This is a genomic window from Paracholeplasma vituli (genome assembly GCF_025446935.1).
GTDB classification, from domain to species: Bacteria; Bacillota_I; Bacilli_A; order Acholeplasmatales; family UBA5453; genus Paracholeplasma; species Paracholeplasma vituli.
On the sequence record NZ_JAOEGN010000010.1, the window covers coordinates 1 to 57,671 of the forward strand.

At 36.0% G+C, this 57,671-nt stretch carries 47 protein-coding genes and 1 pseudogene; 45 read left to right on the plus strand and 3 right to left on the minus strand.

The window, feature by feature from the left end:
• Both N7603_RS09085 and tnpA read right to left on the minus strand, forming a co-directional pair.
• On the minus strand, positions 1-123 hold a 123-nt coding region (locus N7603_RS09085), incomplete at its 3' end, for a helix-turn-helix domain-containing protein (RefSeq protein WP_373425381.1).
• Entirely contained in the window at positions 116-520 is a 405-nt protein-coding gene (tnpA, locus tag N7603_RS05805) for an IS200/IS605 family transposase (RefSeq protein ID WP_262096499.1), read from the minus strand. The genes N7603_RS09085 and tnpA, both read right to left, overlap by 8 nt.
• A 184-nt stretch (positions 521-704) precedes the next feature.
• Here tnpA and N7603_RS05810 point away from each other — a divergent pair, with 184 nt between their 5' ends.
• The 3 genes from N7603_RS05810 (at position 705) to N7603_RS05820 (ending at position 3,564) form a co-directional block, all read left to right on the plus strand.
• The gene (locus N7603_RS05810; protein WP_262096433.1) at positions 705-2,138 is read left to right on the plus strand and encodes a nicotinate phosphoribosyltransferase; all 1,434 of its coding nucleotides are present in this window, start codon (positions 705-707) and stop codon (positions 2,136-2,138) included.
• A gap of 103 nt (positions 2,139-2,241) precedes the next feature.
• Complete coding sequence (locus N7603_RS05815; RefSeq protein ID WP_262096434.1) at positions 2,242-2,565, plus strand: PadR family transcriptional regulator; 324 nt, start codon at positions 2,242-2,244, stop codon at positions 2,563-2,565.
• Between the two features lie 9 nt (positions 2,566-2,574).
• On the plus strand, positions 2,575-3,564 hold the full coding sequence (locus tag N7603_RS05820) for a hypothetical protein (RefSeq protein ID WP_262096435.1): 990 nt from the start codon (positions 2,575-2,577) through the stop codon (positions 3,562-3,564).
• Here N7603_RS05820 and N7603_RS05825 read toward each other — a convergent pair.
• Complete coding sequence (locus N7603_RS05825) at positions 3,561-4,697, minus strand: glycoside hydrolase family 88/105 protein (RefSeq protein ID WP_262096436.1); 1,137 nt, start codon at positions 4,695-4,697, stop codon at positions 3,561-3,563. The genes N7603_RS05820 and N7603_RS05825 overlap by 4 nt on opposite strands.
• A gap of 224 nt (positions 4,698-4,921) precedes the next feature.
• Here N7603_RS05825 and N7603_RS05830 point away from each other — a divergent pair, with 224 nt between their 5' ends.
• From N7603_RS05830 to N7603_RS06035, 42 genes and pseudogenes are all read left to right on the plus strand, one after another.
• The gene (locus N7603_RS05830; RefSeq protein WP_262096437.1) at positions 4,922-6,343 is read left to right on the plus strand and encodes an MATE family efflux transporter; all 1,422 of its coding nucleotides are present in this window, start codon (positions 4,922-4,924) and stop codon (positions 6,341-6,343) included.
• On the plus strand, positions 6,306-7,232 hold the full coding sequence (locus N7603_RS05835) for an epoxyqueuosine reductase (protein ID WP_262096438.1): 927 nt from the start codon (positions 6,306-6,308) through the stop codon (positions 7,230-7,232). Before N7603_RS05830 ends, N7603_RS05835 begins: the two co-directional genes overlap by 38 nt.
• Positions 7,233-7,235: 3 nt before the next feature.
• Positions 7,236-7,757 carry a tRNA (cytidine(34)-2'-O)-methyltransferase gene (locus N7603_RS05840; RefSeq protein WP_262096439.1) on the plus strand — a complete coding sequence of 174 codons (522 nt, stop codon included), beginning with the start codon at positions 7,236-7,238 and terminating at the stop codon, positions 7,755-7,757.
• Positions 7,754-8,269 (plus strand): pyroglutamyl-peptidase I, encoded by a 516-nt coding sequence (locus N7603_RS05845; protein WP_262096440.1) that lies wholly within the window; start codon positions 7,754-7,756, stop codon positions 8,267-8,269. Before N7603_RS05840 ends, N7603_RS05845 begins: the two co-directional genes overlap by 4 nt.
• Positions 8,238-8,870 (plus strand): PAQR family membrane homeostasis protein TrhA, encoded by a 633-nt coding sequence (trhA, locus tag N7603_RS05850; protein WP_262096441.1) that lies wholly within the window; start codon positions 8,238-8,240, stop codon positions 8,868-8,870. The genes N7603_RS05845 and trhA overlap by 32 nt, the downstream gene beginning before the upstream one ends.
• Before the next feature lie 109 nt (positions 8,871-8,979).
• Entirely contained in the window at positions 8,980-10,158 is a 1,179-nt protein-coding gene (locus N7603_RS05855) for an acetate kinase (RefSeq protein WP_373425382.1), read from the plus strand.
• Positions 10,159-10,392: 234 nt separating this feature from the next.
• Entirely contained in the window at positions 10,393-11,361 is a 969-nt protein-coding gene (locus N7603_RS05860; protein ID WP_262096444.1) for a LacI family DNA-binding transcriptional regulator, read from the plus strand.
• A 10-nt stretch (positions 11,362-11,371) separates the two neighbouring features.
• Positions 11,372-12,814 carry an ABC transporter substrate-binding protein gene (locus N7603_RS05865; RefSeq protein ID WP_262096445.1) on the plus strand — a complete coding sequence of 481 codons (1,443 nt, stop codon included), beginning with the start codon at positions 11,372-11,374 and terminating at the stop codon, positions 12,812-12,814.
• Between the two features lie 67 nt (positions 12,815-12,881).
• Positions 12,882-15,806 carry an extracellular solute-binding protein gene (locus tag N7603_RS05870; RefSeq protein WP_262096447.1) on the plus strand — a complete coding sequence of 975 codons (2,925 nt, stop codon included), beginning with the start codon at positions 12,882-12,884 and terminating at the stop codon, positions 15,804-15,806.
• Positions 15,793-16,725, plus strand: coding sequence for a carbohydrate ABC transporter permease (locus N7603_RS05875; RefSeq protein WP_373425379.1), 933 nt, complete (start codon positions 15,793-15,795; stop codon positions 16,723-16,725). Before N7603_RS05870 ends, N7603_RS05875 begins: the two co-directional genes overlap by 14 nt.
• 9 nt (positions 16,726-16,734) lie before the next feature.
• A complete protein-coding gene (locus N7603_RS05880) occupies positions 16,735-17,607 on the plus strand; it encodes a carbohydrate ABC transporter permease (RefSeq protein ID WP_262096449.1) in 873 nt (290 codons plus the stop codon).
• Positions 17,608-17,616: 9 nt separating this feature from the next.
• Positions 17,617-19,632, plus strand: a complete 2,016-nt coding sequence (locus tag N7603_RS05885; RefSeq protein WP_262096450.1) for a YIP1 family protein — start codon at positions 17,617-17,619, stop codon at positions 19,630-19,632.
• Positions 19,625-21,895 carry a DUF5696 domain-containing protein gene (locus tag N7603_RS05890; RefSeq protein WP_262096451.1) on the plus strand — a complete coding sequence of 757 codons (2,271 nt, stop codon included), beginning with the start codon at positions 19,625-19,627 and terminating at the stop codon, positions 21,893-21,895. Before N7603_RS05885 ends, N7603_RS05890 begins: the two co-directional genes overlap by 8 nt.
• A complete protein-coding gene (locus N7603_RS05895) occupies positions 21,895-22,770 on the plus strand; it encodes a carbohydrate ABC transporter permease (protein WP_262096453.1) in 876 nt (291 codons plus the stop codon). The genes N7603_RS05890 and N7603_RS05895 overlap by 1 nt, the downstream gene beginning before the upstream one ends.
• 2 nt (positions 22,771-22,772) lie before the next feature.
• The gene (locus N7603_RS05900; protein ID WP_262096454.1) at positions 22,773-23,690 is read left to right on the plus strand and encodes a carbohydrate ABC transporter permease; all 918 of its coding nucleotides are present in this window, start codon (positions 22,773-22,775) and stop codon (positions 23,688-23,690) included.
• 2 nt (positions 23,691-23,692) lie between these two features.
• Positions 23,693-25,030, plus strand: coding sequence for a glucoamylase family protein (locus N7603_RS05905; RefSeq protein WP_262096455.1), 1,338 nt, complete (start codon positions 23,693-23,695; stop codon positions 25,028-25,030).
• 101 nt (positions 25,031-25,131) lie between these two features.
• Positions 25,132-26,358, plus strand: coding sequence for a glucoamylase family protein (locus tag N7603_RS05910; protein ID WP_262096456.1), 1,227 nt, complete (start codon positions 25,132-25,134; stop codon positions 26,356-26,358).
• Entirely contained in the window at positions 26,343-27,938 is a 1,596-nt protein-coding gene (locus tag N7603_RS05915; protein WP_262096457.1) for a glycoside hydrolase family 13 protein, read from the plus strand. The genes N7603_RS05910 and N7603_RS05915 overlap by 16 nt, the downstream gene beginning before the upstream one ends.
• Positions 27,931-30,057 (plus strand): glycoside hydrolase family 3 N-terminal domain-containing protein, encoded by a 2,127-nt coding sequence (locus N7603_RS05920; protein WP_262096458.1) that lies wholly within the window; start codon positions 27,931-27,933, stop codon positions 30,055-30,057. Before N7603_RS05915 ends, N7603_RS05920 begins: the two co-directional genes overlap by 8 nt.
• 9 nt (positions 30,058-30,066) lie before the next feature.
• Positions 30,067-33,354 (plus strand): GH36-type glycosyl hydrolase domain-containing protein, encoded by a 3,288-nt coding sequence (locus N7603_RS05925; RefSeq protein ID WP_262096459.1) that lies wholly within the window; start codon positions 30,067-30,069, stop codon positions 33,352-33,354.
• 67 nt (positions 33,355-33,421) lie between these two features.
• Positions 33,422-34,351 (plus strand): NAD-dependent epimerase/dehydratase family protein, encoded by a 930-nt coding sequence (locus N7603_RS05930; protein WP_262096460.1) that lies wholly within the window; start codon positions 33,422-33,424, stop codon positions 34,349-34,351.
• A gap of 65 nt (positions 34,352-34,416) precedes the next feature.
• Positions 34,417-35,778 (plus strand): 23S rRNA (uracil(1939)-C(5))-methyltransferase RlmD, encoded by a 1,362-nt coding sequence (rlmD, locus tag N7603_RS05935; RefSeq protein ID WP_262096461.1) that lies wholly within the window; start codon positions 34,417-34,419, stop codon positions 35,776-35,778.
• Positions 35,779-36,098: 320 nt separating this feature from the next.
• Positions 36,099-36,359: a hypothetical protein gene (locus tag N7603_RS05940; protein ID WP_262096462.1), complete on the plus strand. Its 261-nt coding sequence runs from the start codon at positions 36,099-36,101 to the stop codon at positions 36,357-36,359.
• Positions 36,360-36,383: 24 nt separating this feature from the next.
• On the plus strand, positions 36,384-37,310 hold the full coding sequence (locus tag N7603_RS05945; RefSeq protein WP_262096463.1) for a recombinase family protein: 927 nt from the start codon (positions 36,384-36,386) through the stop codon (positions 37,308-37,310).
• A 38-nt stretch (positions 37,311-37,348) separates the two neighbouring features.
• The gene (locus N7603_RS05950; RefSeq protein WP_064012482.1) at positions 37,349-38,206 is read left to right on the plus strand and encodes a metallophosphoesterase; all 858 of its coding nucleotides are present in this window, start codon (positions 37,349-37,351) and stop codon (positions 38,204-38,206) included.
• A gap of 404 nt (positions 38,207-38,610) precedes the next feature.
• Positions 38,611-38,976, plus strand: coding sequence for an ArsR/SmtB family transcription factor (locus N7603_RS05955; RefSeq protein ID WP_262096464.1), 366 nt, complete (start codon positions 38,611-38,613; stop codon positions 38,974-38,976).
• Between the two features lie 14 nt (positions 38,977-38,990).
• Entirely contained in the window at positions 38,991-41,330 is a 2,340-nt protein-coding gene (locus tag N7603_RS05960; protein ID WP_262096465.1) for a heavy metal translocating P-type ATPase, read from the plus strand.
• A gap of 612 nt (positions 41,331-41,942) precedes the next feature.
• Positions 41,943-42,428 (plus strand): hypothetical protein, encoded by a 486-nt coding sequence (locus tag N7603_RS05965; protein ID WP_262096466.1) that lies wholly within the window; start codon positions 41,943-41,945, stop codon positions 42,426-42,428.
• 250 nt (positions 42,429-42,678) lie between these two features.
• Positions 42,679-43,041: an ArsR/SmtB family transcription factor gene (locus N7603_RS05970; RefSeq protein WP_262096467.1), complete on the plus strand. Its 363-nt coding sequence runs from the start codon at positions 42,679-42,681 to the stop codon at positions 43,039-43,041.
• Between the two features lie 156 nt (positions 43,042-43,197).
• Complete coding sequence (locus N7603_RS05975; RefSeq protein WP_262096468.1) at positions 43,198-43,701, plus strand: hypothetical protein; 504 nt, start codon at positions 43,198-43,200, stop codon at positions 43,699-43,701.
• Positions 43,702-43,845: 144 nt separating this feature from the next.
• The gene (locus N7603_RS05980; protein ID WP_262096469.1) at positions 43,846-44,064 is read left to right on the plus strand and encodes an ArsR/SmtB family transcription factor; all 219 of its coding nucleotides are present in this window, start codon (positions 43,846-43,848) and stop codon (positions 44,062-44,064) included.
• 97 nt (positions 44,065-44,161) lie between these two features.
• Entirely contained in the window at positions 44,162-46,138 is a 1,977-nt protein-coding gene (locus N7603_RS05985) for a heavy metal translocating P-type ATPase (protein WP_262096470.1), read from the plus strand.
• A gap of 104 nt (positions 46,139-46,242) precedes the next feature.
• Positions 46,243-46,719 carry a signal peptidase II gene (gene lspA, locus N7603_RS05990; RefSeq protein WP_262096503.1) on the plus strand — a complete coding sequence of 159 codons (477 nt, stop codon included), beginning with the start codon at positions 46,243-46,245 and terminating at the stop codon, positions 46,717-46,719.
• 297 nt (positions 46,720-47,016) lie between these two features.
• The gene (locus N7603_RS05995; protein WP_157824748.1) at positions 47,017-47,190 is read left to right on the plus strand and encodes a hypothetical protein; all 174 of its coding nucleotides are present in this window, start codon (positions 47,017-47,019) and stop codon (positions 47,188-47,190) included.
• Between the two features lie 51 nt (positions 47,191-47,241).
• Positions 47,242-47,971 (plus strand): annotated as a pseudogene (locus N7603_RS06000) (HAD-IC family P-type ATPase); the annotation flags it as partial.
• Between the two features lie 621 nt (positions 47,972-48,592).
• Entirely contained in the window at positions 48,593-49,774 is a 1,182-nt protein-coding gene (locus tag N7603_RS06005) for a hypothetical protein (protein ID WP_262096471.1), read from the plus strand.
• Positions 49,764-50,099, plus strand: coding sequence for a PadR family transcriptional regulator (locus N7603_RS06010; RefSeq protein WP_262096472.1), 336 nt, complete (start codon positions 49,764-49,766; stop codon positions 50,097-50,099). Before N7603_RS06005 ends, N7603_RS06010 begins: the two co-directional genes overlap by 11 nt.
• 98 nt (positions 50,100-50,197) lie before the next feature.
• On the plus strand, positions 50,198-50,455 hold the full coding sequence (locus N7603_RS06015; RefSeq protein WP_262096473.1) for a hypothetical protein: 258 nt from the start codon (positions 50,198-50,200) through the stop codon (positions 50,453-50,455).
• Between the two features lie 121 nt (positions 50,456-50,576).
• Positions 50,577-52,553 carry an ATP-binding cassette domain-containing protein gene (locus N7603_RS06020; protein WP_262096474.1) on the plus strand — a complete coding sequence of 659 codons (1,977 nt, stop codon included), beginning with the start codon at positions 50,577-50,579 and terminating at the stop codon, positions 52,551-52,553.
• Positions 52,550-54,502, plus strand: a complete 1,953-nt coding sequence (locus tag N7603_RS06025; protein ID WP_262096475.1) for an ATP-binding cassette domain-containing protein — start codon at positions 52,550-52,552, stop codon at positions 54,500-54,502. The genes N7603_RS06020 and N7603_RS06025 overlap by 4 nt, the downstream gene beginning before the upstream one ends.
• A gap of 473 nt (positions 54,503-54,975) precedes the next feature.
• Entirely contained in the window at positions 54,976-55,569 is a 594-nt protein-coding gene (locus N7603_RS06030) for a hypothetical protein (protein WP_262096476.1), read from the plus strand.
• Positions 55,570-55,769: 200 nt separating this feature from the next.
• On the plus strand, positions 55,770-57,053 hold the full coding sequence (locus N7603_RS06035; protein WP_262096477.1) for an ATP-binding protein: 1,284 nt from the start codon (positions 55,770-55,772) through the stop codon (positions 57,051-57,053).
• Positions 57,054-57,671: the final 618 nt, after the last annotated feature.

Sequence of the window (57,671 nt, forward strand, 5' to 3'; positions counted from 1 at the left end):
ATAGTGTTTCTGTTTGTCTTCTAACATCTTATTCCATAAAAAGCGATTATGGCCTAAGGTCATATGAATCAAAGTCTTTTGAGATTCAGTGGGATAGATCCTAAACTTAAAGGCTTTATTCATCTGGGTCACCTTGGCTTTCAATATACTGTTTGATTACTTCAATAGGTGCCTCGCCTGTAGTTAACAAACAAAAACTTTGACTCCAGAAGTAAGACTGCCATAACTGTTTACGTACAGTTTCAAATTCTTGTTTAATTAATCGAGAGGACGCTGACTTATACGCATTGATGAACTTAGATAGCTCCGTCTTAGGGTGAGCCCTAAATACAATATGTATATGGTCCGAATCGTGATTCCACTCAATGAGTGTAATATGATAATTCATAGCGATATATTCAAAGATTTCTTTAGCGCGATCAGAGATTTCATCCGTAAAAACCTTACGTCTATATTTAGTAACTAATATCAAGTGATACCATAACATGAAGACTGAATGTGCATTGGTGTCTAATTTCATCATCATAATGCCTTCTTTCAAAAATTATACCGAATGTTTATTATATTTATATTATATCATATTTTAGATATAATAATCAATATCAAAAACAAAAAAAACAATTCATCCCACTACCTGAAGAGGGTGTGGACTTCTTGATTGGATTGTTAAATTTGGTATAATAGATGAGTGCATGGAGGTATATATGAGAAATTTATCGATGCTCATTGATTTTTATGAATTAACGATGGCTAATAGCTATTTTGAACACAATAAGAACGAAGAAGCTGTTTTTGATCTATTCTTTAGATCGGTCCCAGATGAGGGGGGATACGCTGTGATGGCTGGTTTAGAACAAGCCATTCAATATATCCAAGAACTCAGTTTTACTGACCAAGATATCGCTTATTTAAGAGGTAGAAACCTATTTTCAGAAGGCTTCTTGACCTATTTACGTAACTTCAAGTTTTCTTGTAGTGTGTACGCAATTAAAGAAGGCACACCGATTTTTCCAAATGAACCCGTACTTACAGTAAAAGGTCCAATCATTGAATGTCAATTAATTGAAACTATGTTGTTACTAACCATCAATCACCAAAGCTTAATCGCAACCAAAACTGCTCGTATTGTCGCATCCGCTAAAGGAAGAGCTGTTCTAGAGTTCGGTTCAAGACGTGCTCAAGGCTATGATGCTGCAACCTTTGGGGCACGTGCAGCCTACATTGCTGGAGCTTTAGGTAGTTCTAATACCATCACCGATCGTGACTTTAAGATTCCTGCTATCGGTACGATGGCACATTCCTACGTTCAAAGTTTCAATTCTGAATATGAAGCGTTCTTAGCGTATGCGAAAACCTATCCAAATGAATCGGTATTTTTAGTAGATACCTATTCTACGCTCAATTCTGGTGTACCTAACGCAATCAAAGTGTATCAAGACTATTTAAAACCAAACGGATATACCCTGAAAGGGATTCGTATTGATAGCGGTGATTTAACCTATCTATCGAAAAAGAGTCGTGAACTTTTAGATGCAGCAGGGTTGAAACACACAAAAATCACAGTTTCAAACTCACTCGATGAATACCTAATTCGTGAACTGGTTGAACAAGGTGCACAAATTGACGCATTCGGTGTCGGTGAACGTTTGATTACCTCAAAGAGCGACTCTGTGTTTGGTGGAGTTTATAAACTGGCTGCACTCAAACAAAATGGCGTTTGGGTACCGAAGATGAAACTATCGGATAACGTCGTTAAAACAACCAATCCGGGCGTTAAGAAACTCTATCGTTTATTTGACTTAACCACTAAGAACGCGATTGCAGACGTCGTTACGCTCGACCATGAGGTCATTGACGATACGAAACCTTATTTACTATTTGACCCAAACTTCCCATGGAAACAAAAGCAGGTTGAAAACTTTAAAGCCGTGAGCTTATTAGAACCGATTTTCATAGAAGGAAAACTGGTTTATCAAAAACCTCAGCTTAAAGAAATCCGCACCTTCCATTTAGAACAAATGAAGACCCTATGGGATGAAGTTAAGCGTTTTGAAAACCCACATCCGTATTATGTCGATTTATCAAGAGAACTTTACGACTTAAAACAGGATTTAATCGAACAATATTCCAAAAAATAAAAAAATATTACTAAAGTAATCACCCTAGGGTGGTTATTTTTTAATATTAAGGTATTGACAATAGTGTATGGCATACAGTATTATATTGGTGTGAGGTGAGAATATGGATCAGACCATCCTAAATAATCTCGAAATTGAACTTAGACGAGGGACACAGACCCTCGCAGTATTATCCTTATTAAAAACGAAGCAGTACGGCTATTCACTCCTACAAGCATTAGAGGAAAGACATGTTTATATTGAGGCTGGGACCCTATATCCGATGTTAAGAAGATTAGAAACCCAAGGTTTATTGACATCCAATTGGGATACTCAAGAATCACGGCCACGGAAGTATTATGAACTATCTACGATGGGCGAAGAAGTCCTCGACAAACTTATTGAAATTTATCGCGATATGACCAAGCAGTTTGCTGGTTTACTATAGGAGGCTACCATGAACGATTATATTGCAAGATACATATATGATGTTACAAAACGTTTAGATGAACCTATTCGAGAAGACATCTCTAAAGAACTAGAAGCGAATATTTATGACATGCTCGGGGATGATACCAGTGATGAAAACATCAAAAAGGTATTAACTGATCTCGGTTCACCTGCCAAAATGGCGATGAACTACAAGACCCCACGCTATTTGATTTCACCAGAACTCTTTGACGATTACCTTCACGTTTTAGTGATTGTCATGCTTGTGTTCGCAGGGATTGCATTCGCCAGTGGCATCATTGAAGCTGTGATGGGCTCTGGAGTTGAAATTCTCGCAGGCATCATGGAAACCATCTTTGGTTCGATGCTCTATGCGGCATTTAATGGTTTCGCAGTGACCACACTTATTTTCGCGGGGATTGAACTCTATAATAAAAAAACGAACCACCCATTCAAAGTGGAAAGTCTACCTAAGATTCCAAAAGTGGAATCCAAAAAATCGCTACGCGTGGAGCTGATTGTTGAAAGTGTATTTTCAATCGTGTTCGGAATCCTCTTCGTCTACGCACTCATTTATAACTATGTCGATATCAATATCGTGAGTGATGATCTGAATTTCGTATACAGTGGGGATGTTATCAACAGTTGGGTCTCTAGTGTCTTTGTTCCATGGTTCATGATTTACTTAGTTCTGACTGTGGTTATTAAAGTATTCCAATTCAAAGAAGGTGGCTTTACAAAGGTATTAGCCTCATTCTATACAGCTCTAGAACTTTCGAGTTTAATCATGATGTCAATTATATTTACACGACCAAACGCATTCAACGAAACCTTAATCAGTACGGTTTCGACAGCCTTTAATATCGATTTCCCTTACCATTTAGGTATCGCAATCCGTGGGATTGTTGGACTTGTATGGGTGATTACCACCATCGATTTGATCGTAACTTGGTATAAACTCTATCATCCAAAAACCAATAAGAAACAAAAAAACTAGCGCTGGCTAGTTTTTTTAAATTCTGTATAGGCGAGAATGAACGGCCCTACGCCTTTTGCATCGTTTTTAACAACTGGTTCAGACAGATAGTAGTCAATCGACCCATCGCGTCTTAAGTTCTGATCCGGACCCAAACCGGCAACTAAACAGATGCCTTCCATGTTGAGTTCCCCGTCTTTAAAGGTAATGTATTTTTGAACTATCCCGTTAAAGATATCGAGCCCAATCTGTTTGTAACTCAAATCTAAAGCGCCCAAACGAACCCCTTTTAAAATGGCATAAGCGAGAAGAGATGACCCTGAGGACTCTAGGTAATTTCCTTTATAATCTTTTTGATCAATCACTTGATAGAATAATTTCGATGCTTTGTCTTGGTACTGTAATAATCCGTCCACGGTTTCTTTTAACAGTGGGAAGAAGAAGTCTTTTCGAGCTTCACACCGTTCATCGAGATAATCGATGACGTCGACAAGTGAAACAACATACCAACCAGTTGCTCTTAACCAAAAGTTTTTAGATAAGCCAGTTTCTTTATTAGCCCAAAATGCGGTTTTGCTGGCATCGTAGCCATGATAGTATAGTTTCTTTTCAGGGTTAAACATCCGTGATCTAACAATCTTGAAGTGATTAATGATATCGGAATAGTTTTTTTGATTATTAAAGGTCGTTTCATAGCGTGTATAAAACGGTTGAGCCATGAATAATCCATCTAACCATACTTGATGTGGGTAAATCAGTTTATGCCAAAATGAACCCTCTTTTGTACGGGGTTGTCTTAGGATGTGTGTATAAGTAAAATCGATGGCTTTCTTATACTTTGAGTCACCAGTTCTCTGATACAAATCAAACAAAACTCGAGATTCACAAATATCATCTAAGTTGAATGTTTTCATATCGTAACCGAGAATTTCACCATCGGGTTTAATATAATAATCGATGTGTTTTTTGACAAAGTCATAATACTTTTCATCTTTGGTTTGTGCGTACAAAGAGAGTAATCCCGTCATCATACACCCATCGACGTAATTCCACGCAGCAGGTTTACCTTGATGGATGGCTTCAATGTTCCATAAAGGTTTGTCAGGGGTCGACCTTAACATCAGTTTTTCGATATATTGATCAATGAATTCCATCTGCAATACCTCCCGATTCAACCCAATTATACCTTATGGGAAGTAATAATCAAAGGTTTTATCATCATTTCGAGTGAATCGTTTTCATTGTTCATTATGATGGACGAATAATGGCTAAATTACGCCATTATATGACCATTATGAGAAAACCCATATATTTTATATATGATTGCATTAAGGGGCATGATTATGTATAATAGAACCGTTATTGGAAGGTTAATATTATGCAAAAACTAACACCTGCTGAAAGAAAGCATTTAATTTTAAAAGATAAAAACATCATTAAGGGTATCGTCATCATGGCGCTACCGATTTTTATATCTAATTTATTGAAATCCTTACACGACGTTGTCGACTCCTTTTTCCTAGCGAGAATGGATGGTTCTGAAGAAATGATCGCCTCCACACTCGCAGCAATCAATATCCACTGGCCGATTTACAATATCTTTAACGCTTTAGGTGTGGGATTAGGGATCGCTGGTGTCGGGATTATTTCACAATATCTGGGCTCTGGGAAAGATCGAACCGCACGAGACTACGCCGCTAAATTGTTATCGTTCTCTGTTATTTTAGGCGCGCTAGTGAATGTGCTACTGTTCTTTGGGGCTCCACCTATCGCGAGATGGATGGGTGCGTCTGGAGATACCCTCAAGTTCGCAATCACTTATTTTAGATACCGATCAATGGAATTTATCTTTGTGTATATTTTCTTAGCTTATCAAGCAATCCGACAAGCGAGTGGAGACACGAGATCTCCTGTAAGACTCGCTATTTATAGCATATTCATAAATATGTTTTTAACTTGGTTATTTGTATCTGAGTTCAACATGGGCATTGCCGGAGCAGGGCTATCAACTTTAATTGGTCAAGTCGTCATTATCCCGTTCGCAATCTATGACTTATTCTTCAGTAAAGAACATCCACGTTTAGAAAAGAAGGATTTGGGTTTAGATCCACATATCGTCAATGAAATTGCGAAATTCGCGATGCCGTCTGCAGCAGCACAAGCCTTTTCATCCTTAGGATTCGCTGTGATTCAAGCCATGATTCTAAGTTATGGGGATGTCGTATCCTCTGGCTTCTCAACCGGAAATCGTATTTCATCCTTACTATTAAACCCAGTCATGGCGATTGGGTCTGTCGTGACTGCCTATATTGGTCAAAACATTGGAGCGAATAATCCAGCACGAGCGAAACGGTCCTATGAGATCGCGAGAAACTTATCGTTTATCATCATGGTGATTGGTGTATTAATGATTCTCCCATTCGCAAAACCGATTGCGGAATTTATTGTCGGAACTCGAAATGCCTCCATCGTCGCGGTAACCGTCGAATACTCGGTTTGGATCTTGGGTACACAACCGCTCATGGCGGTGTTCCAAACGCATTTGTCTGCTTTTAATGGTTCTGGTAATAACAAATACGCTTTTATTATGACGTTTACTCGTTTATGGATATTACGTGTACCGCTCGTCTTATTCTTTAAATACGCAACCGATGTTGGCTACGCTGGTATTTGGTACGCCATGGTCATCTCAAACTTAGTCATCCTATTTGTAGGTTCTTATTTATATCGTAAGGTCAAATTTGAACGGAAGGTGTTTATCGATGAAAGTGAAAGCACTGCAGGCGATTTTTCAATCTAAATTCGATTTGGTTGGAATTATTTCGACTAAACGGTATTTAGAAGCGGCCAAAACGATGCGTAAAGATGTCATCGAAGAGACCTATCCAACCATGGTCGTTTTGGGATTAAGCTATCCGAAACGGATACTAAAACACACCGATACCCATTTGGTACCTTCCTTCTATACCTTTGGAAAAGACTATCACTTGGTACTAAAAGCACGGATGGAATCGGTGCTAAAGGACTTAAACATCGAATACCGCTTAGGTGTCGATAACCATAACCACGATGAACGCCTAGCTGCGACATTGGCGGGTTTAGGTTACTTTGCAAAAAACCAATTGATTATCAATGAAACCCTTGGCTCATATTTCTTTTTAGGGTTAATATTTTTAAATATTGAAATCGAAAATGAAATCACACTCGAAGTAAATTCAGACTGTGGGACTTGTCGAAAATGTATTGATGCGTGTCCAACAGGTGCTTTATCAGATATGGGCTATCAAATGGATTTGTGTATGAGCCATTATAACCAATCCAAACGGATTTTAACCGATATCGAAATGAATGCGAATTACAGTTTATTTGGCTGTGATATTTGCCAAATGGTCTGTCCAAAAAATAGTGTTATAAGAACAGTAACACAACCTGAATTTGAATTATCAGGTAAAGAAATGGTCTCGATTGTGGATTTATTTACCCTTTCGGATAAACAGTTTAAAGAAAAGTACTCAGATATGCCGTATCTTTGGAAAGGCAAAACGGTTTTGATGCGTAATGCCTTATTAATCTTAAAGCGATTAAAGAATACACGCTATAATGATTTAATTGAACAGTCTCGCAATAAGTATCTGATGCCTTGGTATCAAGATACAGTTGACCGCGTTTTAAGCGCGCTTAAGGAGTAAACTATGGAATTGAATATCGTTTTATTTGAACCGGAAATTCCTCAAAATACCGGAAACATCATGAGAACCTGTGTGGGCATTAATGCGAAACTTCATTTAATTAAACCTTTAGGATTTTCATTGGAAGAGAAGTATTTAAGAAGAAGTGCTTTGGATTACATCAAGGATTTGACCTATACCATTTATGAAAACTACTCTGATTTTGAATCTAAAAATAAAGGCGCGTATTTCTTTTTAACCCGATACGGTAAAAAAACCTATACCGATATCGATTATACGAAAATAGAGGGTCCTATTTATTTGATTTTTGGAAAAGAATCTACTGGGGTGGACCGTACCATTTTGGCTTCACATATGGATACTTGTTACCGTATTCCAACCACAGATAAAATCCGTTCATTAAATTTATCTAACGCAGTAGCACTCGTATCCTTTGAAGTGATGAGACAATTCGACTTTGAAGGTCTACAAAAATACGAACCGGAAACCCTCAAAGGGAAAGATTTCTTGGATCAGTTCAAATGATTCTTGTTACAGCTTTTGAACCCTTTGGTGGGAAAACATGGAATGCGTCCTTAGAAATCATGAATGGTTTATCGGGTGTTGATAAAATTGTATTACCAGTTTCGATTCAAGGGTGTCATGAAGCAATCAATGCTTTAGATATATTAAAATATGATACGATAGTGATGTTGGGTGAGGCTGACAGACCTCATCTATCATTAGAACAGTTTGCATATAATGAAATCGACATGCGTATTCCCGATAATACAGGTATTCAATTGAAGAACCAAACAATCGATTGTGGACAGACACAAAAAACACCATTTGATTTAAACAAGTGGGTTAAACCAGGTATTCAAATCTCAACAAATCCAGGTCGATATTTATGTAACTATGCATATTATTTAGCACTAAAAAAACACTCAAGTGTTTTATTCATTCACGTGTCAAGTCACGAACAATACATTGCCCAACAAGGGAAACAAGTAGAGGAGATTATCCATGAAATTAAGACCATTTCAATCACTCGGTGAAGAGATTGCGAACGCAGTAAGTCACGGTTTAGGCGCACTATTTGGAATCATCGCACTCATCATGATGCTCATTAAAGCAGATCATGGTAATGAAGTATTTGGTGCTTTAGTGTTCGGTTTGAGTATCATAATACTCTATACAATGAGTACGCTTTACCATGCTTTTAAGCGAGACACTAAAGTAAAACGTTTGTTCAAACGGTTTGACCACATTTCGATTTATATCTTAATTGGTGGGACATTCGCACCGATTTTCATTATGGTCGTCGAAAAGCCACTAGGATGGTATTTACTCATTGGACAATGGGTCTTAATCGCCATTGGTGCGACGATGAAAGCCATCCACATTCATAAGTTTCAAATTCCGCATTTACTCTTATACATCATCTTGGGTTGGAGCGGTTTAACCCTCATTGGACCCCTATTTGATTTATCGGTTTATGCATTTTATTTCATCTTAGCTGGAGGGATTGCATATACCGTAGGTGTTATTTTCTATGCCTTATCCAAAGTATTTAAGTATAGTCATTTTATATGGCATATCTTTGTGTTTTTAGGTACATTATTCCATTTTATTGCGATTTACGGATATTTATTATAAAAAAAGACTTAAACCAAAATTGTGAACAAATATTCATAATTTAGGGGAAAAACCTTGCAAAAGGGTACAAATTATATTATGATTAAGGTGAACAATAAGGAGATTATATATTATGAAAATTATGGCAGTAAATGCAGGTAGTTCTTCAATCAAATTCCAATTGCTTGATATGCCAGCTGAAACTCAAATTACATCTGGGATTGTGGAAAGAATTGGTTCTGAAGAAGCCCTATTTACAATCAAATATAATGGCGAAAAATTTGTTGAAACTTTACCGATTAAAGATCACGCAGTCGGTGTTCAACTTATTCTAAAAGGTTTAATTAAACATCAAGTTATTTCTAAAATTGAAGACATCGAAGGTGTCGGACACCGTGTCGTTCAAGGGGGAGAATTTTTCAAGGATTCCACTTTAATTAACGATGCAGTGCTAGAAAAAATCATCGATTTAGGTGAAATGGCACCCCTACATAACCCAGCAAACGCAACCGGTATTAAAGCGTTTAGAGCGGTATTACCAAACGTTCCACAAGTTGCAGTATTTGATACTGTTTTCCACCAAACAATGGAAAAAGATGCTTACCTATATGGTACGCCATACGAATGGTATACACAATATGGGATTCGTAAATATGGATTCCATGGAACCAGCCATCAATACGTTTCTGAAAAAGCAAATCAATTGATGGGCACAACTGATACAAAAGTAGTTGTATGCCACATTGGTAATGGTGCTTCCTTATCAGCAGTTAAGCAAGGTAAGTGTGTCGAAACATCGATGGGCTTTACACCATTAGAAGGTTTCCCAATGGGAACCCGTTCAGGTTCGATTGACCCTGCTATTACCGCATACATGGCTAATAAATTAGGTAAGTCTGCACAAGACATTACTGATATTTTAAACAAAAAGTCTGGTTACCTTGGTATTTCTGGATTATCTAATGATGCACGTGACATCGAAGCTGCGATTGAAAAAGGCAATGAAAGAGCGCGTCTAGCATTTGATATTCAAGCAAAACAAATTGCTGACTACATCGGTTCATACTATATTTATATGGGTGGATTAGATGCAATCTGCTTCACTGCAGGTATTGGTGAAAACTCCCCAGTACTCAGACAAATGATCATCGATCGTTTAGCTGTACTTGGTGTTGAACTCGACCCACAACTCAACAAATTACGTGGCGAAAGATTAATTTCTTCACCTAACTCGAAGGTCAAAGTCTTCATCATCCCAACCGATGAAGAAGTTATGATTGCTAGAGACACCATGCGTTTATCGCGCTAAGTAAATCAAAAAAAGTTGAAAATGCTACCCAATTGGGTGGCATTTTTTTTACGATTAATTCCAAATTTGAAACATTTAAAAAAAAGATAATAAAAGTTAGAACATTGCTCTTGAAATTATGTAAGCGCTTGTGATAAGATGGGAATACAAATTGAAATGTTTCAATTATTTGTTTTATGGATAAAGGTTGAACCCATTCAATAGAATAAAACGATGAGCAAATAGGAGGTCTTCATGGCTACCATCAAAGATGTTGCAAAACAAGCTGGCGTATCGATTGCTACCGTATCCTACGTCATGAACAACGACCCACGGATTAAAAAAGAGACCGCAGATAAGGTTTTAAAAGTAGCTGAAGAAATCAATTACTTACCCAATGGGATTGCGCGTAACTTTAAAAAGAACAAAACCAATAACGTATTAGTATTGATTCATAACTTCGGTGGACCCATTTATCAAGAAATCTTAGAAGAAATTCATACAACCTTAAAGGCACTACAATACAAGATGATTGTGTGTAGTGGTGAACTTGCAAACAATCTATTACAAGAAAAACAAGCAGATGGGGCGATCGTTTTAGATACGACTGTGGAACCTAACTTATTAGAGCGGGTTGCAAAAAAGGGTTTTCCAATTATCGATCAACGAAAGATTTATGGACCAGCATCCGAAATCATTGTGAAAAGTATGGATGGATTCACCCCTGTTTATGAAGTGGTTAAACTTGCGATTCTTTCAGGGTTTACTAAATTTGGCTTCATGCACGGTAATGAGGATTCACCTGATAATATCAAACGCTATCGTGGATTTACTAAAGCTTTACAAGAAAATCAAATCCAACCCTTTTGTGAACTAAAGGGTCAATTTAGGGAACAAATCGGCTATCAAGCCATCAAAGAATATTATGAGAACGGCAATCTATTGCCAGAAGTACTATTTTGTGCCAATGATGAAATGGCCATTGGGGTTATCAACTACTTAAATGAAATGAAGGTTGATATTCCAAAGGTCATGAAAATCATCGGCTTTGATAACATTGAGCTGGGTAAATACATTAAACCAGAATTGACTACTATTGATGTCAATCGCGCAGAATGGGCTAGAAACTTAGCACAGTCGATTGTTTCAGCGATTGAAGGTAGAACCACTGAAATTCAAAAATACGACGCGCGATTCGCGATTATTCGTAGGCAAACTTTTTAGGAGGAAACATATGAAAAAAACATTATTAATTATGGTTTTACTATTTTCTGTTTCACTGTTAGCAGCTTGTGACAACAAAAAAGAATCAGACGGAAAAGTTAAAATTACTTATGCAAACTGGAATTTAGGAGCTGAAGACTCAGAAACGCCAAACATGGAACGCTTAATGATTGAAGCGTTTGAAGAAGCTAATCCAGATATCGATGTGGTAATTTTGGAAAGACCAAAAGTGCCTGGGACAACTAATGACGTGTCTTGGAGCGAATTCTTAGTGGCAAGAGCATCTACTCAAAGTTTACCTGATGTCTTTATGGCGGATGATATCCCTTATTACGTTGTCAATAACTGGGCCTATAACATTACTGAGATTGCAAACGCAGACCCTGAATTTCTAAATGTCTCTGCAGACATTCGTGGCTCTGCTACCTATAATGGTAAGGTTATGGCATTACCGAATGCGGTATTCTATGCGGGTTATGTAGTCAATGAAACACTTTATGATCAACGTGGTCAAGATTGGCCTACAACTGCTACCACATTTGAAGATTTCTTGGCGATGACTAAAGCTGCTGCTAACCACGCATCCACTAACAATAGTGGCTATGTTGGATTAGAAGGCATTGAGCATATCCTCCATTGGTACCCAGCACAACTCAACGATACTTATGGTTGGTTCACGATGAACCAAAATGGATTTAACCTGGATTCCCAAGAATTCAGTACAACGATGCAAGTCTACAGAAACCTTCAAACAGATACCTCATTCGTATTAGAAGCGTTACAATATGAGGCTGCAAAAGAAGGTTCTGAAATTGATATCGAAGCCATCTTCCAAGGTGGTAGTGCTGGTGCAGCTTTCAATAATGGCGCTATTTTGGCTAAATGGTTCTATTCTTGGGACTTTGGTTGGATGCAAGCCAATATCAATAATGGCACCTATACTTGGGACTTAGATTTCATTGGAACACCAGTTGTGAATGGTAAAAAACGCGTACCAAGCGTCGCCGATTTTTTCACCATCGCATCCAACACAAAACACCCAGAAGAAGCTTACAAACTAGCGAAATGGATGGGCTTTGGAAAAGAAGGATATTCGAAACGTCTCGAACTTTCTAAAACCGTTGAAGGCATTTCTCAAGTCAACTTCCCGCCACTACAAAATGATGCTGAACTCTTGGATTCATATTTTGAACTCTACCCAGCATTCACTGGACTTCGTACAATTGTAGAAGCCGGTAGTGTCATTATTGAACCCCCTAAATTCTTACCTGGTTATATCCAAGCACGTTATCAAGGTACATACGATGCCGAAAATAAGATGGGTGACATTATCAATAAGCTACGCTTTGGCGAAGTGCTTTATGCAGACGTCAGAACCAGTTTAAATAACCGTGCGAACGCGATTTACAACGAAGCGAAAGCCGCATTTGAACAAGCGATTCAACAACGCTAACAAATACATAGGGGAAATCTAAGACTGGATTTCCCCTTCTTTAAATTAAAGTACTGCGGAGGAACCTATGAAATTAAACATAAAGATGCGTAAAGCGATGACCCTCACACTAGCAGGTCTAGTTTTAATATTTGGGGTAAATCTTTTAATCCATGTATTTAATCGAGAGACTCCAAACCCGACATTCATCGAATATGAAACATCCGCACAATCTGGATCCTATGCGGCTTTTTTGAAGTCGCATGCACAAACCTATGCCAATGATGAAAACCACACAATTCCTGCACCCTCTTTCGTATTAGAAGCTGGTGAAACAATTTCTGTAGGTGGTTTTTATGATTGGGTAAATCCAACTCAAGTTCAAATTGAGTTGAATGGGCTAAACACAGGTTTATATCAAGTTTTCTTAACCTATCAAGCAAAAAGTGATAATTACTTACCAATTGTCCTAGCTTTAACAGTAGATGGAACCTCACCTTACACAGAAGCGAGTCAAGCTTCCCTCGATACCTATTGGATTGAGGCAGACGATACGGTTCGTCAAGACCGCTACGGTAATGATGTCGCTGTGATGAAAGCGACTTATGATCAAACCGTTAGAAAACCTTTAAAAGACCCGAACCGTCAATACGCAGAAGGCCTTTTGGTTTATTTAACGCCAACATCGAACACACTAGAATTGAATAAGGTTTCAGGTGATTTGAAGCTCTATAGCATTGAACTCGTAAGTTTAGATACACCAGAGTCCTACGAGACTTACAAACAAGGTGCGACGCTTTCTTCAATCGAAACCAAACGTATTGAAGCTGAAGAAGTTTTTTTGATGAATCATTCCAGTATTACTAGAGGCATCTCTAAAGATATTGGTGTATTACCCTTTTCTATTTCAAAATTAAAACTCAATGTACTTGGAACTGAAAACTATCAAGAACCAGGCGACGCGGTTACTTGGATTGTGGATGTAGAAAGTCCTGGATATTATCAATTAAGCTTTAAAGTGAAACAAAACCGTCAAAAAACGACTTCATACAGAACTTTATATATTAATGGTGAACTACCATTTGAAGAAGCGAAACATTTACCATTTACCTTTTCAAGATCTTGGGAAAATGTGACCTTAAAAGACTCAGAAGGTAATCCGTATTTATTTTACTTGAGCCCTGGGGATGAAATCACTTTGATGGTGGATAGTACACTTTTCATTGAAGTCGCGAGAAAAATGCGTCAAATTTCGGATGAAATGACGCAATTTGGACTCGAAGTCACGAAATTAACACGCAATAATGTCGATAAGAATATTGACTGGGATATGGAAGCCTATTTTCCAGATGTAAAAGTTAAACTGGAAAACTGGCGTGATGGGTTAACAGAGGTCATCACGGTATTAGATACTCTTTATGGATTTAAGGGAGATTCAAAAACAGTTAGTGACCTAAAAGCAGGCCGAAGTAAAATTAATACACTACTAAATGATGTGGATGAAATTCCAAGAAGATCGACATTGCTTTCAACAGGGTCATCTTCCGCAGTTACCTTAATTTCAGGACAAATTGACGTTGTCTTACAACAGCCTCTTGTATTAGATGCGTTTTTTGTTCATGGAAAAACCAGTTTACCTAGACCAAATGCTGGTTTCTTTGAATCCCTGTCGATTGGCATTCAGCGCTTTTTCGCTTCATTCATTAATCCATCCTACTCTGAAGGGGTAGAAGACGATGAAATCGAAGTTTGGGTGAACCGTTCAAGACAATATGTGGATTTAATCCAACGTATCACAGATGGTGTATTTACGGAACAAACGGGTATTAAAGTTAAAGTATCGATCATGAATGATGATGGAAAACTCTTGCTCGCGAACTCCGCGAACAAGCAACCCGATGTCGCATTAGGGGTTTCTGCGTGGATTCCAAACGATTATGGTATGCGCGGAATGCTCGTCGATTTATCCACGATGCCAGGCTTTGAGGATACCCTTAAAGTATATAACCCGGAACAAGTCGTTCCGATGATTTATGATAATCAATTATTTGGCTTACCTGAAACTGAAAACTTTTATGTTTTGGTATATCGTAAGGATATTTTAGACCAACTTGAATTAAACGTACCCAATACTTGGGAAGATGTCTTAGACATGTTACCAGTATTAGAACGTTATGGTATGAGTTTTTATGTGCCTTTATCAAATAATAGTGCATTAAAATCGTTTGATACCACCGCACCATTCATATTCCAATACGGCGGGAAACTATACGCCGATGATGGCTTAACAGCGGCGATTGATAATGAGAATACCATTCAAGCTATGACCTTTATGGCTGACCTTTACCGCGAATATAGCCTTTCTTATCAAGTCCCAAGTTTCTTTAATAGCTTCCGTTATGGCAAGATTCCTGTCGGGATTGCGGACTTTGGTATGTATTTACAATTACTCAACGCAGCCTCAGAGATCAAAGGCCTTTGGGATATTGCTTTAGTACCTGGTGTGGACCGTGATGGTCGTATCCATCGGGACATGCCAGGTGCTCAACAAGCGAGCATTCTATTTAAAAAGAGTGAAAAACAAGACGATGCTTGGACATTCATGCAGTGGTGGCACTCCACTGAAACCCAAGTATTATTCTCAGATACCTTAATCAATACATTAGGTACCCGCTATTTGTGGAATACGGCGAATATAGAAGCTTTCGAACAACTTAACTGGAATAAAGCACATCAATCGATCATATTAGAACAATGGACCCATTTAAGAGAAGTACCCAAGATTCCAGGGTCTTATATGGTTGAACGTGAGTTATCGAATACACTTAACAGTGTCGTGTTCTACGATGCGAACTTAAGAAGTACGTTAACAGACAGTATTTTAAAAATGAATAAAGAAATTAATCGTAAAATGCTCGAATTTGGTTATGTCGACACTAAAGGTGTACCAATCAAACCATTTGTCATTCCAACTCGTGACATCGTTTTAAGGTGGGTGAATGACCATGAATAAAATCAAACGTTTTTTTGTGATTGAAAAACGAAAATTTAAACAAGACGATAAAGCAGCGTACTTGTTTGCATTACCGTATACGTTGTTATTCTTAGTATTTATTGTCGTTCCAATTATTCTCGCGATTCTATTATCCTTTACGACTTATGATATGGTGAGTTCGCCAAGGCCGATTGGACTCAATAACTACATTTACCTTCTAACCTCTGATGCCGAGTTTATGAAGTACATTTTATCCAATACCATTCGTTTCTCCATACTGGTTGGGCCAGGTGGGTACGTATTATCGTTCGTACTCGCGTGGTGTTTGGCACAACTCCCACACCGACTCAGAACGGTATTAGCGGTCATTCTGTATACCCCTTCATTAACTGCTGGGGTGACCATGAGTGTCATTTGGAAAGTATTTTTCGCAGGGGATTCGAGTGGGTATTTGAATTATATTCTTTTAGAACTTGGACTCATCGTAGAACCGATTGCGTTTTTACAATCCCCACAGTATCTTTTCATCATCATGGTCGGGGTTACTCTTTGGGGGTCGATGGGGGTTGGGTTCTTAGCGATGCTTGCTGGGATTCTAAATGTCGATAAAGAACTCTATGAAGCGGCCTATTTGGATGGTGTTAGAAACCGATTCCAAGAAGTCATTCACATTACGATTCCATCGATGAAACCACAAATGTTATTCGGTGCCGTGATGGCGATTGTTACGGCTTTCTCAACGGGTGCGATTGGGGTACAACTTTCTGGTAGTAACCCAACACCAAACTATGCGGGGTCCTTGATCGTAAATCACATCGAAGACTTTGGGTTTACCCGTTACGATATGGGCTACGCAGCTGCATTATCCGTAGCACTGTTGGGATTAATCTATTTCTTTAGCAAGATTGCCTATAAATTATTTGGAGAAAGGGACTAGGTATGTCATATGTCAAAATTTCAAGCCGTTAGAACCAATCCAGATAAATTTCATCTATCTCAACTCCCATATTTACTCTTTGTTTTGCCATTTGCAGCGATTATGATGCTGCCTTTAGCATACATTTTTAACCACGCATTTAAGCCATTTGATGAACTCATCGAATATCCACCCAGATTTTTAGTTCAAAGACCGACTTGGGATAACTTTATTGAGCTATTTGCAGCCTCAACCACAACTGGGATTCCGGTCTCGCGTTATCTCTTTAACAGTATCGTAATAACCTTATTAGTTGTGTTTTTTTCGATTTTCTTAAGTAGTATTACTGGATATGCCCTTTCGAAAATGAAATTTCATGTCAGTAAACTCTTATCAGAAATCAACACAATCGCGATGATGTTTGTCGGTACTGCTGTCATCATCCCGCGTTATATCATCACAGAGAGTTTTGGCTTAGTCGATACATTTTGGGTCCATATTATCCCATCACTAGCTGTGCCGATTGGACTATTTCTAATCAAACAGTTTATCGATCAAATTCCAAATGAACTCATTGAAGCTGCGAAGATTGATGGTGCAAATCACTTCACAATTTACTTAAAAATCATTTTACCACTCATTAAACCCGCACTCGCAACCATCGCGATTTTATCCTTCCAAGCAGTTTGGAATAACGCTGACGTGTCCGCGACTTACATCAATTCCGACAGTTTAAGAACCTTTGCGTATTACATGTCGACACTCTCATCATCCTCTAACCAAGTAGTTGGGATTGGCATGAGTGCAGCAGCGAGCTTAATCATGTTCTTACCAAACTTAATCATCTTCATTTTCCTACAAAGTAAAGTCATGAATACGATGGCTCACTCTGGGATTAAGTAGGAGGGTATCATGAAAAAACTATTCATGTTGTCCATCCTTGTATTAAGTCTTGGATTAATCGTTAAAAGTCCAATTCAAAGTAGTCAATCGTCTTCAGGGATTCCTTACAATACGTATACATTAGGGGAATACAATCGTTTGGTTCAAACTCAGACAGCCTATATTCCAGTGGGTGCTTTTAGCAACCTCAGTTTGAACAATCCTCAAGATATATATCAAAAAGATGATATTTTATATATCGCAGACACCGGAAACAAACGCGTCTTAAAAGTTGCTTTAAATGGTTCAGTTTTGGATACGTATTCCTCAACAGAATGGATCACACCGACAGGGATCTTTATTGAAGAACAGAAGATGTATATAGCTGATAAAGATGCGAGAACAATCTTTGTCTTTGATTTAACAACCAAACAAATTATAAGCCGAATCACAAAACCAACCTCTCCGATTTTTGGTCAAAATAACGCCTTTTTACCAATCAAAGTCGTTGTTGGTTCGAATGACGCTATTTATGTGGTTGGTGAAGGTTCCACCTCAGGAATCATTCAACTGAACTACGCCGGTGAATTTGTAGGGTACTTAGGGATTAACAGTGTCTCGATTTCATTTAGAAAGTTTTTATACAATCTATTTGTGAAACAGTCCGATTTAGCCTCATCACTACCACCGTCACCCACAAATGTGGCTTTAGGTCAAAAAGGGTCGATTTTAACCACCAATATTAACTTTGGACAATCCTTCAAACGTTTAAATATTTCAGGTGTAAATACCCTTTTAGGCGATACTAGATACCCAACTGAACCATTAAGTGATATATGGATGGATCAAGACAACTACATATATCTCGTATCAAGTACAGGCGAAATCTATGAATACGACGCGAATGGGCGTTTATTGTTCCAATTTAATACCAAAGACCGTTCGATGAAACAAGGGTTAGGTTTGACCAATACCCCTGCAGGTATCACTACTGACTCAAACGGAAATCTTTATATTTTGGACCGTATTTACAATAATATTCAAATTTATCAAAGAACCGTATTCGTAGATTTGGTACACGAAGCAGTAACTTTATATAATGACGGTAGATACTTAGAATCGAAACCATTATGGGAAGAAATCTTAAGACAAAATACCGGATTCGCTCTCGCACACTCCGCTCTTGGTGAAGCGTTAGCCAAAGAAGGTAACTTTGATGACGCTTTGGATTCATTTTATGAAGCTAAAGACCTCAGTGGGTATTCAAATGCGTACTGGGAAATCCGAAATGTTGCGATTCAAAATAATCTTGTCACTTGGATCATTATTCTTATCAGCATCATTGTAGTATTTAAGGTTGGTAAGAAAACGGTTGTATACTTGCCATTTTATGAATCAGCCAAATCGCGTGTTCATAAAATTAGTGAAGTTGAACTGGTAAGTCAAATTAGACTTTCTAAGCAAATCTTCAAAAAACCAGCAGATTTGGTTTACTATGTGAAACGAGATAACCGAGGTAGCTATTTATCTGGTTTACTGGTATTCGTAGCGTTCTTAGTGGTTTACTTACTCGATACGTATCTATCTGGGTTCTTATTCAGAAACCACTCTGTTGGTAATGTTTTACAACAAGTAGGAATCGTTTCTATTGTATTTTTCTTATTTGTGACTGTGAACTATTTAGTATCCACATTCTCAGATGGTGAAGGTCGATTCAAGGATGTCTTTGTGATGTCAGCTTATGCATTAGTCCCATTCATCCTATTCATCCCGATTATGACTGTTGTGTCGCATTTCCTGACTTATAATGAAGCCTTTATTTATACGTTCTATCATCAAATCGTCCTTTATTACACTGTATTCCTCTTTGTGTATACTTTAAAAGAAGTCCATAACTATACCCTATTTGAGACCATCAAATCCATTTTACTGATTCTATTTGGTATGCTCATTATGGTTCTAATGGGGCTTCTCATTTACGCTTTCATTGGTCAAGTATGGGACTTCATTGTATCTATTATTAAGGAGGTGATCTACCGTGCGTAAAACTTTATGGCTTAAAGTAACTTCGGTTATCTTATCGATACTCGTGATATTTTCAATCAATCACGTGATTCAAAGCGCATTCGTAGAAACCTCTGATCAAGCTTTACCAAGTTTCTCTGAACTTACCGATTATGTGTCATCGAATCGTTTTACTCAAACCGATGACTTAACTTTAGCAACCAGTCCATACACTTTAAATCCTGAACAAACCATCATCGATACGGAGCTCGGGATGGTTTACCTCGATCAAAGTTCACTGGCTTTTATGGTACAAAATGAAAATGGCTATGTGTTTTCATCGACAATCGACTACGAAACCTCCGGGTTGTCACCGAATTGGCAACGTCGTGTCAGAAGTGGTATTCATATTTACTCTTACAATACGAACAACCCAAATAACGCGAGAACCGAAGAGTTTATATTATCTGAAAATACCTCTAAATCGGTTCAAATAATTGATAATGGCTTTGAGTCGACGATTACATTTGGTATTTCACGTATTCGACTTACCGTTAGAGTTCAATTTTTAACAGAAGGCATCTTTATTGAAATACCAAATGATTCGATTGTAGAATCCGGAAACCACAAGATCGGGTCCATTTATGTCTATCCTTATTTGGGGGCTGTCAAAGGTGACACGACACCTGGATACATGTTCATTCCTGATGGTGTAGGTGCACTCATTCGCTATCAGGTCGCTTCAACCACCAGACAATATACGAAGGAGTTTTACAACCCAAACTTTTCATTCAATATGGAAACCGATTTAAATCGAATGACAGCAGAGGGGACAGCACTTTACGCACCTGTATTTGGAATGGTCCACGGGATTGATCAAAATGCCATATTCGCAACCATTGAATCTGGCGCAGAAAATGGTATCTTAACCATTAATTTTGCAGGTACATTAACCCCTTATAACGCGATATTTACGGAATTCATATACCGCCGTATTTACAATCAACCAGTTGATAAAGCGAATCGTTTTATCCAAATTATGCAAGAAAAACGGAATCCTGTTGACATTAAAATTCGTTATCAACTGTTAACCAATGAGAACGCCAATTATGTTGGTATGGCAAAAGCGTATCGCAATCAACTGATTGAACAAAATCAATTGATTAAGCAAACAGCTACTCGCGATAATAGTCCACTCAAATTAGAATCGATTGGGTTAGTTAAAAATGAAGGGTTATTATTTGCAGAGACTAACGTCATGACGACATTAAAGTCACTCACGTCAATTGTAAAATCCTTAAATAGTGAAATCGATGAAATCATAGTTGCTTATCAAGGCTTCACAAAATCAGGTGCGACCTGGGATGGCCCTGTTTATGAAGGTTTATCCAATCGTATTGGTGGAGCTAAAGATATCGAACGATTAAAAGCAGAAGTCGGCGAACTCTATTTTGTTACAGAATCATTAAAAGCGAGCTCACGTTCTGGTGATTATCAAAGTTTTAGAGATTTAGCTAAAAAAATCAACGAACAAACGTATCGATTCCAAGAATATGACCACAGTCGTTACCTTTTAAAACACAGTAAAGTCACTTCAAGCTTCAATCAAACGTTAAAGAGTGTCAGCAGATACGCTGTTGATGGCTTAGCCATGAGTTCGATTGGTAACACATTATATGCTGATTATGGTACAGGTGTATCGCTATCTGAATCGATGCGTATTTTCCAAGACCTCTTAAAGGGCGTTGAAAAGAAGATAGCCTTATACGACGCATATGCCTATATGTGGGGCACCATGAATGCCTACTTTGATGTTCCGATGTATTCGAGTCAGTACTTGTCATTCTCGGATACTGTTCCATTTATACCAATCGTTTTAAACGGGTATATGGATTTATATGGGGCAAACGCGAACTTTTATGACTACGCGAGAGACCAGCTCTTAAGAAGCATTGATTACGGCATTAATATCTCATTCATGGTTACAGAAGCGTCTTCAAAGAAACTTCAAGACACCGGATTAAGTGGCATTTATACCTCGCGTTTCACCGATTTAAAACCAGCCATTTTGACCTATTATATGTTTGTTAATGACGCTTTAAAACATGTTCAAAATCAAGCGATTGTGGATCGAACGGTCCTACAAACAGGTGTCGTTAAAGTGGTCTATGAAAATCAAACCGAAATTTATATAAACTACCTTAATCAATCGGTTGTAGTAGAAGGTCGAACCATAGAACAGAAGCATTTCGTCGTAATCCAAAATGGTATCGAAGTTTCAACTGTAAAAGGCGGTGGTATCTAATGGGAAAACCACTATCTAGAGCAACCCGTGAAAACCTATTTGGATACACGTTCATCGGTATATGGATTCTTGGATTCTTCATTTTTATGCTATATCCACTTTTAACCTCCATCATTTACAGTTTAAGTGATGTTAAATTAACCGCAGACGGAATTGTGTCTAAGTTTGTAGGATTCAAGAATTACATCGATCTATTCAAAATTGAAAAAGGGTTTGAATTTATCGAAGCACTCACCGCGTACTTACGACAAATGGTGTTACAAATTCCAGTTATCATCGTATTCTCGATCTTAATCGCACTATTGTTAAATCAAAAGATTAAAAGCCGTGGCATTTTCAGATCAATCTTCTTCCTACCCGTCATCATTTCCTCTGGGCCAGTCATTAACGAACTCATAGAACACGGTGCTGGTGGGACCAATATCTTTGAATCGTACGGGTTTATCACGATTATTCAAAACAGTTTGTCTACCGATTTGGCAAAACCGATTGTCGATTTGTTTTCACAAATCATCATTATATTTTGGTTTAGTGGGGTACAAATCTTGATTTTCTTAGCAGGGTTACAAAAGATTGATCAACAAATCTATGAAGCTGCACAAATTGATGGTGCAGGTCCATGGCAAGCCTTTTGGAAGATTACGATGCCTTCATTGAGTAGTTTAATCTTAGTTAACAGTATTTATACCATCGTGTTATTATCCACATTCTCAGAAAATAAAGTCATTCTCTCGATTAAATCCAATTTATTCAACTCTGTTACAGGGTTTGGGATGGCTTCAGCGATGGCGTGGATGTACGCACTCATTGTATTCTTAGCCATTGGCTTAGTTGGGCTACTCTTTAGAAGTAGACAACCAAGAAGGAGGTATTGAGTATGCAAAATCGAAAAGCAACCATTCAAAAGTTCTTTTTAGGCAGACACTTTACCGATGGCATTATTTTTAAAGTAATTATATATGTCTTATTAATCTCAATTGGATTTGTCTATGTCTACCCAATGCTATACATGGTATCAAACAGTTTGAAGAGTCAAAGTGACATCATTAACCCAATAATTAACTGGGTACCTTCGGCATTTTACATGGGAAACTATCAAAGTGCATTTAAGGTGCTAAATTACTTTGAAACACTTTATAAGAGTATTTGGATTACATTATTACCAGCCATTATTCAGACCTTGGTTACATCAGTGATTGGGTATGGGTTCGCTACCTTTAACTTTAAGTTTAAAAAAGTGTGGTTCATCTTGGTACTTTTAACCTTTGTCATTCCCCCACAAGTCTACATGATTCCACGTTTCGTTATGTTTTTTAGACTTTATTTATACCGTACTCCATTCGCAATCATCCTACCAGCAGTATTTGGACAAGGGTTAAATTCAGCCATCTTCATTTTGATTTTCTATCAATTCTTCAAAATGATTCCAAAAGCCTTAAACGAAGCGGCAGAAATCGACGGTGCGACCCCATTTTATATATTCTTTAGAATGGCTGTACCACTCTCTGTGCCAGCTTACATCACCAGTTTCTTATTTGGATTGGTCTGGTATTGGAATGAAACCTACATATCGAGTTTATTCTTAGACTCGAACGACGCCAACATGCAGCTCAAACTCGCGAACTTCGTATCCGAGTATTCCCAAATGGGTGGGTCTGAGCAATTGGTTATGTTAAACGAAGGGGTTCGCTTAGCTGCGACTCTACTCATCATCTTGCCGATGATTATCGTCTACTTCACGATGCAACGCTGGTTCGTTGAAGGGGTCGAAAAGACCGGCATCACAGGAGAATAATTATGAAAAAACTTACGACTTTCCTCGTTTTAGCCCTGAGTATCTTCGTCTTAGTGGCGTGTGGTTCTAAAGACCCTTACCCAGTGAACAATAAGTCTTACCGTGTAAACGTAAGACAAAATGTCGATGAGGTCGTCTTAGAAGAATTAGAACTCGCTTTTGATTTCTTTTGGGAAACCCAAAATACCAATGAATCTCAAGCAGGGTATGGTTTAATTCCAGACCGTTACCATACCAATACAAATACGGTTGGTACAGTCGCTTCCATCGCCTCTGTTGGATTTGGCTTAACAGCGATTCCAGTTGGGGTTGAAAATGGGTTTATTACACGTGAAGAAGGTGAAGAACGTGCCTTTAAGACGTTAGAGTCGATGTTGAAACTCGACCGTCGTCATGGATTCTTTTTCCACTTTATGAGTATGACAACCGGTGAACGTGTTTGGGAAAGTGAAGTCTCTATCATCGATACTGCACTCTTCATCAATGGTGCGCTTACTGCTGGACAATTTTTTGGTGGAAGAACTCAAAAGTTAGCCGAACAGCTCTATGAAGAAATTGAATGGAACTGGTATTATGACGCCGCTCAAAGCCGTTTCTATATGGGTTACTGGCCAGAACGTGGGTTTGCAGGACATTGGGATTCCTATGCGGAACAGCTTATGTTATATGTCCTAGCCGCGGGTAGTCCAACTTATCCAGTCGGTAAGAGTGCTTATAACCGAATGAAACTTTCTTCAACACTCCACAGTTCAACTGAAAACTATGGTGCGTTCTATTCAACCCATACAGGTAGTATCTTCACATACCAATTTTCACACGCATGGATTGATTTTGAATCTTATAATGACGCAGCTGGATTCAATTGGTTCACGAATTCGGTACATGCCACAGAAGCAGCCATAGCATATGCGAAAACACTCACTTCAATATACCCAGGTATCAATGAAAACTCTTGGGGGATGTCTGCCGCAGATGGTCCTAATGGCTACAAAGGTAATTATGGATCGGGTCCATCGGCAGGGAATGCCCATTTCAACGACGGGACTGTCCCAGCTTATGGAGCGATTGGATCTATTGTCTTTAAACCAGAAGCAGCCATTAACGCCATGAAAAACTATCGAACGTTCCCACAATTCCATTCGAAATATGGATTTAAAGACGCTTATAACCTTTCCGTTGGTGTAAATGGATGGTTTGGTAACGACATTATTGGTATCGATAAGGGGATTTCACTCGTGATGTTAGAAAACTATATGTCTGGCATGATTTGGGAGATTTTCATGGAAATTGACTATGTTCAAGAAGGTCTTAAGAATCTCGAATTTCAAAAAGTAGAATAATGCATAAAAGCCCATTATGCCCTAGGGTTTGAGTTGAAAACCCTAGGAATTTGGGTTAAAATAGAGTAGGTTAAACGTTTCAATTTAACCAGGAGCCCAGTATGAATACAAAAAAAACCATCGAACATATTCAAAAAACAGCCTTTGATTTTTTTATGAATGAAACCAATTTTAACGAAACAGAAACCGGATTTGGGATGACACTTGACCATACTGAAAAAAAGGGTGTCGCAACCATCGCAGCGGTTGGTTTTACCCTATCCGCCTATGTGGTAGGAGATGTTTATGGCTATATCTCTAAAGAAGAGGCCTTAGATAAAGTGAAGAAAACCTTACTGACCCTGCGTGACCATGTGAGTCATTATGAAGGTCTTTTCGCGCATTTTATTGATTTTCACACTGGTAAACGCTTAGGACATTGTGAATATTCCACCATCGATACCGCACTCGCTTTAAATGGGGTCATTACAGTGGATAGTTATTTTAATGACGACACGATTCACGCTTTAGCGAATGACATCATCAAGCGCGTGAACTTTGATATGTTGATTCATACCCATGAAGGTAAAAAACGCCTCTACATGGCTTATAACCCGGATAAGAAAGGCGATTACGTCACAGATAAACCGGGATTCATCCACCACTGGGGGATGTTTGCTGAACAACTCATGATGTATGTCATGATTGCAGGCCTTAAAGAAGACAAAAACGAATCGAAGGCTCTATACAATGGCTTCGATCGTATCTATAAATCGTATCAAAAACACCATTATATCATTACACCAGGGAATACCTTATTTGTGTATCAGTTTCCACTGGCTTGGCTCAATTTAGAAGACATTGAGGATGCGGATGGCATAAACTGGTTCATCAATGCGAAAAAAGCGACTTACGGTCACCGTGCTTTTTGTCTAAGACACCAAAAGACATTTAAAACATTCAACCATTACAGCTTTGGCTTAACCGCGGGGTATACACCGACTGGCTATTATGTTGCGAATGCATTACCAAATACCTTAGGTAAATACTATACCAACGGCACGATTTCACCGTCTGCGATGGTGGGCAGTTTACCTTTCGCTCCTGAAATCGTCTTACCAGCCATTAGGAAAATGGTAGAAGATCCTAAACTATGGGGCAAATACGGTTTAGTTGGTGCTTATAATTATGAAAATGGTACTTGGATTTCTAATCGTGACTATGCTTTAGATAAAGGCCTTGAACTATTAATGTGTAATGCCTATTTATCCAAAGATGTCATGCGTGCTTATATGAAACACCCAATCATTCAAAAGGGTATGGAGGTCTTACAGTGGCGAAAGATTTAAATCAAGTGGTCTATCAAATCTACCCCTTAAGCTTTAAAGATTCGAATGGGGATGGGATTGGTGATTTAAACGGCATTATTACAGAACTCGATTATTTAAAGGATTTAGGTGTCGATGTCATTTGGTTATCCCCAGTGTATCAATCTCCAATGGATGATAACGGGTACGATATCTCCGATTACTATGAAGTAAACCCAATGTTTGGTTCGAAAACCGATTTAATGAATCTATTGAATAAAGCCCATGAAAAAGGCTTAAAAGTCATTATGGATTTGGTTTTGAATCATACTTCTGATGAACATGTTTGGTTTAAAGAAGCACTCAAAGGGCCTAACAATCCATATTATGATTACTATATATGGTCGGATACACCAAGTGACATCACCTCAGTATTCAGTGGGTCTGCTTGGCAATATGTCGAACACTTAAAACAGTATTACTTCCACTTATTCTCGGTTAAACAACCCGATTTGAATTGGCAAAACAAAACCTTAAGAACTGAAATCTATAGGATGATCAACTATTGGTTAGATTTAGGTTTTGACGGCTTTAGACTCGATGTCATCGATTTAATCGGAAAAGATGTCTATTCAAAAAGACTCGCAGATGGCCCTTATCTCGATGCTTACTTAGAAGAACTTTACGAAACCTGTTTTAAAGGTAGAGAGGTCTTCACGGTGGGTGAAATGCCAGGTATCTCATTAAAACGCGCCAATGAGATCACTTCGACCCACCCCGCATTAGATATGGTTTTCCAATTTGACCACATCGCCTTAGATGAACAACCCGGTCAAGGCAAATGGATGTTAAAAACCTTAGACTTACACGCTTTAAAACAAACCTTAAATAACACACAACAAATCTTTAAAGATAAGGGTTGGCCAAGTCTGTTCTTATCGAACCATGATCAACCCAGAGCGGTATCGCGTTACGGGAATCCATCAGAAAAGTATCGAAACGATTCGGCCAAAATGTTATTCACGCTGTTATTCGGCATGAAAGGGACACCTTACATTTACCAAGGTGAAGAGTTCGGAATGACTGGTATCAAAATGGCAATTGAAGACTATAAAGATATCGAAACGAAAAACATCTATCAAGAACTTAAACAAAAAGGATTTAAAGAAGCAGATATTATGAATTCCATTTACGCGAAGAGTCGCGATAATTCAAGAACCCCAATGCAATGGAATGAAACCGTGAACGCAGGATTTTCCACTGGGTCCCCATGGCTAAAAGTGAATCCTAACTATGTACTCATCAACAGGGATACCGATCAAAAAGACCCGAATGGGATTATCACTTATGTCAAAGACTTATTGAAATTGAGAAAATCTAATCCACTCTTTAACACAGGAGCGTTTAATCTCTTGTTCGAGGATCATCCGAACCTATTCATCTACGAACGTGCAAGTGAAACCGAACGCATCGTTGTGGTATGTAACTGGACCGATGTTACAATCGAAAATCCACTTTCGATAGAGAAGATGAGCGTTTTACTCTCAAATAGCACAGATCACATAACCTTAAAACCGTATTATACGGGTATTTATTATGAAAAGAGGACCATTCATGCTTAATATCAAAACCCTATTAAATAGTCTTTCCATTGAAGAAAAAATTGGACAGTTGATGCAACTGGCACCCTTTTTCTTCATTGGAGATTTAAAAAAAGAAGTATATGGACCAATTCAAGCCTTAGGCTTAAAAGAGGAAGAGGTGTTTTTGTCGGGTTCTGTATTGGGTATTGGTAATGCCTCTGAAATGAGACGGGTTCAAGAAGCGTATTTAGCGAAAAGTAGACATAAAATCCCACTCATTTTTATGGCAGACATCATTCATGGGTATAAGACCATATTCCCTGTACCCCTCGCGATGTCAACCAGTTTTAACCCAGATTTGATAAAAAAGGCCGCGCGTATTTCGGCGTTAGAAGCTCAAACAGCAGGCATTCATGTTACATTCTCACCGATGGCTGACTTATCGAGAGACCCTCGTTGGGGTAGAGTAGTTGAAGGTTTTGGTGAAGACCCATATTTGAACCAAGTGTATGCGAAAGCAATGGTTGAAGGCTATCAGCACGATGGTATTGAAAAGGTTGGGAATCTCGCAAGCTGTGTGAAGCATTTCGCGGCTTACGGTGCGAGTGAAGCGGGTCGCGACTACAATACCGTGGATATCTCAAGACTAAACTTACACCAATATTATTTATCCGGATATAAAGCCGCGATCGATGCCGGTGCACGCTTAGTCATGACGTCATTCAACATTATAGAAGGCATTCCAGCGACTCAAAATAAATATCTCTTACGAGAACTATTAAAAGTACAGTGGCAATTCGATGGGGTCGTCATCTCCGATTACGACTCACTTCGTCAAACGATTGAACACGGGACTTCTGAAGATGATTATGACGCAGCGAAAAAAGCTATTTTAGCCGGTCTGGATATTGAAATGGCGACATCCTCTTATGTTCTAAACTTGAAGAAACTGATCGAAAATAATGAAGTACCGATGTCACTCTTAGATGACGCTGTGTATCGAGTGCTTAAACTTAAAAATGATCTCGGACTCTTCGATAACCCATTTAAAGGTGCAGATGAACAAAAAGAACGTGAATTTGTGCTTTCTAAAGAGAATAAAAAGGTTGCTTTAGAAGTTGCGAAAGAATCGATGGTATTACTTAAAAACGATTCGGTATTACCACTGAAATATACACAGAAAATCGCTTTATTAGGCGAATACTCGAAGAATCCACACACGATTGGACCTTGGAGTTGGCATGGTCGAAGTGAGGATTGTACACCCCTTTATCAAGCCATATCAAAATACACTAAACCACTTTTAGTCAGCGATTCGAACGATTTATCTACATTAAGTCCTTCTGATTATCAAGCCTTAGTAGAATCGGACGTAGTTGTCGTCGCTATTGGTGAACACGCGATTGAATCGGGTGAAGCACATTCGAAAACGAATCTCACACTAAAACCAAACGATTTAAGATTGATTGAGGACTTATCTAAACTCGGTAAGAAAATCGTCTTAGTCTTATATCACGGTAGACCAGTCGTTCTAACGGATGTCGAACCGAAAGTACACGCGATACTTGATACATTTTTCTTAGGTACGATGGCACAAGAAGCGATCACAGAAACCTTATTTGGATTTAATAATCCGTCCGGGAAACTCACGATGAGTTATCCACGTTCTGTTGGTCAAATTCCAATCTATTATAACTATTTGAATACCGGTAGACCTTTTAAAAACGATGGGAACCCATTTACATCCTTTTATTTAGATGAAAAAAATACACCCCTCTATCCATTTGGTTATGGTCTGAGTTATTCTTCATTTAAGTTATCGAATTATCGTCTATCCAAACAAATCATTCGTGAATCCGAACCTATTCTTGTTTCAATTGATGTTGAAAATGCCTCTCCAATAGATGGGTATGAAACAGTTCAACTCTATATAAGAGATTATGCGGCTGAAGTAGCGAGACCGGTTCAAGAGCTGAAACAGTTTAAAAAAGTATTCGTAAAAGCGAAATCCAAACAAACCGTTACATTCGAATTAACTGTCTCTGATTTGGTTTATGTTCATAGTGATTTATCAACCTATGCAGATCATGGACGTTTCAGTATTCAAGTCGGTAACACGTCCAATCAGGTGCACACAACCGATATCACATTCCTATAGGAGGCCCTTATGCAACTAAAAATCGATATTAAAAAGCATTTACTTTCCAGCAATGATCTCGTCTTTGAATTGCTTGAAAGCGGTGATTTGTTTCGCATTCGTTACCACCACAATCAAATCAACCTCCTTCGAGGGAATCTATTAGATGGGGCTGTATCCAATCTCTATTTAAGACGTTTTTTTGCAGGAAAATATGAATATAGAAAACTTTTAGGTGTCCAATCCAACGTCCAATTTGAAATTGTTGGCAATCAAGCAGTTTATCAAGGACAAGCGTTTGGCATTGATTATCAAGTTGTTTTATCCTTACACGGTCATGCATGGGTGTATGATGTATTACTTGGTAAGAAAACCTTAGATGGGGTTTACGATCTATTCTATGGTCAGGATGTCGGAATCGCTTCAACTGGCTCTATTCTCGCCTCTGAAGCGTATACCGCTCAATATATTGATCATCAAGCTTTCAAGAGCCCATTTGGGTATACCATTTGTTCAAGACAAAACCAAGGTGACACACAAGTATTACAGCTTGGGTCATTAACTAAAAATATTGGTTATAGTACAGATGGAACTCAATTCTTTGGTCTAGAGTATAAGAAAACCAATGAACCTAAAGCGCTATTTGAACCTTTATTAACGAATCAAAACTATCAATACGAATTCCCATACATCGTTTTACAATCCGAAGCACTCAAATTAGATAGAACAACTTCAGTTGCGTTTTATGGTTTCTATAAACCGTTTCATGAAGGGATTGTTACGGAAAAATTCTCAGTACTAGAGAACTATGATCTCATTAAAGAGTTTTACCGACTAACCCAACCTAAGCGTGTCAAACCTTGGATCCAAGCACAGGATGTTATTGTTGGTAAATCAGTAGATGAGAAATCACTTAAAGCTTTATACCCAGTTCAAAACCATCTAGAAAAACAAAACGAAGTCTTGTCGTTCTTTACAGATACCCATACCCATGTGGTCACCCAAGCGAAAGAACTCTTAGTTGAACGTCCTCACGGACACATGCTTATTCATGGGGATTTACTCCATGTTTCAGAGCGTGTAATGGCTCAAACGAACTTTATGTACGGCGTATTCGCTTCCCACGTGGTATTGGGTAATACAAACTTCCATAAACTTTTGGGTGTGGTCAGAAACTTCTTAAATTTAGATAAGTTATCTGGTCTTCGTATCTATATTGAAAAAGATCATAAATACCAACTGCTTACCCTCCCTTCTTATTATGAAATTGGGATTAACTTCGCGAAATGGGTTTATGTATTAAATGACGATACTTTAGTCATTGAAGTCTCAGTAGATAAAGGTGAACTTTCCCAAAAACTCAGCTTTAAGTCCCTACAAAAGAAAGACTATAAAGTATTGATTACACAAGCCTTAGTGATGCACCCACAAGAATACGAAGTCAATATTCCGATTCAAATCGATGGGGATACTCTGACTATCGATACCAGTTTAAATGGGTTCATTCATGACCATTATCCTACCTTAAAATACCGTTATAGAACAAATGGCTTACCGCTTAGTGAAGCGATGTTGACCAAACATGAAGCCTTATCAAATTTTGGTGTCATCACATTCGAATACCCTAAAACACATGCGTTTGATCTTTATATTGATGGGACATTTGATACCTTTAAATCGGTTGAAATCGATACAAAAGCCTCACAAAAGACCTATAACGCATTTATTGAACGTTTAACAGGGATTGAATTAAAACACCCTAAACAACAAGCGAAGCTCGATGTTTTAAATGAATCGGCGTTCTGGTTTACCCATAATGGTTTGGTTCACTATAGCTCACCACACGGATTAGAACAATCGAATGGCGCCGCGTGGGGTACTAGGGATATTTGTCAGGGTCCTGCTGAACTCTTTATGGCGGCTTCTCGCTACGACATTGTAAGAGAAATCCTACTCAAAGTATTCAAACGTCAATTTGTTGAAGATGGGGACTTCCCACAATGGTTCATGTTTGATAAATACTACCGTATTCAAGCCCATGAATCTCATGGGGATATCGTCATATGGCCTTTAAGAACTTTAGCTTTATACTTAAAAGCGACCCAAGACTTATCGATTTTAGATGAAAAAGTCCCATTCATATCGAAAAAAGAAAATGCGTTTGTTCAATATGATAAAACGCTTCTAGATCATATCAAAGAAACCTTAGATTGTATCGAACGAAGCTACATTCCAAATACCCATTTACCACGTTATGGTGGGGGCGACTGGGACGATACTTTACAACCTGCGAACCATGACTTGACGGAAAAAATGGCTTCCGGTTGGACGATTGCGTTATTATTTGACGCTTTGAATACCTTATCTATTGAGTTAGCACATCATCCGATTGCGAAACGCTTAGTTAGCATGAAGACCGATATACAAAAAGACTATAATAAGTTTATGGTTAAAGATGGGGTACCAGCTGGGTTCATCGTATTCAATGACAATCAAACCATTGATTACTTATTACACCCAAGCGATCACAATACGGGCTTAAAATACCGTTTACTCGCGCTCAAACGTCCAATCATCTCAGAAATGATTGAAACTGATCAAGCAAACCTTTATAAAGAACTCATTAAAACCCATTTAAAACATCCAGATGGCGTACGCTTAATGGATACTGCAGTCACGTATCGCGGGGGTTTAAAGACCTATTTCAGCCGTGCTGAAACTGCGTCCAACTTTGGTCGCGAAATAGGGATTCAGTACTGTCATGCCCACATTCGTTTCATCGAAGCGATGGCGAAGCTCGGCGAACCAAACCTCGCTTATGAAGCCTTATTTACAATTAACCCAATCGATATCCAAAAATCCGTACCTAATGCGATGTTACGTCAATCAAACGTGTACTTTTCAAGCAGTGACGCAGCATTTAAAGACCGCTATGAAGCGAAACGTGATTTTGAAAAAGTGAGAAGTGGCGAAATTCCGGTGAAGGCTGGTTGGCGTATGTATTCATCGGGTCCTGGTATTTATTTAAACCAAATGGTTTCAAATGTATTGGGTTTTAAACAATACCATAAAGGCCTTTGGATTGACCCATCCTTACCACTGGACTTAGATGGTTTAGTTTTAAATTACCATATGAGGGAATACCCGCTGTCGGTATCTTATCGCTTTGGTAATGAGGTCTTAGTCAAAGTCAATCATAAACCTGTTTCGGTGAAGCCGATGCGAAATACGTATCGAGACGCAGGGGTCTGGATTGAACAAGGCGACTTAGTGCCAAATCAAACAAACCATATTGAAGTTACACTTAAAAAACACTAATCCTTAAAGCATGTGCGTAAAACCACATGCTTTTTTGATATACTAAAATTAGACAGGATGTGAAACTATGTGGATTGTTACCGGCGCGAGCGGTCATATTGGCCATCAAGTATGTGAAACCTTACTCAAACAAGGCAATGAAGTTAAAGTGCTTGCGAGAAACCCACTCAAGCATTTTCCGCCTAATTCAATAACCGTTTCATTAGGGAATTTATCTGACCCATTATTCCTAAGGCAAGAAATATATAGCGGTGATGTTGTGGTTCACTGTGTTGGCTTAATCGATTTATTCAATCAAGACTATGAAGCTTCCTACGAATCCAATGTCAAAACCACTCAAGCAATCGCAGACATCTGTTTGGAAAATAGAGCTAGACTCATTTACATATCGACTGCCGATATCATTGAGAAAGAACCTACTGGGTGGATTGAAGAACCCGTGACGTTTAAAACTTTTACAAAAGAGGAACATTACGGTTATACCAAAAAAGAAGCGACACTCCATGTCCGAAAAGCCATTAAAAATGGTTTATCTGGGATCATTCTTTACCCGACAGCCGTTATCGGTCCGAATGACTATAAACTGGGTCCAATTACTTCACAAGTTAAACAAGCGGTCCGAAAACGATTTGTATTCTCACTCCATGGGGGTTATAACTTCATAGACGTTGAAGATTTATCGAAAGCCATCATTCAAAGTGCCTATTTACCCTATAACGATGAATTCATTCTATCGGGATCCAATTTATCGATTACCGATTTATATAAACGCATTCGAAAGTACACCCAAAAGGCGAAGTTTATAGTACATGTGCCACTTTGGCTAGCTCGATGGGTAATTCGCTATTCAAAACAATATTCACTTAAAATGATCGAAGTCATTCAAGAAAACCACAAGTTCTCGAATGTTAAAATGAAGAAGTACTTATTATCAGAATTAAAACCCTTTGATTTAACCTTAGCTGAGACCATTCGATTTATTCAAACAAAGCCCTAAAAAATGCCAGTTTAAGGCATTTTTTTTGTTTCTTTAATGGTATAATCTTTTTGTAGGTGATTATTATGGAAAACAAACTCCCAATTGGTCAAAGATTGACCACAGAAATTCAAAAAATCGGTATCAATGGCGAAGGCATCGGTTATTACAACCGTAAGGCTATTTTTGTTGATTTCGCATTACCCAAAGAAGAAGTTGAAGTTGAAATTACTGCAGATTTTGACACATACTATAAAGCGAACTTAGTTCAAATTATCAAAAAGAGCCCATCTCGTGTAGAACCGTTTTGTCCGGTATACCACGAGTGTGGGGGTTGCCAGCTTCAACACCTCGCTTACGATGAAACGCTCGCGCTTAAACGTGAACTCATCATCCAAGCGATTCGTCGTTATGTAAAGACCAAAGTCTCTTTAGATTTAATTAAACCCACGATCGCTTCTAACCCAAATACGCATTATAGAAACAAAGCGAGCTTGCCGCTACAATACAAGTTTGGTAAAAACATCATTGGGATGTATAAACCCAATTCGAACCATCTAGTAGAAATCAAGGATTGCCCGATTCAAGAACAAGACATCAATAAGTTCTATACGCTCATTTTAAATCAAATGGATAAGCGTAAAATCCTTGCTTATAACAACACCTCGAAGACTGGTACAGTACGTTTTATCATCATTCGTCGTGCCGAAGCGACTGCACAAATTCAAGTTACCTTTATTTTATATAAGGAAGATCCTGAAATTGTGGAATTAGGTAAATACTTGGTTGAAAAGTTCAAAGAAATTGTCTCTGTTTACCGTGTCATTAACGACGACTTGAAGTCTCGCGAATTCTTTACCAAGAATACGAACCTCATTGCTGGAACCGAAGCCATCAATGAAGTCCTAAACGACGTTGTCTTCTCTTTAAAACCGGATGCATTCTTCCAACTCAACACGAAACAAGCGGATGTTTTATATAATAAAGTCATTGAACTAGGACAATTTAAACCAACCGACATCGTGATTGATGCTTATAGTGGCATCGCACCGATTGCACAATATGTCGCCCCACACGTCAAACGCGTCTACGCGATTGAATCGGTCGAAGCTTCGATTCAAAGTGCGAAAGACACGATCATTCAAAATACCCACAAAAACATCGACCTCTTAAAAGGCGATGTGGTTGAAGTCTTAAATAAGAAAAAAGATATTCCAGTGGATGTCATCGTATTTGACCCACCAAGAACAGGCTTAGGTGAAAAAGTCACCGCATTCTTATTAAAGAAGAAACCAAAGAAGATTATTTACATCTCATGTAATCCATCTACGCTCGCAAAAGACTTAGATGTGCTTACACAGGCTTACACGATCAAATCGATAGAACCAATTGATATGTTTCCTTTCACCAGCCATGTGGAGACGGTGGTATTGATGTCAATGGTATAAAAATAAGGTGTATTTAAAACATTGATAAATCAAGGGTTTCCAAGTGTAGTTAGTTTTTCTATATTATTTTCTAGAGCTGATAATGCTGGGAAACTCTTATTTTTAGTGGTTGAGGAAACATAACAAAGACTAAAATTGCCATAGGGTTGAGTTGACAGATTAGATGGATTGGTAGGGTTGTGGAGATAGGATAGATGTGATAAGATATTTTAAATAGCCTACATATCATAAATAATGTTTTGCTATATGTTGAATAGTCAGTGTGTACGTTTATAAAATTTTAAGGCTTTATTTTATATGAATTGGAAGTGGGGATCAGCATGTTTAAAAAAATAAATAATTTCTTGAATTGTTTAATTGGTTCATTTATCGGTGTGTTTATTGCTCATAGTATATATACATATTTTGATTTTAGAAATAATCCAGGTTTATATGATATTCAATCGACACCTTGGCACATGAGTATTCAAGTATATGGGTGGGGTACTGCTGTAATAATATTTATTACTATTATTCTTAAGTTATTAATAAAAAAGAAGATGAAAGAAATTAATAATACTTTTTATGTTGATTGTTTATAAAAAATATTAATTTGGAGGTAGAACATGTCTAAAAACCCAAAAGTTCATTTTATACCACCTAAACCTCCAAAACGAGAGAAAAGAGTAGGTATTTACTGCCGGGTCAGTAGTAATAGTTTTGAACAATTGAAAAGCCTTACTGCTCAAGTATCTGCCCTTACAAGGGTAACTGCGGCCACGCCTCAATGGTTACTTGTTGATGTTTATATGGATATTGCCTCCGGGAAAACCGGTTCTTCTCGCAAAGAGTTCTCTCGTATGCTTGAAGATTGCAACTCCCATAATCTAGATATAATACTCACTAAGAGTATTAGCCGATTTGGTAGAGATACAGTGGATACACTTGAAGCATTAAATCAACTAAAAACGTTAGGAGTTCGTGTAATATTTGAGCAAGAAGATCTAGATACTGCAAATACAGATAGTGACCTTATGATATCTATCATCGAAGCTATTGCACAGGCGGAAAATGAATCTAGAAGTGATAATATAAAATGGGGTATTAAACAAAGAGCGGCACAAGGCACTTCAAAGCTGTATAACCGTAAATGTTATGGCTATAAAAATGATGTTGATGGCAGTCTTATTATAGATGATGAAGAGGCTAAAAATGTACAGCTAATATTTGATTTTTACCTTCAAGGCAAAAGTATTATAGGAATAATTGAAGAGTTAGAAAGGCTTGGTATTAAATCCCCAACTGGAAAAGATAAGTGGAGTAAAAGGACAATTGATGTAATGTTAAGTAATGAAAAATATATAGGAATAGTTCGACTATTAAATTCAGGGAAGTACGAAGCTCATTATATTTCTGAAGATAATAATCCTTCTATTATAAGTGATGAACAGTTTAAGGCAGTACAGATTGAGAAGGCAAATAGAAGTAATGTTATAAAGGGTGAAGATGGCAACCAGAGAAAAAATAAAAAGTACAGTTCTAAGAGAAAATAGCAAATTTGTATTTATGGAGGTTACTTGGATTGAAAAAAATGAAAAATAATAATAAGTCAAAAAGAATCATCATAATTACAATTCTAATCTTATTGGCTGTTTTTGGAGGTATAACCGTCTGGGGTAATCTTACAGTAGGCACCACTCGTTATAAGATAACTTTGGAGCGTTTGCCAGTTGCATTTGAAGGATATAAGATTGCACAGATTGCAGATTTGCATAATTCAGAATTTGGAGAGGATAATTCGAAAACAATTAAAATCTTGAAAGAGGAGAATCCTGATATCATTGTTATTACTGGTGATCTGGTAGATTCAAATCACATGGACATAGACATTGCAATAAAGTTTATTCAACAGGCGGTAAAAATTTCTCCGTGCTATTATGTGACAGGCAACCATGAGGCATGGATTGGAGATATCTACTATGAACTGGAAGAACAATTGCTCGACGCAGGTGTCACTGTATTACGTGATGAGGTGATTACAATATCGAATGATAAAGACAGCATTCAACTGATTGGTTTGGACGATCCTGATTTTTCAGATCAGGCTCCTTACCTTCAAGAGAGCATGCTAGAGGCTAAACTTTACAATATGAATTTAAAAGATGGGTTCAAGATTTTATTGTCGCACAGACCAGAATTCTTTGGAGTATATGTAAAAAATGACATTGATTTAGTTCTCAGTGGTCATGCACATGGCGGGCAGTTCAGAATTCCTTTTATAGGGGGCGTTATTGCTCCAAATCAGGGGTTTTTCCCAAAATATGATGCAGGAGAATATCATGAAGCCAATACTACGATGATTGTCAGTCGTGGTATTGGAAACAGCATAATTCCCGTAAGAATTAATAACAGGCCAGAAGTGGTTATTGTCCAATTATATTCTCAATGATAAAACCTAGCTTACAGGGTATTTTGAAGCATAAAAACAAAATAGCCTACTTTCTTAAAGCTAAGCACAGATGACATAGAAAAGAAAAACGACGAGTAAACATTGATAAATAAAGATATCTTACGATTTATTGACTTATTCCATAAATAGTCTAAGTATTTCACGTTGAGTCTATCGTATTGCTTTCTTTAAAAACGGCTTAACAAAACCATTCATATAATAATAGAAGAAGTATCTAACCTCTTAAATCAGGGTTAAATACTTCTTTTTTACTTTTTGCCCAATGTGGAAACATATCGAAATCAATGTGGAAACATCTAAAGAAGTTGTTTTTATTGACTCCGTAGTTTATTGTGATACAATATATCTATATGAATGAGCGCTCATATAGATAGGAGATTAGTATGGATCAAAAAGATATAATAGAGTTTTGTGAATGTAATGTTCTTCACCCTGAAAAAATAGAAATAGCCCATAAAAACTTACTAGATAATGAATCTATTTCACTGCTAACTTTGTTCTTCAAAACATTTAGCGATCCCACAAGAATGAAAATCATATTGGCATTAAAAGAAACCGAGTTGTGTGTATGCGATCTGTCTGCTGTGATTAGTGTCAGTCAATCCGCTGTCTCACATCAATTGAAAACCTTAAGAGAGAATCGTTTGGTTAAATACCGAAAAGAGGGAAATGTTGTTTATTACTCGCTTGACGATGACCACGTCCACGTGTTAATAACTCAAGCAATGAATCATCTAAAACATAAGTAGAATGGAGAAAAAACATGAAAGAGATTAAATATAGTTTATCAGAAATTAGCTGTGCGAGTTGTGCAGATAAGATTGAACAAAAGATAAAGAAGTTAAACGGAGTTGAGGAAGGTTATTTAAACTTTGTTACAAAAGAAATCAAGGTACAAGTTGCGGATTCAACTGATACTGCAAGACTATTTGACACGATTAAAAAAATTGTGAAAGATGAAGAGGGTGATGTCGAGGTATGTGAACTAACCCCAAATGTCATTTATGCAATAGATGGTTTAGACTGTGCAAATTGTGCGGCTAAGATTGAAGAAAAATTAAACAAAACCGAAGGAATTTTAGGTGCCAACATTGATTTTCTAGCAAAAAAACTGACACTTCAATTCAAAAATTCGCTAGATCAAAAACGTATAGAAGAAAAGGTTCAAAAAATTATTGATAAAATTGAGCCTGGCGTAACGATAGCACAATCAAATGTGAAGAATGAAGATCACGTGGATGAAGAATCATCAATGACGAAAGATTTAATCATCTTCGGTATAGGTATCTTACTATTTATTGGAGGATTATTGATTGCTGAAGGAACGGTTTTTCGTTATGTATTACTTATACTAAGTTATTTCATCATCGGTGGAGAAGTTGTACTGAAGGCAGTCAATAACATATATCGAGGTAAGGTGTTCGATGAAAACTTCTTAATGACGATAGCAACTATGGGTGCATTTGCTATTGGAGAGCATCCTGAAGCAGTTGCAGTTATGATTTTTTATAAGGTCGGTGAATTTTTCCAAGACGTAGCAGTCAATCGATCCAGAAGATCCATAAAAAAATTGATGTCAATCAGACCTGATGTTGCAACGATTAAAAAAGGCAACACTTCTGTGGAAATGCGTGTTGAAGACGTTCAAACTGGAGAGATAATGATCATTAAACCAGGCGAAAGAATTCCGCTTGATGGTGAAGTGTTGTCAGGAGCTTCCACAATTGACACAAAAATTCTAACAGGAGAATCTGTGCCTGTAAATGTTACAAAAGGTGAGATGGTACTCTCTGGTTGTATTAATATCAATGGTTTATTGACCGTTAAAGTTACCAAACTCGCAAGCGAATCAACTGTTTCTAAGGTACTTGAATTGGTCGAAAATGCAACCAGCAAAAAAGCACCAACCGAGAATTTTATCACTAAATTTGCACGAGTATATACTCCAATTGTCACTTCGTTGGCTGTTTTGATTGCGGTAATACCACCACTCGTTATACAAGGTGCAACTTTTGAGGAATGGATCTACAGAGCACTTATATTCTTAGTTATTTCGTGTCCATGTGCACTCGTTGTATCGATTCCGCTTGGTTTCTTTGGTGGTATTGGAGCTGCATCAAGAAATGGTATCTTAGTTAAAGGTGGAAACTACCTAGAAGCATTAAATAACATTGAGATTGCAGTTTTTGATAAGACTGGCACATTGACTGAAGGAACGTTTACGGTGACTGAAATTAATACAGCAAATGGTGCAACACAAGAAGAGTTACTTGAAAAAGCAGCTTATGTGGAAAGTTTTTCTAATCATCCTATCGCTGTCTCAGTCGTCAATAAATACAATAAACAAATTGATCAAAGTTTAATAACTGATGTTGAAGAAATATCTGGACACGGTGTGAAAGCAACCTATCAAAATGACATCATTGCAATAGGGAATGCTAGGTTGATGAAAAGAGAAGGTATTGAATTCAAGGAATCTGTTGCCTTGGGTTCAATTATATACATCGCTATCAATGGGAAATATGTTGGAAATATTGTTGTCTCAGATCAGATAAAGAAAGACTCAAAAGCAGCTATCAAAATGTTGAAATCATTAGGCATTAAAAAAACTGTCATGCTAACTGGTGATAAGAAATTAGTTGCTGATACAGTTGGAAAAGAGCTAGATATCGATGAAATTCATAGCGAATTGTTGCCTGAAGATAAACTCAACATTGTAGAGGAGTTATTACTCCAAAAATCGAGCAAGGGAAAACTATTCTTTGTAGGTGATGGTATCAACGATACACCAGTATTAGCGAGAGCTGATATCGGTATAGCTATGGGTGGACTCGGTGCCGATGCAGCCATCGATGTAGCTGATGTCGTGATAATGAATGATGAACCTTCAAAGATAGGTACTGCGGTCTTTGTGGCAAAGAGAACCAGAAAGATTGTTTGGCAAAATATATACTTCGCACTAGGAGTCAAATTCCTGTTTCTAGCCTTAGGAGCTATCGGAATCGCAACTATGTGGGAAGCCGTGATTGCTGATGTCGGGGTGTCTTTATTAGCAGTTCTGAACGCAATGAGAGTACTCAAATATGATTACAAAAATAAATAGTTGATTTGATTCGAATGTGTTAAGGGATTGTGTTCATATTGGTTATGATAATCTTAGTCTCTTCAAATAAAAACAATTTCAACTAGTTGTAATCTAAGGTAGCATAATTGTATTTAAGTAGATAGATCAAACCAGAAGTTAAAATTAAGGGGGAAGAAAATGTTATATATATTGAAATGGTAACATAAAAATCATGAATCGGTAAGTAAAAACTACCAAATATCACATAAAAATGCCCTATTAAGGGCATTTTTTAATAATATGAGTCTATCAAGAGAGCTTAGCAGTTTTTGAGATAGACTTTTTCTTTGCGCAAAATTGAAATTAAAATTTAAGGTAACACGGAGTTGAACTTCAAGTGAAAATTATGTAATGTATTATCATGCAGGATAGATTTAATTTATATTAGGATGGAAATATAACTTAATGGATGTATTGTAGACTGAATGGAGACATTTATTCATGGTATAATGATTTAAATTAAGAGATTAAATGTTTGGATGAATAATATTTAAATTGAGTCAATAGAAGTGTTATTGTCCACTAAAATCTCTACCAACAATATAACAGCTATTTCATAACATATATATAAGAAAGTTTAAGATGATGTATATGAGTGTAACCAAAAAAATTGTCATTATTCTTGGTAGTTTTTTAGTCATAGGTGGTTTAATAATTGCAGGATTACTATATTTTAATTCCGCTTCATATAAAGTATCACAATTAGAAAATAAGTGGAATATTAATTTACCTAATGGTATTAAACTGGAATATGATTCAAAAAAAGTTCATATTGATGGCAGCATTCACTATTATGTTTTTACAACAACTAGTGAACTTACAGAAACAATGTTTAGAATAGGGGATGATATTAGCAAAGATGATTTTGAAACTTCATTTATTAGTGCAATGGAAGGTCTTGGCATTTCATCTGGGAAAATTAATATTCCTTCTGAATTTTATCCGGATCTTAATGAAAATTATAAATTTATACTATTAAATAGCGTCGGTGGAGGTGGTAATAGACATAAATACTTCTATTTAGTATATCTTCCCGAAACTAAAAGAATTTTTATATGTAACCAAGTTTCTCAGTAACAAAAAAATCTATTAAATAAAAGGTAACATCTATTCAAGAGATAAACTGAATAGATGTTTTTTTATTGTAGAAAGGAACACTTTCTTTACTTTACAAAAATAGTGTCACCCTACTGAGACCATTCATGAATTTTTGTGGTACATAGCTATTTTTACTAACTTAAAATGAAAAAAACAGTTGACAGTAATTTTAAAGAGAAGTATAATGAATGTATGAACATATGTTTATATGAGAGTGTGAGGTAATAATATGAAAAATTTAGAAATGGATGTATGTGCTTCAAATATTATACATCCTGAAGCGGTAAACAAAGCAAAAGAGAGTTTACCAAGTGATGATCTCATATTTAATTTAGCAGATTTTTTCAAGACCTTCGGTGATTCAACACGTATTAAAATTATATGTGCATTAATGGAAACCGAGTTATGCGTTTATGATTTAGCAAATGTAATTAATACATCTCAATCTGCAGTATCACATCAATTAAGAGTATTAAGACAATCTAGGTTAGTAAAGTACAGAAAAGATGGTAAAACAGTTTATTATTCATTGGATGATGATCATATTAAGTTAGTTATAAGCCAAGGACTAGATCACCTTTTACATAAATAGAAAAGAGTGCGAGATATGAAAGAATATAGAAATCATTTAAAAAACATAAGTTGCGCAAATTGTGCAGATAAAATCGAAAGTAAGAGAAATACAGGAGTGAACTGACACCAAAAACCTGTACTTAATGTAAACTAAGATATCTGCAGGAGGCATCATATGAAAGATAAAAAGAAAAATAATAGACTATGGAGCGGAGAATTCAAATTAAAGGTCGTTTTAGACATCATTGAAAATGAACTCTCATACAGTCAAGCAGCGCGTAAATATGATATGTATTTAACATCAGGAAGTTTAAATGATACATTACCTGCTAGATGGGTATATCAGTATAGGCTTTATGGGAAAGAGCGTTTCTTTCAAACACCAAAAGATTATCGTAAGAATCCAATTAGAAAGTTCCATACACCATCAAAAGAGGTAGAACAAAATTTAGAACTCAAAGTCAAACATCTTGAAATGGAACTTGGATATACAAAAAAACTTATCGCCTTAGTCAAAAACAGGAACGAACAAACAAAGATACCGAGTAGTCAAGGAACTAAGGCGAAAATATGCATTAAAAGATCTACTTCTAATATCAGGACTTCCAAAGTGAAGTGTACCCTATCCAAGGGGTATTTACCTATACAATATAGGTTAATGAAACAACGAATGATATAATAACTACAAAGAACATAAAGTACAAGAAAATGGTATCAGTTCAGAATCTAGTATTATACTTGACAGAAATAATTCATTAGAATAAAATATGAATAGATGAACATATATTCAACTGAAATGTAATGTTCTTAGGAGGTGAACAAGATGTGCTCTGACGGCAGCATCAATTCTTTCGATTTTGATTCTGTAAACCAAGCCAGTCGATTGTTTAAAATTATGTCAAATTTAAACCGGATTCGAATTATTGCCTTACTGAATGAAAATGATATGACAGTAACTGATGTGAGCAAACAGCTGTCACTTGAACAGAGTGCGGTATCACATCAACTAAGATTACTTAAAGACGCTAATATTGTTGCTTAAACAACACGAGGAAAAGAGCGAATTTATCGTCTTGCAGATTCACACATTTACACAATTTTTGAACAAGCATTACAGCATGTAAGGGAGGTAAAACTACATGAAAAACGAGCATAACCATTCTCATGATCATAAACATGAAGAAGGAAAAGAGCATAATCATAAGGTAAATGAACATACCGATCACGACCATGAAGGACACGAACACAGCCACGGAGGTGGAAATTCACTTATTTTATTCTTTATAGGACTAGCAGTTTATTTACTAGCAATGTTTGTAAACAATGATTTGTTTAAAAACATCATGTATCTATTGGCCCTCTTCCTTTCAGGTTATCATATTATCATAGAAGGAATTAAGGATACAGTTACTTTAACGATTAAAAGGAAACGGTTCACCCCAAATATCCACTTATTAATGACGATTGCTGCTGCAGGTGCATTGATTATTGGTGAATACCGAGAAGCAGCACTTCTGATATTGATTTTCGCTGGAGCACATTTCCTTGAAGAATATGCAGAAGGAAAGAGCAAGAAGGATATCACAAATCTTCTCAAAATGAATCCAACCACTGCTCGATTAATTAATGAAAACGGTGAAATCGAGATTGTTGATGTTAGTGTATTAAAAGTTGGTGATCGTTTGAGCATTTTAACTGGGGATCAGATTCCGACTGATGGTATGGTAATTTCAGGGAATTCTGCAGTTGACCAAGCTTCTATTACAGGTGAAAGTATTCCTGTTGATAAAGTAGCAGGTGATCCATTATTTGGAAGTACAATCAATGTAACAGGAACTTTAGTTATGGAAGTAACAAAAGAAAGTTCAGATACTGTGTTTGCAAAAATTGTTCAATTAGTTAGCCAGACTCAGAAGAGCATTTCTAAAACAGCAGCGATGATTAAGCGAATCGAGCCTGTATATGTGACAATTGTTATTTTGTTGGCTCCAGTATTCTATCTCTTAGGACTCTTCTTGTTCAAATGGACAGCGGAAACGAGTTTTTACAGAACAATGGTCTTTCTGATTGGCGCATCACCATGTGCATTAGCGGCAACAGATATTCCAGCTACACTTTCTGCAATTAGTAATCTTGCGAAGCGTGGAGTATTATTCAAAGGTGGTTCATATTTGTCGAATCTATCTGATCTCGGCGCTGTTGCCTTTGATAAAACAGGAACACTCACACAAGGGAAGCCAGTGGTTACTGATACTTACTTTGTATCAAAAGTGAAAGAATACAAGAAACGCGAATATAACTCAATCATAGTATCGATGGAGAAAAAGTCAAATCACCCACTAGCGGATGCAATTATCAATTATTATCATGATGTCGATACACTTGAATTTGATGTTGAAAATCTTGTTGGAGTTGGACTAAAAGCAACTTATGGTGATGCAAACTTTAGTATAGGGAAACCTTCATCATACAAAACCATATCAGACGAAATCACAAAGCATACTGAAAAATATGAATTTGAAGGTAAAACAGTAGTTTACTTTGGTTCCAATGATGAAGTACTTGGGCTTATAGCCATTCAGGATGTTCCTAAAAAGAGTTCAAAGGAAGCAATACAATACTTCAAAGATAATAATATCCACACATTGATGATCACTGGAGATGCTCAACGAACTGGTGAAGCGATAGGCCGCCAACTTCAAATTGACGAAGTTCGTGCCAATGTTCTTCCAGAAGATAAATCTAAGATTATTACAGATCTTAAGAAAAATTACTCTATTGTAGCGATGTTAGGAGATGGTGTAAATGATGCTCCTGCACTTGTTGCTGCCGATATCGGGGTTGCTATGGGCGAAGGAACTGACATTGCCATTGATGCAGCTGATGCTGTCTTGATGAAAAATGATCTGAACAAATTCGCATATACACATAAAGTTGCAAAGAAATTGAGAAGCATCGTTATTCAAAATATTATCTTTTCGATGATTGTTGTACTCTTCCTAGTTACTGTTAATATTCTTGGGTTAATGAACATGTCATATGCAGTGTTGATTCATGAAGGAAGTACATTAGTAGTTATACTTAATGGACTTCGGTTACTCAAACAAGTCAATTGACGAGAAAATGTAAAATGATATATTGTGAAAAAACATTATGATAAAGGAGAGTTGGATTTATCAAAACAACACAAAAAGCAATCATTACGAAAAGAACGAAAGCGATATTTGCAACGATTGTATTTGTTGCGATTCTCTTTGCAGTAGATCAGATACTAAAGATATATTTCTCGACAAACTACGGACTTAATGAAACTGAGACAGTTTTTGCTGGATTTCTAAATATTGGTTATATCAGAAACTACGGTGTAGCATTTGGAATGTTTAGTGGAATGAAATGGACGATTGTTTTGATTGGATTAGTTATGAGCATCTTGATTAGTACTGTTCTTGTAAAATCAAAGCAGGTTTATATAAGGGTTGCGCTGGGATTAGTACTTGCCGGTGCAACTGGAAATCTGTTTGATCGGTTAAGTGTTGGCTATGTTATTGATTATTTGCAGATGCCAATATTGCCGGTTGTTGGATCCACAATTTTCAACATATCCGATGTATATATTATTGTTGGGTGTGCAATTATTCTCTTTTTTGAAGTAAGAAACAAGCCTAATTCCAAAAATGACATGCCAGTTCAATTCTAGTATTAAATGTAAGCCAACAATGGAAATTATACGCAAAGTGAGGTATGGTTTCCATTTTTCTTTTGCTTGTTGAGGAACATCAGGATTTGGAGAGACTCAATCAAAATCAGAAAAGCCCGATGTAATCGTCAGTATGGTTTTAATAGTGCTAATACACAGTAAGAAATAGAAGGAGAAAAAAGAATTCAGTGAAAAAGAAAATTGCATTGTATTTGTCCCAAGCAAAGATTGATGAAATTGAACTGATACCAAAAACCTGTACTTAGTGTAAACTAATATATATGCAGGAGGCATCATATGAAGGATAAAAAGAAAAAGAATAGACTATGGAGCGGAGATTTTAAACTTAAAGTGGTCCTAGATATCATTGAAAATGAACTCTCATACAGTCAAGCAGCACGTAAATATGATATGTATCTATCATCAGGAAGTCTAAATGATACTGAACTGATACCAAAAACCTGTACTTAGTGTAAACTAGAATATATGCAGGAGGCATCATATGAAGGATAAAAAGAAATTGTATCAGATATAAAAGAAGTTTCGGGTCATGGTATAAAAGCTAAGGTTAATAGCGATGAAGTATTGGTAGGAAATGCTCGTTTAATGGAAAGAGAAAATATTTCATTTGAAGAATCATCTGCATTAGGGTCTATCTTGTATATCGCTATTAATAAAAAATATGTTGGTAATATTGTTGTATCTGACCAAATTAAAAAAGATTCAAAAGAAGCAATAAAGCTATTGAAAGCATTAGGAGTTAAGAAAACCATAATGCTAACAGGAGATAAAAAATCTGTTGCAACTAGTGTTGGCAAAGCATTAGGGTTAGATGAGATTCACGCTGAATTACTTCCTGAAGATAAATTAAATAAAGTCGAAGAACTTTTAAACAGTAAGTCAAAACGAGGTAAGCTCTTCTTTGTTGGAGATGGTATAAATGATACACCAGTACTTGCAAGAGCTGATATCGGGATTGCAATGGGTGGACTTGGTGCAGATGCCGCAATTGATGTAGCAGACATTGTTATTATGACAGATGAGCCATCAAAAATTGTAACTGCGGTAAAAATTGCTAGACGAACAAGAAAAAATTGTATGGCAAAACATCATATTAGCATTAGGTGTTAAAGCCTTCTTCTTAGTTCTTGGTGCATTTGGAATAGCAACAATGTGGGAAGCCGTTATTGCTGATGTAGGCGTCTCGTTGATAGCAATCCTAAATGCAATGAGGGTGCTAAAAAATAAGTAGAGTGTCAATTTGTAAAAGGATAGAAAGCATCACACAGTAGAGTAAATGGGGCCTAAACCCTATAAAGCACTGTTGCAATAAAGAGATTAACAACATAATTAGAAGTAAAAACCAATAAATATGTTATTAAGGTATTTTAGACAGATTTTAACCATGTAAAGGTAAACATATTTCATGCAATTTTGATGTTTCTTTAATACACACAAGGTCGATTTTGCAAGCAATACGGTTTTTTCAACGCACGTGGAAAGTATCACATTGCTTTCATTAAAATAAACTAGATAAGACCACGAATTATTCTTTTTGGATAGATTTGTGGTTTTTTTAAAACGTATATAGATTTTAGTTAAAATATGATAATATTAATTGTAATAAACACTATCTATCTATTGAGGATTAATGATTCTTCAAAGAAAGCATGCAAACACCTTGGATAGAATTTTATCGATTAATTATAAATATAATGCATTTATCATCAATTAGTCTATCAAACAGATCTGATAAAGATGGGAATTTGGTTAAATAAAAAAAGTAATGGTAATTATTGACATCAATCATAATTCGATATATAATCTACATAGGCAGACTAGGTAACTGTCGAGTAAATTGTGGAGGTATCATATGCAAAACAGGATTAGATCATTTGTAGACAACGAGATTAAACAAAACAGCTTAAGTAATAGAAAAGAAGTTGTTGATGAGATAACATCAAACCTTACTGAACGTTACCTTGAACTTATTACTTCTGGATTGAGTGAAGAGGAAGCCTATAAAGAAACCATTTCTCTGACTGGTAGTTTTGCTATTTCAGTACTAAATGATATCACGAACAACCCATTACGTTGGTATAAAAAAAATCTTTTAATTATGTCTGTTGTGGTGTTGACTGGTACTATATTTATGTTTTTCTTTAGTCCAATTGGATATGTTCTTCTTACATTTGCTTTCTTACAATTCACATTTGAACTTTCAAAGTTGGAAGAAAACGATAGACAGAAAGATAATGTTGAGTCTGAAGAATCAAAACATGTAAGATCAAAATTAATTATCAAACTATTACGTTATTGCATGTTTATTCTGATTTTTTCCTTTACAATAGTTGTTTGGGATTTGCTTTTCAGATTATTATTAGATATTAAGAGTATTAGTATTATTGATTGGTTAACTAAGGTATCACAGTTATGGTTCGTAATTATAATATTTATGTTAATTCAACTAATAGGATTTTTTATTATAGGTTATCCAATATCACTTATTATTACAAAAAGAATATTGCTGACAAAAAATCAAATTTCAGAGATTAACATTAATAAACATAAATCGAAAATTTTGTCAGAACAAATTAAGAAAACCACATTTTCATATGGCAGAACCATGTCGATATTTTTAACTTTGATTTTTGTTTTTGCTTTGATTTTGATTAGCAACGTTCAAGTATATGAGTTGATTCCAAGTATTGATTTTCAAGGAGACCTAGTCTTGATTGATTCTACGCACTTTTGGGTTTATCTTCTAGAAGGCAGATTTTATCAAGCTATGATACCAATTTACATTGCATTTACGGGAAGTTTTGCGGTTGGTATTTATTTATTATGCACTAAAAACTTCTCACTCAAGTTATGGTTTTCATTATATGGTTTTATAATATTAAGTTTGGTATTATCTCAAATATTGTTGTTATTTTTATCTGAGAACAGGATAAGCCTTCTTATACCACTAATTGTTACCATTATTGGATTTATGTACTCATTAATTCATACTAAGTTCTTAGGTGTTATTGAGAGAATAGTTTATGAGCAATAACAAGAATGTGATTTTCGGTGATACATTAAGAGGTTATACAGAGAAGATAATTCTTTCTATACTTTCTAATGAGGATTTATACGGGTATAGAATAAACAAGATAATTGAAACTAAGACTAATCATAGTCTTGTATTTAATGAAGCTACACTATATACAACATTTCAACGATTAGAGAAATTTGGTTATATCACATCATATTGGGTGAAAAATGATAATCTGCCAAAAAAAAAGTACTACGCTATTACAAAGGAAGGGGTGAGTTTTTTAGCAAACTGCAAACTTGAATGGAAAAGAACTAAAGAATTAATCGACTTATTTTTATAAAGGATAATATGATTTAAACTGGCTTCCCATTGTAGTTGTGATATTTCGTGATATAAATTTGAAGTTTATGTCTAAGCACAAAGGAGAAGAAGTAAATAATGAATAAGAAAATCATTTTAGTTTTATTGGCATTATTGCTTTTCACTTTTAATGCTTCAGTGATTAATGCAAGTGATTCAAAAGATTCATACAATGAAAATGAGTTATCTGAAATTAAGAATTATGAGAATACCGACATAGCATTAAAGATCCATAATCATTTAGCAACTTGGCAGGGTAGCGATAATGATTATTTGATTAATAGCTATGCTGGCATTTACTTAAATGAATCAAACGATATGCTTTTAATACCTTAAAGTGTATTACTCAAAGTAAGAAATTCTCACTTATCGTGTCCACTTTAAGGTATTAAAAGCAACATGGTATAATTTAGTTAAATGATTACTATTTAATCATTGTAAGAAGTGGAGGATTACCATGATTCATCTGAATAATTTAAACTACTATTATACAAATAAAACCTATTACCAAAAAGTATTAAACAATATTTCAATACAAATTAATGCATTTGATTTTGTGCTCATTAAAGGAAAATCTGGCAGTGGTAAATCAACCTTAGCTAAAATTATGGCTGGTATCATAACAGATTATCAGGGCGAATATGTAATAGATGGCATTATTCAACAAAATCATGCATCTAGACATGTTGAGTATATCCATAGTAAACATCAATTGATACCACAATTCACAGTACTTGAAAACTTGTTGAATAGGACAAGTGATATAAATCGAATCAATGAGTTATTAAGTATGGTTAATTTACAAAATAAGGTGGACTCCAAGTTAAAGAATTTATCAGGTGGCGAGATTCAAAGAATATCTGTAGTTGCTTCACTTCTAACATCAAAACCAATTATTATTGCGGACGAGCCTACCCAAGGCTTAGATGAAGTTAATGCGAAGTATATCATTAAACTGTTTTCTAATATCAAAGATAAAACAGTCATTTTCATTTCTCATAATCCGAATTTGGTTAAAGATTATGCTACACAAATTATTGAGATAGAAGATGGCACTATAACAATAGAAAAGGCTATTACTAATCAAAAAGAAAATCAAGTTCCAAAGTACTTACCTAACAATAGAATACCATGTCCGTTAACTCAGATAAAACGTTCTCCCTTTGGCTTTATTCTAAATTGCTTTTCGTTTATACTAGCACTCATGTTGATATTTGGTGTGGCCTCAGGGTTAAATGTCTATTTTAATGAGAATACGAGTTCCAACCCATCTTTTTCTGCTTTTTATCAAAACCGCCTGATTATTCAAAAAAAGGATAAATCCGGTTTTACAAATGCTGACAAAGGATTCTTGAGCACCTTAAATGGGAAAGTGGTTTATAATGACATTTTTTTAGATGGCTACATGAAATCTAGTTATCAAGATATGAGCATAGATGGTCAAATATACATTAATAACCAGTTTGTTCCAGTTGTCCTGGAAGGTCAACCAATTTTAAGTAAAAATGAAATATTGTTAGCCATTCAAAAAGAAGACATCGACACTTATCGCCCACTTATAAATCAAACCTTATTGTATGGTTTTGATCATGTAGGTATTCAAACTGAAGGTATAAACTTAACAATTGTTGGGTTGATTGATAAAGAAATCGTATCACTACAATCTCCTAATTTTTATGTTATCTCTGACGAGCTAATCGATGAACTTGAGTCAAAATCGAGGTTCAATAATGTTTTGTTAGAAGTTTTTGCGAAAAACGAATTATTGCTTTCATATAGTCAAGCAAATATTCAAGTTACAATCAATAATTCGATACCTAATAATACAGTTGAAATACCATACTTTACAGGTTCTAGTATTGATATCAAATTAACTAAAGGCAATCAAGTCATCACAAACACACTTAACGCGATCGTAGGGTCAAGTTTTAGCATGAATCAAGCAACTTGGGATGAACTAACTTCAAATTTATTGGATTCACAAGCGAGTCTACTGCATGTGAGCAATATGAATCAAACCATCCGTACGCTTAGAGAAAATGGATTCTCAGTTTATGTCGTTAATCAAAACAATCAAGGTATCCTCTTTTTAACGACTATAATAGGAACTTCGGTTTTGGTGTTTTCTCTATTTATAGCACTGGATTTAAAAGTGTCCAAGCGACTAGAACAAAGTTTAGTTTGGCATGGTATTAGCTATCGTAATCGTTTAATCAGAAAAGTAGCATACTATCTATTATCAGTAACTCCAGCGGTTATACTGACCATTTTTGTTTCGTTTATTTTGAAAAGAGAAAAAGATATTGTCTTTAGATTCTTGTTTGGATGGATCAACCCAGCAGCCATTTTCAATTTATTGGTTATAGCCATCTTTACCATGGTTACATTGACGACACTTTTTGTATCTAGACAAAGAAAGGTGGCAGTACAATGATATCCATTAAGCATGTAACAAAACAATTTCAACAAAAAAATGAAATTACATATGGGTTAAATGATGTTTCTTTGGATATTAATGGTCCTGGCCTGATTGGTATTCGAGGTCACTCTGGAAGTGGAAAGACAACATTACTTAATCTTATTTATGGATTCGATCACACGTATGAAGGCGAAATAAACCTTGACCTATCATTAAATGAAATGTATTACATTACACAAAAGAATGTCTTACTTAGAAATCAAAGGGTTATCGATCAGTTTAAAGTCGCTATGACAGAATACGCTGAAGACAAAGTAAAAGTAGCATTACGAAATGTTAGCCTGGATGAATCTTATTTGTATAAAGAGACAAAGTATCTGTCTACAGGTGAAGAAAAGCGACTCATGATTGCTCTCGCATTGATTAAGGATGTGAAATTACTGCTTGCGGATGAACCTACAGAAAATCTAGATGAGTACAATCAATCCATCATCATGTCACTACTTAAAAATATGTCTAAAACAATCACAGTGATGGTAGTTTCTCATAATGAAAAACTATTGAGTGAATATGCTGATCGTATCATCGTGTTTGACCATGGCACCATCCAAAGTGATCGAGACAATCATTCGATTATCGATTCATTGATTCATCCTAAACAAGTTATCGAAAAAATCATTCCAAGAACAAGCACAAGATTTACCTCTTTTAGTCATAACCTAAGTTATGTCTTAATCGCTTTATTTTTAGTTGCACTTAGTTTGTTGCTGAGTGTTACCACACGATTGATTATTAAAGATGAGGCTTCGTTCTTACAATTCAATGAAAAAGCCTATGTAATAGATACGGTAGATTCATCAATCGAAAATGCAATTATTGAAGGTAGCGTTTTTCCAATCTATCAGCAGTTATTCAGCGTTAGAGGGATGTTTTTATCAGAAATAGAACAGTATGCATACTTGATTCCGGTTCAAAATCAACAGATTAGTTTTGTGGATTCACAAGCGATAAAGCGTCGTTATCTCTTTGGTAATGCACCTACTCAATTCAATGAAGTTGCCCTTTCCATTAAAAGTGCGAGAATGATGCTAGAAGCAAACACATTACCAATTAACGTAGATATGAAAGACTTGATTGGTAAACGACTAGAACTCAGTTATCAAAATCTTGCTTACACTTTTTATGTGACAGGTATATATGATAGTCAAGCGTTAGAAATTGCGAATCATCAAGATATTTATGTGTTCACGACACCGCATTACAATATATCCTACGCATCAATGATTAATTTAATACCTAATACAAGTGTTTTGGCTCATGATGAAGTATTCGTTAGTGACCAAACTAGCTACAGCATAAATGACACGATAGAAGTATTGGGCAAGACATATAAAGTAAAAGGTGTATACACAGATTCTAACACATTGAATAGAATCATATTTTCAAATGAGATTTTAAATCAAATCAATTATGAAATTCATAAAGAAATGAATAATCGATTTGTGGTATTAAATCAGGATTTGATTAGGAGTAAGGACCAAAAATCTTATGATTTAAGTTACAGTGAATATATTAGTAGTAGAGTGGTAACTTTCACCATTTTTATCATTTTATCTATGATTTTGACAGTAGGACTGTATTTTACAATAATCTTAACAACTACTTATGAGCTAGCGTATTATGAATCTGATATATTGTTTTACAAATTGAATCATTACTCTAATCAACAAATTGTACGAATTTTTATAATGAAGTACCTGAAAGGTGTCATCGGTTCAACTTTATTCACAACAATCATTATTGGTTTATTCTTAAGTAATACGAGCAGTTCATACTTATATAGATCAACTGTGCTTTTAGTTATATTAGGGATCATTGGCTTAAGTTTGATATTAATACTATATTATTTAATAATCATTTCAAAAGCCAATAAGGGTATTTTAAAAATGTACAAAGAAGAATAGTGTTTGTTCACCTTCTGCAGACAAAAACTAGCCAAATACATGTTTCCACTCTGAAAAAAGTCTTGTTAAGGGAAACATAAATTAGCTTAAAATATGTTTCCTACGTACATTAAACTGCAAAAATGAAAGCAATCACATATACTCCACGCACGTTGAAAGTATCACATTGCTTTCTCTAAAAACCGCTTAACAAAGCCATTCATACAATAGAACAAGAAGCATTTACCCCTTTAAAACTGGGTTAAATGCTTCTTTTTTTCTTTTTACTCATTGTGGAAACATATCTAAATCAATGTGGAAACATCAAACTATAAGAATATTGAATTTATTAATAATACGAATTATTGTATAATAAAGATTGGAGTGATGTACTTTAAGGGGTTTAAATCTGAAGAAGTAGTTAATTTAAAACTAATCAAAAGTTTATGCTTTTGATGTTATATTAAAAAAAATTACACGAGAAGGTGAAAAAAATGAAAAGAACCATTGTTGTTGGTATTGTATTGTTACTTCTGGTATTGTTAAGTGCTTGTTCAGACAATGCTGTTTATCAAAAGGGATTTGGTTATGAGAATCATGTAACCGAACCAATTGCAATTGCAGTTAAAAGTGATAAAAAAGTTCATGCTATAGATGATTTTAGTCTTGATTTTTATTTTGGTGCGTATTATGAAATTGGTGCATACTCAAATGAAGACTATCGAATCATTTCGTTTGCTCTTTATTTTTCAAACAACGAGTTCTTTACGGAAAATCAAATCGGTAGTAATAATGGAGTGCTTGATTACACAAACATAGCAGATGCTCACTTCATTAAAGAGATTAGTATCGCATCATTTAATACAGATGATTATCGTGTCAATATGAATGTTTCTGGTAAGTCTTTTAATCATCATGAGACCATACTAATTCCTGATAATACCATACTAAATTATGAAGGTTTCATTTTCACCGTCATTGATATTGTTTATGATCAAACAACTGAACAGTATTATTTTGGACAAAATGGTTATCAAATCACCATTTACTATACACATTTAGACAACGATTCAATTGAATTGGAATAACATATTTTTTATATGATGTTGTTCATTGGATGTAGTGAACTGATACCAAAAAGTTGTACTTTGATTTATGAAATGATATTTAAGTAAGTTGATGATTGATTATAAACGCAAGTTCTTGCAAAAAAATTCAATAGTTTGAGTTGCATATTGATATAATCTGATTATTATGCTAAAATTGTATTGAATAAAATTGCAAGAACATGCAAAAATATGCAATAGGTGATAATAAAATGAGAATTAATAGAGACAAGTACCTTAATGAGCTAATCAGTAAAATGCATAACAAAATGATCAAAATAATCACAGGTATTAGAAGATGTGGAAAATCATATTTGCTTAATGAAATATTTTACGATTATCTTATCTCCTTGGGTGTCAATGAAGATCATATTATAAGAATTTCCTTAGAAGATTTGGAAAATGAATATTTAACAGACGCCTATGTGTTAAATAATCACGTAAAATCATTGATTAAGGATGACCAAATGTATTATTTAATTGTCGATGAGATCCAACAAGTTAATCGTTTTGTACCGCTTTTAAATGGGTGGTTAAAAATTAAGAATTTAGATGTTTATGTCAGTGGATCTAATTCTAGATTTTTATCTAAAGATGTGATCACTGAGTTTAGAGGAAGAGGCGATGAAATTTATGTGTCTCCTTTAACGTTCAAAGAGTACTATGATGCTCGAGGAAAAGACTTTGATGATGCATGGAATGAATATATTATTTATGGCGGAATGCCTTTTGTATTAGAAAGAAGCACGAATGAGCAAAAGTCTAAGTACTTAAAAGATTTATTTAATGAAATATACATTAAGGATATCAAAGAAAGATATGGGATTAGAAATGATTCCCAATTAGAAACGCTACTTAACATCATTTCTTCATCGATTGGTTCCTTGACAAATCCATCAAAGATAGAACATACCTTCAAAAGTGTGAAACAAGAAACGCTTTCGAGAAACACCATAGAGAGTTATTTGGATATTTTAGAAGATACATTTTTAATTAAGAAAACTAATCGCTACGATATTAAGGGTAGAAAGTATATTAATACACCTTCAAAATACTATTTTGTAGACATGGGACTCAGAAATGCCCGTTTAAACTTCAGGCAATTAGAAGACACACACATGATGGAAAACATCATTTTTAGTGAACTTATTCATAGAGGTTATAATGTAGATATTGGTGTTGTTGAAGTCAGTGAAAAAAACGAAAATGGCAACTATGTAAGAAAATCTCTAGAAATTGATTTTGTTGCAAATATTTCAAATGATAAAATTTATGTTCAATCAGCATATCATTTACCAAGTCCCGAAAAGGTGAAACAAGAGATTAGACCATTTCTAAATGTTGATGATTCATTTAGGAAATTTATTATTGTAAGAGATAACATTGATGTTAGAAAAGATGATTACGGCATTACAACAATTGGTTTGAAACACTTCCTTTTAAATGATGATCCATTCAGGCTATAAGGTTTAAAGGGTCCATTTGATCTATAAAATATGTTACTTTGGTATTATAGAAGGTTTTCAACCATGTAAAGGTAAACATAATTTAGCCGATTTTGATGTTTCTTCAATACATACAAGGTCGATTTTGAAAGCAATATGGTTTTTTCAACACATGTAGAGTCTATCACGTTGCTTTCATTAAAATAGCACTTGTTATATACGTGACAGCACTCTTATATTTAACCCAACTTAATAAAAATCAGCCATCAGATGACCTTCATAGGTGTCCGATGTCGTTTTTTGTCTATGGTTGTATTTTTCATCCAATGTGGAAACATGCGATACCATAATATTTGATGATCATGATTATTTAAATCAATCGATCGAGATTGACGCGATTGGATTCACACATCATAAAATATATGAGTTCTTTGGAGTCAAGACTATTATTCCAAATTCTATCAAAGATATAGCGTTGAATTATCAAAAAAACAATTTATAGAAATTTAAACTCGATCATCCCGTAGATGACGGTTCTGCTATTGAACTGTCTTTTTTTGTTATCCTAATAATTCATTTCAAATCTGAAATATTAATTTGATAGCTTTGTTAAAACAACTTCTGGTTAACAGCTTTGTC

Coding starts and splice junctions, on each gene's coding strand:
- N7603_RS05900 (WP_262096454.1), top strand. CDS start 22,773: ATGCAAAATCGAAAAGCAACCATTCAAAAGTTCTTTTTAGGCAGACAC.
- rlmD (WP_262096461.1), top strand. CDS start 34,417: ATGGAAAACAAACTCCCAATTGGTCAAAGATTGACCACAGAAATTCAA.
- N7603_RS05905 (WP_262096455.1), top strand. CDS start 23,693: ATGAAAAAACTTACGACTTTCCTCGTTTTAGCCCTGAGTATCTTCGTC.
- N7603_RS05815 (WP_262096434.1), top strand. CDS start 2,242: ATGGATCAGACCATCCTAAATAATCTCGAAATTGAACTTAGACGAGGG.
- N7603_RS05870 (WP_262096447.1), top strand. CDS start 12,882: ATGAAATTAAACATAAAGATGCGTAAAGCGATGACCCTCACACTAGCA.
- N7603_RS05910 (WP_262096456.1), top strand. CDS start 25,132: ATGAATACAAAAAAAACCATCGAACATATTCAAAAAACAGCCTTTGAT.
- N7603_RS06020 (WP_262096474.1), top strand. CDS start 50,577: ATGATTCATCTGAATAATTTAAACTACTATTATACAAATAAAACCTAT.
- N7603_RS05960 (WP_262096465.1), top strand. CDS start 38,991: ATGAAAGAGATTAAATATAGTTTATCAGAAATTAGCTGTGCGAGTTGT.
- N7603_RS05930 (WP_262096460.1), top strand. CDS start 33,422: ATGTGGATTGTTACCGGCGCGAGCGGTCATATTGGCCATCAAGTATGT.
- N7603_RS05810 (WP_262096433.1), top strand. CDS start 705: ATGAGAAATTTATCGATGCTCATTGATTTTTATGAATTAACGATGGCT.
- N7603_RS06025 (WP_262096475.1), top strand. CDS start 52,550: ATGATATCCATTAAGCATGTAACAAAACAATTTCAACAAAAAAATGAA.
- N7603_RS05895 (WP_262096453.1), top strand. CDS start 21,895: ATGGGAAAACCACTATCTAGAGCAACCCGTGAAAACCTATTTGGATAC.
- N7603_RS05820 (WP_262096435.1), top strand. CDS start 2,575: ATGAACGATTATATTGCAAGATACATATATGATGTTACAAAACGTTTA.
- N7603_RS05925 (WP_262096459.1), top strand. CDS start 30,067: ATGCAACTAAAAATCGATATTAAAAAGCATTTACTTTCCAGCAATGAT.
- N7603_RS05945 (WP_262096463.1), top strand. CDS start 36,384: ATGTCTAAAAACCCAAAAGTTCATTTTATACCACCTAAACCTCCAAAA.
- N7603_RS05975 (WP_262096468.1), top strand. CDS start 43,198: ATGAAAGATAAAAAGAAAAATAATAGACTATGGAGCGGAGAATTCAAA.
- N7603_RS05995 (WP_157824748.1), top strand. CDS start 47,017: ATGAAGGATAAAAAGAAAAAGAATAGACTATGGAGCGGAGATTTTAAA.
- N7603_RS05835 (WP_262096438.1), top strand. CDS start 6,306: ATGAAAGTGAAAGCACTGCAGGCGATTTTTCAATCTAAATTCGATTTG.
- N7603_RS05860 (WP_262096444.1), top strand. CDS start 10,393: ATGGCTACCATCAAAGATGTTGCAAAACAAGCTGGCGTATCGATTGCT.
- N7603_RS06015 (WP_262096473.1), top strand. CDS start 50,198: ATGAATAAGAAAATCATTTTAGTTTTATTGGCATTATTGCTTTTCACT.
- N7603_RS06030 (WP_262096476.1), top strand. CDS start 54,976: ATGAAAAGAACCATTGTTGTTGGTATTGTATTGTTACTTCTGGTATTG.
- N7603_RS06005 (WP_262096471.1), top strand. CDS start 48,593: ATGCAAAACAGGATTAGATCATTTGTAGACAACGAGATTAAACAAAAC.
- N7603_RS06035 (WP_262096477.1), top strand. CDS start 55,770: ATGCAAAAATATGCAATAGGTGATAATAAAATGAGAATTAATAGAGAC.
- N7603_RS05840 (WP_262096439.1), top strand. CDS start 7,236: ATGGAATTGAATATCGTTTTATTTGAACCGGAAATTCCTCAAAATACC.
- N7603_RS05970 (WP_262096467.1), top strand. CDS start 42,679: ATGAAAAATTTAGAAATGGATGTATGTGCTTCAAATATTATACATCCT.
- N7603_RS05940 (WP_262096462.1), top strand. CDS start 36,099: ATGTTTAAAAAAATAAATAATTTCTTGAATTGTTTAATTGGTTCATTT.
- N7603_RS05880 (WP_262096449.1), top strand. CDS start 16,735: ATGTCAAAATTTCAAGCCGTTAGAACCAATCCAGATAAATTTCATCTA.
- trhA (WP_262096441.1), top strand. CDS start 8,238: ATGAAATTAAGACCATTTCAATCACTCGGTGAAGAGATTGCGAACGCA.
- N7603_RS05875 (WP_373425379.1), top strand. CDS start 15,793: ATGACCATGAATAAAATCAAACGTTTTTTTGTGATTGAAAAACGAAAA.
- N7603_RS05830 (WP_262096437.1), top strand. CDS start 4,922: ATGCAAAAACTAACACCTGCTGAAAGAAAGCATTTAATTTTAAAAGAT.
- N7603_RS05920 (WP_262096458.1), top strand. CDS start 27,931: ATGCTTAATATCAAAACCCTATTAAATAGTCTTTCCATTGAAGAAAAA.
- N7603_RS05985 (WP_262096470.1), top strand. CDS start 44,162: ATGAAAAACGAGCATAACCATTCTCATGATCATAAACATGAAGAAGGA.
- N7603_RS05825 (WP_262096436.1), bottom strand. CDS start 4,697: ATGGAATTCATTGATCAATATATCGAAAAACTGATGTTAAGGTCGACC.
- N7603_RS05980 (WP_262096469.1), top strand. CDS start 43,846: ATGTGCTCTGACGGCAGCATCAATTCTTTCGATTTTGATTCTGTAAAC.
- N7603_RS05955 (WP_262096464.1), top strand. CDS start 38,611: ATGGATCAAAAAGATATAATAGAGTTTTGTGAATGTAATGTTCTTCAC.
- N7603_RS05965 (WP_262096466.1), top strand. CDS start 41,943: ATGAGTGTAACCAAAAAAATTGTCATTATTCTTGGTAGTTTTTTAGTC.
- N7603_RS06010 (WP_262096472.1), top strand. CDS start 49,764: ATGAGCAATAACAAGAATGTGATTTTCGGTGATACATTAAGAGGTTAT.
- N7603_RS05845 (WP_262096440.1), top strand. CDS start 7,754: ATGATTCTTGTTACAGCTTTTGAACCCTTTGGTGGGAAAACATGGAAT.
- tnpA (WP_262096499.1), bottom strand. CDS start 520: ATGAAATTAGACACCAATGCACATTCAGTCTTCATGTTATGGTATCAC.
- N7603_RS05950 (WP_064012482.1), top strand. CDS start 37,349: ATGAAAAATAATAATAAGTCAAAAAGAATCATCATAATTACAATTCTA.
- N7603_RS05885 (WP_262096450.1), top strand. CDS start 17,617: ATGAAAAAACTATTCATGTTGTCCATCCTTGTATTAAGTCTTGGATTA.
- N7603_RS05865 (WP_262096445.1), top strand. CDS start 11,372: ATGAAAAAAACATTATTAATTATGGTTTTACTATTTTCTGTTTCACTG.